Source organism: Aquirufa sp. HETE-40SA, from assembly GCF_054558635.1.
This window is the reverse complement of the sequence record NZ_JBPXKN010000003.1, coordinates 114,845-170,944: the sequence shown is the minus strand read 5'-3', so window position 1 is coordinate 170,944 and position 56,100 is coordinate 114,845. Positions and strand designations below refer to the sequence as shown.

Below are 56,100 nucleotides of genomic sequence, written 5' to 3'. Positions count from 1 at the left end.
CCGTACCAGCGAATTGAGACCTTATTTAGGGGTATTGCCTATGCGGATATGACGGGGGACGGGAAAGCCGAGCGAATCACCCTCGACGCTTCTGGATCTGTCTATGTCTCCGGTTTAGGTCTTGAAGTGCAGCGTTTACCATTTTTAGTAGGACAAAATGCCCAAATATCTACCGCCGATTTCAACCGCGATGGCAAAGTCGACATCGTTGTAGGCCTTGCCTCCGGCGGAGTTCAATTGTTCCAAAACACCTCTGACATCATCCTACCCTCAGAGGAATTGTATGTGTGGCCTAACCCTGCTTCATCGCTTATCAATATTCGAGTGAAAAATGCAGGCACATTACATTGGTTTGACCTTTCAGGTCGGGCTTTAGGTAGTTCGATTTCGGTCGATGCCGGGGAAACCTTGCGCATTCCTGCACCCCTTCCAGGGGCGGGGAATTACTTGTTGAAATACGATTCCGCTTCAGGTTCAGTGACTCAGAAAGTTTTGATTTTACCCTAAAATGAAACAAAAGTAGTCACTTTTGTGTTTAGCAAAAATGAAACAAGCCCTATTACTACTTCTTTTTTCTTTTTCGGTTTTGGCCCAAAATAACGGCCGTATTTCCGGAAAAATCGTCGATCAACTAACCCAAAAACCCATCACTGGAGTTTCTGTAACGCTCGATGGATCTACAAAAGGCGTTAATGCAGATGATAAAGGGGCGTTTCGTTTAACAGGTTTGGCCCTAAAAACATACAACATTTCCTTTTCTGCAGTAGGCTACGAGAAATACACGGCTTTTAACGTGATCATCAACGCGGGTAATGAGAATTTTTTGAACATCGAATTATTACCCTCTAATCAACAATTAAGTGAAGTAGTCGTTACACAAAACCGCCGCACCGCTAAAGCAGCGACCTTAGAATCTCCACTCAGCGTTCAACGCTTGACCTCAGAGGAAATCAAAAGTAATCCAGGGGGTAATTTTGACGTCAGCAAAGTAATCCAAACCTTACCCGGCGTAGGGGGAGGCCCACAAGGTGGAGGCTTTAGAAACGATATCATCATACGAGGTGGAGGTCCGAACGAAAATGTCTATTACCTAGACGGTATTGAAATCCCTGTTCTGAATCACTTCCAAACTCAAGGAAGTAGCGGTGGACCACAAGGAATGCTAAATGTGTCTTTCATCGAAGATGTGAAGTTGAGTTCTTCTGCTTTCGATGCGCGTTACGACAATGCCTTAAGTTCCGTATTCCAATTCAAACAACGTACGGGGAACCCGAATAAATTCCAAGGAAACGCTCGTTTAAGTGCGACTGAGTTCGCTTTAACGACAGAGGGCCCTTTATCTAAATCAGGAAAGACTACCTTCTTAGCATCCGTCCGCCGATCCTATTTGCAATTCCTTTTTCAAGCTTTAGATATTCCGATTCGCCCTAATTTCTGGGATGCCCAGTTTAAAATCACGAAGCAAATCAACTCGACGACTACGCTCTCTATGATGGGATTGGGTGCGATTGATGAGTTCTCTTTTGGAACATTAAAAAAGGCCACGCCGGAGAAATTATACATCTATAACTCGAATCCGCTCATCAATCAATGGAATTATACGCTAGGAGTTTCATTGAAAAAACTGTTGGATAATGGCTATGTGAATGTGGCTCTTTCGAGAAATGTCTTCGACAATAACTTCTTGCGTTATGAGGACAATTTAAAGAAGGATCCTTCTGAATTGAACTTTGATTATGCCTCACGCGAAACAGAAAATAAGTTGCGCGTGGATGTGAACAAGAACACGAATGGCTGGAAAATCAATTATGGTTTATCCACACAATTGGTCGAATATTCGAACAGCACATTTCAGGTACTTGGTAATACATCCAGCACATTTCCGTCAAACATGAGCCTTTATTTGAGTCCATTAAATTCATTATGGAAATATGGAGCCTTTGCTCAGGTATCGAAGACGTTCTTTGATTCCAAGCTAGGTTTAAGTGCAGGCCTTCGAACGGATATGAATAGTTTCACCACCACTGGGTCTGATCCAATGGAAACTTTATCGCCTAGACTTTCTTTAAGCTATGTGCTTTCGGATAAATGGACAGCAAATGCCTCTGTCGGTCGCTACTTCAAACTAGCTCCATATACGATTTTAGGCTATGCTTCATCGGGCTCCCCTTATCCAAGTTATTCCAGTTTCGCACCCGTTTCCCCGGTGCTAGTAAATCAAGATGCGAAATACCAACAAAGTGATCACTACGTAGCAGGACTTGAATACTTGTTTGATGAATCTTTGCGATTCACAGCGGAAGCCTTTGTAAAGGAATATGCGAATGTTCCTATATCAAATCGCAAGGGCATTTCTTTGGCGAACTTAGGCGGCGATTTTAATATACTTGGTAACGAAGACGTAACCACCTCAGGAAAAGGGCGGGCCTATGGATTTGAATTTTTTGCCCAAAAGAAGTTGACGAATAAATCCTTCGGAATTCTATCTTATACCTATTACCGAAGCATGTACAGCGGTTTTGACGGTAATCTAGTTGCGTCTAGTTGGGATAATCAACATCTTTTAAGCTTGACCTGGGGATATAAATTCCCGCGTAACTGGGAGTTAGGTCTTCGATTCCGTTACCAGGGTGGAGCACCGTACACCCCTTATGATGAATCGTTATCTAAGGAAAATTACCTGACTTTAGGACAAGGAACCTTTGATTATTCTCGCCTAAATACGCAACGTTTACCTGATTTTCATTCAGGTGATGTGCGTATCGACAAGAAATACAATTTAAAGAAAGTGACTATTGATTTATTCCTAGATGTAACGAACTGGTACATCGCGGTCAATCAGGGGATTCCAACTTATACCTTCAAACGCTTAGAAGACAATTCTGCCTTCGCGACGACTAATGGCTTACCTATCGCAAAAGATGGTAGCAACGCCATCCCCACTCAATTCTTGAATGATCGGGCGCAGGTTACTCCTACGATTGGATTTATTGTGGAGTTTTAAAAGTATTTAGCGCTTTGCTTTCAGTGCTTTCGCGAACTCCAAAGCATGAGGGCCGTCACCGTGGATACACCACGTGTCGGCCTTTATTTTTTCGACCTGATCTAAGACATCTTGAACTTCGGTGAAGCATGCCCCCGGCTGACTACGCGGAGTTAAGGATCCATCACTTTCATAGCGGCGATCCGCGAAAGCCTCTTCTGCGGTTTTTAGGCCTTCGGCATTTCCAGCTGCGATAGACAAACTGTTTTTCAATCCAAACAAAATCAAACTGGGGTCCACATCTTTCACTGCTTTCGCAATGGCTTTTGCGACTTCTGGATTTTTTGCCGAAGTATTGTACAATGCGCCATGTGGTTTCACATGGTTTAACGTACCACCTGCGGTTTTAACGATTTGATTCAGTGTTTCAATTTGTTTTTTAACCAATAGATAGATCTCCTCCGGACTAAGTTCAATCTCTTTTCTCCCAAAATTCTCCCGATCTAGATAGGATGGATGTGCTCCCATTTTTACGCCGTGGCGAATGCATAAGGCAACCGTTTCGCGCATGGTATATCCATCCCCGGCATGAAATCCGCAGGCAATATTTGCTTCATCGATGTAGGGCATGAGTTCGGCATCATTTCCAATGCCTTCGCCAAGGTCGCAGTTTATTTGCATAGAGAGGTATCTAAAAAAAAGCCTGTGTTTCCACAAGCTCGTTTATTTCAAATTTCGGTAGGCTTAGCCTAATATGATGTCTTTTTTCATGGGCAGGGTTTTTAAATACTGTTAAACCTTCGTTAAAGGTACTCATTAATTTTTCAATTGATTCCGCTAATTCCTATTTTAATTCAACAGAATTTCCAGATAAAAATTTCCCAGAACTAATGCGATCTAAGCTAGGGTAATCCTGCACGAAAACTTTATTGAATCCTGATAAGGCATGTTTTGCAATGATGGTTAGTCGAATAAAGGAGGATTCATCCTGCCATGTTTCTTCAAGCGGTTCAATCGTTCGAATACGTACGGCGTGCAAAGAAAATTGATCTGTTTTTCTCTCGCGCGGAACGTAGGCAATAAAATTATCTTTTAGTTTAATATCTCGTCCTTGCAAATTACTTCCGTTGAAAGTTCCTACTGGCTTATAAAAAGTGAGTTCGATGTGTACGTCAAAGATTTCAGAGTTAGTTAAGTTAACAAACTTGAACAAATAGTTTTGTTCTCCATTAAATCGGATTCGACTGATTTGATTTGAAATGAGAATTTTAGGTTTCTTATTGAGAAGAAAGAAGACCAAGAATAAATAGGACGATAGTAGTCCTGCTGCGATACTTAGAATAAAATTCATAGTGGTTATTTTTTCAAAGGTATTTCTATTTCACCTTCATTCAATCTTCCACTTTCATTTTATCAGCTAATTGATAATCAACAAAAAAGCCGGTATAAAACCGGCTTCCTTATTTTTTATTCCTGGATAAAAGGATAATTTTCTTCTACATACACATCTTTGTAAGCCTCAGATTTATCTGGGAACGGAGATGTTTCTGCGAAATCAACGGATTCTTGTACTAGAACCTTGATTTTAGCATCAATCTCGTCTAATTCTGCTTGCGTTAAGATGTTGTGCTCTAAGATCGTGTACTTCACCTGTTCGATAGGGTCACGGTCTTTGTAAGCCTCAACCTCTTCTTTAGAGCGGTATTTCTGTGGATCAGACATCGAGTGACCTCTGTAACGATACGTTCTGAATTCTAAGAAAGTAGGACCTTCTCCGGCACGCGCGCGCGCTGCAGCACGTGAAACTGCCTCATGTACGGCCTCCACATTCATGGCATCTACTGGCTCAGATGGCATGTCGTATGCCTCACCAATTTTGTATAATTCAGTTACGTTAGAGGTACGTTCTACGGAAGTACCCATCGCATAACCATTGTTTTCTACCACGAAAATCGCAGGTAATTTCCAAAGCATCGCCATGTTAAATGCCTCGTGTAAAGCACCTTGACGAACCGCACCATCACCAAAATACGTGATAGAAACGTTTCCAGTTTTTTTGTATTTCTCGGCGAAAGCAAGACCAGCACCTAAAGGGATTTGAGCCCCTACGATACCATGGCCCCCTACGAAACCTACTTCTTTATCGAAGATGTGCATGGAGCCACCTTTTCCTTTAGAAGCTCCGGTGATTTTACCGTATAATTCCGCCATAATTGCGTTAGGAGAGGTTCCTAATGCCAAAGGGATACCGTGGTCACGGTATGCAGTGATGTATTTATCACCTTCCTTTAGGGCAGATTTTGAGCCAGAAGAACAAGCCTCTTGTCCAATATATAAGTGACAGAAGCCTTTTATTTTCTGCATTCCGTACAACTGACCGCATTTCTCTTCGAATTTGCGTTGTAATTGCATGGATTCGTACCAATACTTGTAAGTCTCTTTAGAATACTTGGGCGCGTCTGCGTTTTTCTTTGCCATCTTCTTAATAGAATATTTTTAAAGCGGTATGCCGGGTTAATTCCGGCGCTAATCCCTGCAAAATTAGTACAAAATCTTTATTTTTACACGCTTTTAATCGCATTCCTACATCCATGCATCTCAAATCTCTTCAGGTAAATCAGTTTAAATCCTATGAGGAGGCTAGATTTAGCTTTATTTCCGAGATTAATTGCATTGTGGGGGAGAACGGGATCGGGAAAACGAATCTCTTGGATGCCATCCATTTCCTTTCCATGACAAAAAGTGCGCGGGGAATTTCGGATCAGCTTTGCATCAAGCATACGCAGGATTTTTTCCGGGTACAGGGCGATTTTGTCGATACACAGGATCGTGAAACGCAGATTACTTGTTTGTTTCAGAAGGGTGCCAAAAAGCAATTCCTCCGCGATGACAAACCCTATCCCCGCTTAGCAGACCACATTGGCCACTTCCCAGTGGTTTTAATGGATCCACACGATACCGATTTAGTCCGCGAAGGAAGTGAAGAACGCCGCCGTTTCTTTGACGGGATGATGTCCCAGCTCGACCGCAATTTCCTGGATCAATTATTACGCTATAACCGCATCGTCCAGCAGCGCAACGTATTGCTAAAGCAATTCGCAGAACATGGCCAGGTTGATCGCCTGCATTTGGATAGTTACCACGCACCTTTGGTGGAGTTAGGCGAATCCCTAGCAAAAGCCCGCAAAGAATTCCTGGAGGTCTTTTTGCCCAGTTTTAAGTTTCATTATTCCAAACTTTCAGACGACCGCGAGGACGTCGATATTCAGCTCGAATCCACCTTCGAAGCTGGGGGCTTTGACGCGGCGCTTCGCGCCGCGGAACCGCTGGATTTGTCCGCGCAGCGGACATCCATCGGAATTCATCGAGATGAATTTGATTTTCAAATCAATGGCTACTCCTTACGCAAGTTTGGCTCCCAAGGCCAGCAAAAATCCTTCGTCGTTGCGCTAAAACTAGCGCAATTTGACTCCCTCGTGGCCGCCAAACCCCGTAAACCCCTCTTACTCCTCGACGACATCTTCGACAAACTCGACGACCGCCGCATCCAGCGTTTGGTCCAAATGATGGCTGAAGAACACTTTGGCCAAGTCTTCATCACCGATGCTAGACCAGAAAGAACGAAGAAGCTGTTGAAGGATTTGAAGGGGAATATTCATTATATTTCGCTTTAGCGAAATTCAAAGAGCAAAGATCAAAGTTCAAAGTTCAAAGAAGTGTAGAGATAAGAGAGTATAGATAAGGATGGTGAATGGTAAGTGGTGAATGGTAAATAAGTCCGGAGGAAATCACTCCGCAGTGAGGTAGTCCGAAGTCCGTAGGGAAATCCAATATCTCTACTCTATACTCTCTACTCTATAATCTACTATCTTGACAAAAGTTGTCAATACCTGAAAACCCCTCTCAGTGCCTCGAGCTTATTTTCACTCAAAAGTGCCCTGTTTCGACCTATTGACTAAATCGCGTAGCGATGACTAAGACGAAGTCGACTACGGCGCTCCGCGCCGATACACACCATAAAAAAAGGGTGACAGAATCTGCCACCCTTTTTAAAATACTGACAACTGGCCACTGACCACTGTCTACCGTTCGCGAAGCGAACCTCGACCACTGTCTACTGTTCGCAAAGCGAACTATAAATTCTTTTTCTTCAACTCCTTCACCGCGAAGTCAGCTGCACGAGCTGTCATAGCCATGTAAGTTAACGAAGGATTCACACAAGAAGCAGATGCCATCACAGCACCATCCGTCATGAACACGTTTTTCACGTCGTGTAACTGGTTGTTCTTGTTCACGATCGAGTTCTTCACGGAAGTACCCATACGAGCTGTACCCATTTCGTGGATACCTAAACCGATGTGCGTGCCTTGCTTGTTGTAGGCATTGATGTTTTTGAAACCAGCAGCCTCTAACATAGTCGCTGCATCGTTCATCATGTCCTCGCGCATTTGTAATTCGTTTTGGCCAAACTCAGCAGAGAATTCCAATACTGGTAAGCCCCACTTGTCTTTCTTGTCGCTCAGAACGAAACGGTTCTCTGGATTTGGAAGAATTTCTCCAAAACCACCGAAACCTACTGTCCATTGTCCAGGGTGTGTTAAGCTCTCTTTGAACTCAGCGCCAAAGCCATCCGCTCCCACACCACGGCCCCAACCTTCGCGGCTCGCGCCACCTTGGTATCCGAAACCACGAGAATAAGCACGTTTGTCTTTACCCCAGTTAGAGAAACGAGGAATATATAAACCATTTGGACGATTTCCGAACATGTAATCTTTCTCAAAACCTTCTACCGTTGCACTTGCACCCGCACCTAAGTGGTGGTCCATGATGTTACGACCTAATTGATCTGAATCGTTTCCTAAACCGTTTTGGTAACGGTTAGACTTCGAGTTCATTAAGATGGAGGTAGATTGGATCGCACCTGCATTTACGAAGATGATTTTCGCAAAATATTCTTTAGACTCTTTTGTGATTTGGTCGATCACGCGAACACCTTTTGCTTTTTGAGTAGCCTCATCGTAAATGATCTCTGCTGCAATGGCATTGTGAATCATGGTTAAACGATTTGTGCGCATCGCTGCTGGCAAGGTCGCCGAAAGAGACGAGAAGTAAGCACCGTAAGGGCAACCACGCATACATTTATTACGGAAGTTACAAGACGAACGACCTAAATCTGTATGTTGTTTTCCTGGATTAGTTAAGTGAGCGACACGACCTATAGTTACTGGGCGGCCTAATTTCTTATTCACTGCATTTTTGAAGTGAACTTCCGGTGCAGTCATCTGCATGGCTGGTAAGAAATCAGAATCTGGTAACACGTCTAAGCCTTCCGCTTGACCGGAGATACCAGCAAATTTCTCCACGTAAGAATACCAAGGAGCTAAATCATCATATTTAATCGCCCAAGGAGTACCGATACCCTCTTTTTCGTTCGCTAAGAAGTCCTCGCGGTTCCAACGGTACGTTTGGCGACCCCATAATAAAGATTTACCACCTGTGTGGTAAGCGCGAGTCCAATCGAATCCGCCTCTTTTCTCGATGTAAGGGTTTTGCTTGTCGTTTTCGAATAAATAACGATGCTCTTCATTAGGTGTGTAGCCAGTACGCATACCTGCCCAATATTCTTCAGCAGCCATATTCGTAGGGCGACCACGGTGATCGAATTCCCACGGGTTTTTCATCGCTGTTTCGTAGCCTTCGATGTGCTTGATCTCGCGGCCACGCTCTAAAACAGCCACTTTTAAGCCTTTTTCTGTTAATTCTTTTGCAGCCCAACCTCCGGAGATACCTGATCCTATGACGATTGCGTCAAATGTTTGGCCTTTAATTGCATCTATATTAAGATTCATTGTCTTCTAAATTTATCAGATTAATACATGAAAGATTTTTGAGTCGGCTTCATATCCGTAATCAACTCATACTTGCCAGGAGTTGGCTCGTAAACAAAGGAAGCTTGAGCTCCTTTTTCGGAAGTGTAGTATCCTAACAAGGTTAGTTCTTTCATTAATCTCCAGAATGGAACACCATTAGCGCCTTCTAATGTGTCCTTGTCAATGTTATCACCCACTTTGATTTTCTTCTGAGAAAAGCTCTTCATTAAATCCTTCGTATTGGCTTCTAATAACGTTAACATAGCCACTTGACTTGAAGCAGGTTGTGCTAAGAAATTAGCCTTAGCTAAGTCATTCACCCCTTTTAGGAAGCTGTAATGTTCTGGTTTTTTGTAACAATCTTGTAACATCATTTCGATGAAGGAAGGAACACCTGCATCGATCGCGCCTGGTGTAGACGTTCTTGGAATGATATGTTCAGCAACGGCTGAGACGATTTTGCGTTGCGCATCAGATAAGCTGAAATCTGAGGCAGCGATGGAGCTATTGCCGTTTCTCACATCCATAGCCATTAGGGTAGGAGCTGTGAAAGCACCCCCTAATAACAGGGCGATTTGAGAGATGGCATCTCTTCTTTTCATCATGGTATTTTTTGTTAAATTGTTCTAGGTATTCGCCTAAAATGAGGCCGAAAACAAATTTAATGACATTCTTCATTATTCAAGGGCAAAATGTGATTTTTTTGTTAATTTTCTGTCATGAACAAACGCACCTTCCTTAAAGCCTGTACACTTTTAGGGGCTTCGGCTCCTTGGTATTCGTATGCCAAAACTCAAACGGTCGAGTCACTTGCCTCAGACGAAGATTTTTGGGCGGGAATTCGAGGAGGATATAAACTGAGTTCAGACTTTATTAACCTCGAAAGCGGTTATTATAATATTACTCCGGAGGCGACTTTGGAAAAATACTTCAGACATATCCGAAAAGTAAATGCCCAAGGCGCGTATTATATGAGAACGGTGCAGTTTGAGAATAAGAATCGGATCGCGGCACGTGTTGCTCGCCTGGTGGGTTGCCCAGAAGACACGCTCGTTTTAACGCGAAATACAACGGAATCATTAGATACGATTATTGCCGGTTTTCCCTGGAAAGCCGGGGACGAGGCCATTTTTGCGATGCAAGATTATGGTGCGATGCAAGACATGTTCAAGCAGGTGGCACGTCGTCATGGAATCGTCTTGAAAGTCATCTCATTGCCTGTCAATCCGGCTTCAGATCAAGAGATCGTTGATTTGTATGCCAAAGCCATCACGGATAAAACCAAACTCATCATGGTGTGCCATATGGTAAACATTACCGGCCAAATCAATCCCGTCCGCCAAATCTGCGACATGGCCCATGCCCGCGGAGTGGAAGTGATGGTAGACGGAGCTCACGCCGTTGCACAATTTGAATTCAAAATTTCAGACCTGAACTGTGACTACTATGGAGCGAGTTTACATAAGTGGCTGGCGGTGCCTTTGGGCGTTGGAATCTTACATGTTCGCAAGGAAAAGATTGCGCAAATCTGGCCGCTGATTGCTGAGGAAGGCGTTCCATTATCGGACATTAAACACCTAAATCATGTGGGAACGATTCCGGTTCATACGGATTTAGCGGTAGACGACGCGATTGATTTCTACGAAAAACTGGGCCCTGCACGTAAGGAAAAACGCCTGCGCTATTTGCAAAATTACTGGACTACTAAAGTTCGCCCGCTGCCTCGTGTTCGATTACACCATCCGGCGGATCCCACTAAGTCTTGCGCCATTGCCAATGTGGGCATTGAAGGAATCAAGCCTTCTGTTTTAGCAGAGCGTTTGATGAAAGAATACAATATCTTCACCGTAGCCATCGATGGTGGTAACATCCATGGGTGCAGAATTACCCCGAATGTCTTCACGACCCTGAAAGAGCTCGACGTATTAGTGAAGGCGATTAGCGAATTAGCAAGCTAACGGGTGATTTGACTAAGATATCTTGGTGGCTGTCCGTTAGTGTTCCGGTTTTATCGTCGAAATAAAATACTTGCACGCGGTCTTCCTCTTGACTCGCGACTAACACAAATTTACCCGAAGGATCGAAGGTAAAATTGCGGGGGATTTTAGCGACATTTTGGTGAAATATTCGCGTTAATTTTCCATCTGCTTCGATCTTAAATACCACAACTTGATTGCTCGAGATGCGGTTGGAGGCTAAAATCCACTTACCATTCGGAGATATATGAATGTCTGCGGAGCCTTTCACTTTTGCATCAGAGGTATCCGCTGGGATGCTTTGGATCTTTTCTAATTGCGAACCTTTCACCGCGAACACATCTACATCTGAACTCAATTCATTCAACAAATAAGCGCGGTCGCCTTTCGCATTGAAGCGGATGTGGCGAGGTCCGTTGCCGGGGGTAAGGGCGATTTCTGTGCGACCCTCCGCGAGTCGACCATCCCCTAAAATAGCGTGCGCATAGATCTTGTCCGAGCCTAAATCCGTCACAAATAACGTATTTTGATCAGGAGAAAGAGCGACCATGTGGGCGTGGGCGCTGTTTTGGCGGTCTTTATTTGTGCTGGATCCGGAGTATTCGATGTATTGAGCTAAGGGTTTGAGTCTCCCGGAAACAGTTTGAAAGACACTTACACTACCACCCGAATAATTCGCGGTATAAACCGTTTGAGACTTCTCGCGGTACAGAATGAAGCAAGGGTGATCGCCACGGCTTAATTCGGTGTTTATGGCCTCGTATTTTCCATTGCGCATTTGAAAAGAGGAAACGCTCGCTTTGCCGTCGCCTTCTTCCGAAACGGAGAATAAGTATTCACCAGAAATTGCCTGATAGGACGCAGCAGGGGAGTTCAAGGCATAGCTTTTGGAAGCTTTACCGGTCTTCTCATCCCAATTAAATACCTCGATACCGGGGTTTCCTTTGGACGTATAGGAACCAATAATCAGTTGCGGAAGTAGTAAAATCGTGCTCAAAGTCATATCCTTGGTGGGATTAATTTGTAAACCACCGGGGTCACGATGCGAGATAGGAGGGTGGAGCTAATAAGTCCGCCGATCATCACGATCGCAAGGGGTGAAATAAGGGGATTTGTGGAAATGGCGATAGGAATTAGACCGCCGATCGCCGTCAACGTAGTTAAGATAATCGGTAAGAAACGCACTTCGCCGGCCTCGCGGATGGCCTGCTCCATCGGCATGCCTTCAGCGCGAAGCTGGTTCGTGAAATCTACCAACAAGATGGTATTTTTCACCTCAATACCTGCGAGTGCAATCAGTCCCACCGTCGCCACAAAGGAAAGCGGCGTTCCGGTAAACCAAAGTGCTAAAAGTGCCCCCACGATCCCTAAAGGAATCACAGAAAGTACGATCAGGGTACTTTTAAAAGTCCCAAACTCGAGAATTAATACCGCGATAAAGAAGAAAATAGTCACTAAAATAATCGTCCCAAACCCGCCAAAACTCTCATTCTTACTCTCCACTTCACCACCCATCTCGAAGTGGTATCCAGCAGGCAAGGCGATCTTCGCGAGACTCTTTTCGGTCTCTGCAATCACCTCGTTGTTCAAAAATCCTTTCTCAACAAACGAACTCACAGACACCAAACGATTCTTGTTCAAGTGGCTAATGCTCACGGGGGAGGTTTGCAATCTGAACGAAGCCACCTGACTCAACGGAATGGCCGTTCCCTGCACATTATTCACATACAGGTTATCGAATACTTCCAGGCTAGGGTGCTTCGGATGCGGCTTAGAAACTACGATGGCATATTCCTTGCCTTCTTTGTCCGTCATTTTGCCCAAATCGAAACCAGCCACCACCAAGCGTATCATGCGGTCGATGCTGACTGTCGGGATTCCCAACATACTCGCTTTCTCCTTGTTGATGTCGAATTTGATGTCCGATTTCAGGTTTTTCAACGGGTTTTTCACGTAAATCGTGCCTTTCGTGTTCTTTAACATCGTTTCGACGCGGCTGGCGATTTGACGTAAAGTGTCTACATTATCTCCTAAAATACGGACCTCTATGGGTGCCACCACCGGCGGCCCTTGCTCGAAGTTTTTCACCTCGATGGTCGCAGCAGGATAGTTCGTGTATTTCGTGCGCAATTTCTCGATTAGGTTGATTTTCTCGTCTGCACCTAGGTCATCCTGTAATTGGACGAACAAGTTGCCATAATCAGTTCTGTCATTCAGCGGAATCGCGTTATAATAGATGCGTGGATTTCCTTTACCCACATTTGCAGAGACGTATTTTACTTCGGGCAGCTTGCGCAAATCGCTTTCGATCAGTTTGGAAACTGAATCCGTGTAGGCCATATTAGACTGCAAGGGGCTGAAAATATTGACCATAAATTGCGGCTTTTCAGACGCCGGGAAGAGACTGAATCCAACGACAGGGAAAAGTCGTAACGAGGCAACGAAAATCACGAGCGCAATCAATAAAGTCATTTTAGGGCGAATAATCGCCCAATCTAACAAACGAGAATACGAATCCGAAATCAGCTTTTTCAACACACGCATGAATAGATTTCCCTCTGGATTTCCCTGATGGGATTTCAGAATGCGGCTCGATAAAAACGGAACTACCGTCAACGAAACCACTAAGGAAGCCACAATACAGAAGATCACAGCCATCGGAAGACTGCGGATGAATTCGCCAGACGCCTCTGGTAAAAAGACCAAGGGCAAAAAGGCAATAATCAAGGTCACCGTGCAACCTAAAACGGCCATTCCGATCTGATTTGTTGCCTTTAAGGTCGCGTCTAATCGGCTGTGACCCTCGCGCATCCAGCGTTCAATATTCTCTACCACCACGATGCTGTCATCCACTAAAAGTCCCAGTGCTACGACTAAACCCACAATACTCAGCTGGTTCAGGCTGTAGCCCATGATGTTCAACAGAATAATTCCGATCGCTAAGGATAGCGGGATCGAAATCATCACGATGGATGCCGCGCGCAAACCGAGCGGTAATAAAGTCAATGCGACCAATAAAATGGCGATGATAAAGTCCTTCAATAGGCCGCTAAGGCGGGTATTGACGTTTTCGGCTTGGTCGAAATTCACGACTAAGTCGATGTTCTTCGGCAAAGTCTTCTTGAATTGCTCGATCACCGGTTCGTAAGCGGCCTGGGTTTTCGCGATGTTTTCGCCGGATTTTTGGGCGGCCGTCACGAATAGACAGCGGTTCTGGTTCAAGCGCGTGATGTGATTTTCTGGGGCGTAGTCGAAATAGACTTTGGCCACATCCGACAACAGCACGTTTTTCCCTTGATACGAGAACACAATCGTATTTTTGATCTCGTCGATGTTCTGGTAATTACCGGACGTCAGGATGTTGTAGGACTTCGTGTTCTCCACGATACTTCCACCGGGAATGTTCGCAATTTCGCTTTGGATCGCTTGCAGCACGCGGTCAGGTGAGACCTGCATCTGCGCCATCTTTTCGATGTTCAAATCGATCCTCACTTGTGATTCTGGCAAGCCAGAAATCGTCACTTTCTTCAGGGCCGTTACCTTTTCCAGATCCTCCTGTAGACGTTCGGCCGTGATTTTTAATTGGTCCAAAGACGCATTGTTCGAAATCAACGCCATCTGCAACACGTTTGTACCAGAGGGAGTGGCTTTCTGAGCCTCGAGTTTGATGACCTCTTTAGGTAATTCCCCTTTAATGCTGTTCAATTCGCGAACAACCTCGGAGTATTTCTCGTCCACGTTCACGCCGTATTTATAATAGACCGCGAACACCGCTAGCCCATCACTAATCGTCGTGTTGATCTTGCGCACGTTCTCCAGTTCGTACAATCTTTTTTCGACCGGCTTTACCACTAACTCCTCCATATCGTCCGGACTCGTGCCCGGGTAAACAGCGATAATAGGGAATTGAGGGGCATTCATATCCGGATCTTCCGCCCGGGGCATCGTCATAATCGTGACAATCCCCACGACCACGACCATCAAAAACATCGTGAGCGTAAATTGGTAATTCTTTACCGCGTAGTTAGCTATCTTCATAATTAGCGGACGATTTTAATGGCTGAACCTGCGTCTAAATAGGCATTTCCGCTGGTGATGAGTGATTTTGCGTCTTCCAAGCCACCGGAAACAAATACCTTGCCGTGGTCAATACTCGCGATCTGAATCTTCACTTTCTCCGCGGTTTTCCCGTCTTTCGTTATAAATACGTATCCCTCTGTCGCGTTTCCATCCAGAATCGCGTCATATGGAATCACCCAGGATTTAATCTGTTTCCGCGGACGAATTTTCGCTTTGCCAAAAAGCCCCGCCGCCAGCTGCGCTGTCGGCGCACCACTGATGCGCAAACTCACCCAAAGCGTCCCCGTCACCGGATCGACTCCCTCGGATTTGGCTAAAACAGACGCGTTAAAAGTCTTCCCGTCAGCCGCATCCAGCGTAATTTCCGCCGGATCTCCCGCCTGCGTCGCCGCCCAATCGCGGTCGCTCAAACCCACTTTCAACACCCAATTACCCTTGTTCGCTCCGTTCATTAAAACTACCGGCGTTCCGGGTCCTACCACTTGGCCATCGTTCGCTAATTTCTTCAAGACGAAGCCGGATTTCACGGCTCTGATTTCAGCATAGCTTTGGTTAAACGCACCCGCATTATAGGCCTGCTGTGCGATTTCTAAACCGGTTTTGGCATTTTGGAATTGCTCCAAAGTCGCCACGCTATCGCGGTACAAGTTCTTCGCTCTCGCGTGATCGCGTTGTGCTTTTTCTAACATAATTTGTGCTTGCTGCACCTGTGCCTTGATTTCGGTCAGGTTTAGGCTAGCGATTAGTTGACCCGCTTTCACGGCATCGCCTTCTTTGACAAACACATGCTGAATCACGCCGCCTATTTTGAAACCTAAATAGGTCTCATCTTCGGTCGTGAAGACGCCAGAAGCCTGGATGGGGCGGGTGATGGATTCTTGTTGTAAGGAAATCACGGAAACCGGGATGACATCACTGGCTGTGGTAGCCACTTCCTTCTTCTTCGAAGAGCAAGCGGAAAATACCGCGATAAGGGAAATAAGTAGGCAGATCTTTTTCATTAGAGTGGGTAGCTGGCAGCTTCGCGCTCGTAAGCGGCAGCGGCGATTAATACGTTGAATTGTTTTAATTGGTAGTTGATTTGGGCGTTCATCCATTGATTTCTGGCGTCCACCGTTTCTAAATAGGTGCTCACTCCCTCTTTATAGCCCTTTTCGATGAGGCGTAAATAAGCGGAGGCCGCCTCGTAGGATTTTATGGAGGCCTGAAAGCTAACAATAGAGGATTGCACGTTCTTCTGAGCGATTTCGGTCGCCATATTGAATTGCTTCGTACTCAGATCCAACGCATTTTTCGCGGAGGCAATATCTAATTGCGTCTGTTTCACCTTGTACAAATTACGTTTTCCCGAAAAAATAGGGATGTCCATTTGTAGGCCTAGGAAATAGTAGCCACTTTTTGAGCTGATGTTATTCAAAGTAGACTGAGATCCGAGGTTTACAAAACCATTTAACTTAGGCAGGTAGAAGGATTCGTTCATTTTCAAAACCGTCTCTTGAATGTTGATCGATTTAGAAAGCAAGGATAATTCCTCACGAACACCTGGCGTCACAGCATACACTCCAGCGATCGCTTTTTCGACTTCAAAATCGATGCGTATTTCAGCGCGCAATTCGCGGTTTAACAAGAAATTGAAATAGTATTGAGCTGACTGATTTTGCTTCACCGCATCCGCGATTTGTGCTTGAATGGTGGCGATTTCACTGTCTGAGCGCAATAAATAAGCGGGTAATCCTTTGCCGTTTGCCAAAAGCTTTTCGTTCACCTTTTTGCCTTCCAGTGCCAGATTGAGACTGTTTTCGTAGACTTTTACTAAACCTAAGCTGAGTAAATAATTATAATAAGCTGTCTTGATTTGCTTGACTAGCTCGCGCTTATAAAGCGAAACGTCTTCGCGTTGCAGGCTAAGCGATTGCTCTTGGATTTGTTTGTTGTAGCTGATGTCCTTATTGTAAAGTGGCATCGTCGTTTGCACTTTCACATCGTAGAAATCGCGTGGGAAGAAATTCGTCTCCACGTTTGAAATCTGAGGGAAAGCAGTGCTTTTCGTCAGCGCATTCAGCGTCGAATACACCGGGTTCAATAAATCTCCTACCGGGAAAGCGATGCTACGACCACCCTCTCCACTTTGGTAGCCACCTTGGAAGGCGACGCTGGGTTGGTAGAGGCTTTGGGCTGTTTTCAGGGCAATCATCGCCTTTTCCACCTGGATGGTTTTTTGTTGCAGCGTGATGTTTTGTTGAAAGGCCGTGGCGACGTATTCGTCGAGGACGGACTTTTGGCCGAATAAAGGCAGCGCAAAAAGGAGTAATAAATATTTCATGTTAGGCTTTTTTCATCGTTTTCAATAACCAATCCAGCGACTCGTGCATCGTATTTTCGACTTCTTCCGCCGCTACTAATTTGTCTAATCGCTGGCGAATCGCGAGGGAAACCAGGCCGTGCACCATGCTCCAAACCGCCATCGCCACCGTTTCCACTTTAGCAGGTACTAATAAACCTTTGTCCATCGCATCTTGCACGATCGTTTTCAAGGCCTCTAATGCTTGATCACCACTCGACCAACCTGCGCCCATATCGATTAGCGTGGCCATTGGTGCCTCTTGTATGAACATTAAGTCATAATATTCCGGATTTTCTAGGCCAAAATTCAAGTAATTAATCCCCATCTGGTGGAGGCGTTCGATGGGATCGCTGATTAATCCTAAAGCGATATTCTGCTCTAGCATCTTCTTGAATCCCGACTCGCAGCAATAAAAAAGTATCTCGTTTTTGTCCTTGAAATAGAGGTAGAGTGTCGTGGGGCTGTATTGTACGCGTTCGGCGATCTTGCGAACGGATACTTTACTAAATCCTTCTTCCACGAATAATTTCATCGATTCCTCTAGGATTAAGGACCGAATCTCCTGCTTTTGCTTCTCTTTTCTCGCGACTATGCTCATATTTTTATAATTACAGCGTAAATATACTTAACAGTGTTAAGTTTTCAAAATGTCGTATTTTGCATCAAATCCAAAAAGCTATGAAAATCGACTTTATCCATAAAATCCAGCACATCGGGATCCCCGTACATAACATGGAAATCTCTATCCCCTTTTACGAACGCCTTGGTTTCGAGAACGTGATGGAATCGCCCTTTGAATTTGAAGGTGGTTTTGGAACCTGCATGATGATGAAAAATCACGAAGTGATCGTGGAGTTATATCAAATGCCGGAAAAGCAATTAGCCGAAATCAAACAGCGCAAAGTCGGTCACATCGACCACTTCGCGATCGACGTGCAAGATGTCGATTACGCGTTCGAAGCGTTGAAGCACGCTGGATTTGATATTATAGAGAAGGAGCCTACGTTTTTGGCTTTTTGGAAAAATGGTACGCGCTTCTTCAATGTTAAAGGTCCGAACGGGGAAATCATTGAATTCAATCAGATTCTCTAAACAGAAAAAGGCGAACCACTGGTCCGCCTTTTTACCCTCAATTTTTCACTATTTAGTGCTTTGCAGGGGATTAGTTCATCGCGACGATATCGCGCTTCACTTCTGTTTTAATCTTAAACGACTTAGCTGTGATCACGTTTTTTCTGATATCAAATACTACCATGCGGTAGTTTCCATCAGACAATCCCGCCAAATTGAACAATTTTTGCGTTGCGATTCCTTCCTTGTGAATCTCGTTATTTTCTCCATCGTAGATCACGACGGTGGCTCCCGCTTTTGCTGAGACCCTATATTTTAATTTACCTACAGATTCGATGTTCACGGGAAGAGATAATTCTGCTCCATTAGCGGCAGAAACGACAGACAAATTGGCTGCGAATAATAAGGCAGCTACCACGTACTTTTTCATAATGCTTGATTTTAAAAAACTTAGGCGGAAATATTTCCGTTTGTTGTCCCAAAACTAGTCCTTTCACATTACCCCCCAATTAAATCCATGTTAATTTTAACTTTTCTAAGAAAGTTCTTCTATAAAAAATGCAAAAACTTGAAATTGTACCATATAATAGCCCAGAAAAGTGAAATTTTCTGCGAAAAATCGCAATGTTACGGAATTGTTATTTCGAGCGACCTCTTTTTAACAATCACTTAACAAAAGCCTAACAATGGCTTAATTGCTTCGCATTTGTGGGAATCTACATTTGTGTCATGATTAAAACATGTCACCAATATTCGCATCACACCAATTTTATGAAACAGTCATTCAAGTGCCTTATTCTAGTTTTATTATTTCCTTTCATCGCTTTTTCACAGGTAAGTGTTAGCGGAATTGTTAAATCTGCTAAAGAGCCTCTAGTAGGTGTTACTGTCTGGTTAAAGAATCCATCCACTGGAAAGAACCAAGGTGTTGCCACCGATATCGATGGTAAATTTATATTTGCTAATGTAGCACCAGGAACCTACACGCTTAATTCTAGTTATGTTGGTTTCAAGGAGTACAACAATGCCGCTTTCAAAGTGGCGAGTGAGTCTATTTCTATTACGATAGAATTAGAGGAAGACAGTAAAGTTTTAGCCGATGTAGTTGTAAAGACGGTTGCTAAAAAAGAAACAGCTACTGCCTTAATCAATACTTTAAAATCTAGTTTTATTGTGGCTGATGGTCTATCCATCGAGTCGATTAAGAAAACACCCGATAGAAATGTGAGTGATGCCTTGAAGCGTGTGAGTGGTGTAACTATTCAAAACGACAAATTCGTTTTAGTGCGTGGTTTAGCCGATCGTTACAACTCTGCTTTATTAAACAAGACGCAATTGCCCTCTACGGAACCAGATCGCCGTGCCTTCTCTTTTGACATTATTCCTACAGCATTGATTGATAATATTATCATTAACAAAGGAGCGGCAGCAAACCTTCCAGGTGATTTTGCTGGCGGTTTAGTTCAGATTACCACTAAAGAAGTTTCAGGTGATTTTGCCTCTGCCTCTTTAGGTGTCAGCTATGGTTCACTTTCGACCTTCCAAGACTTTAAATTAATTCAATCCGTAGCATTTCCTTCCACTTTCCCGTCTACCAATACCTTTAGAATTAGTGGAAATGGAGATAAGCGTGCTTTCACAAAATTGATTGATTCTCCTAGTATTACGGAATCATCTAGTTTACCTAACTTCAATGGTAGCGTTTCCTTTGGCCTAAAGAAAAATAATTGGAATGTATTATTTAGCTCTACAGCGAGAAATACCTTCTCTTCTAATACCACCGAGCGTATAGATTATTTGTCTTCTACAGACTTAGCCTATAAATACAAAGACATTAACTTCTCTCAAACGAAGTCCTTAAGTGGTTTATTGAACGTGGTTTATTTAGGCCAAAACCGCTACAGCTGGAAAACTCTAGCTAACTACCAAACAGAAGATTATTTCTTGAATAGAACGGGTGAAAATTACGATAACGTACAGAATATCTACAGTAATTCATCTAATGCCATCCGTAAAATGGTGGTTAATACGCAGTTTGATGCAAAAATCAAGACTTGGGATTTTAACATCGGATACAATTTAATGCTTCGTGATCAACCTGATTACCGAGTTAATCCTACTGCTTCGTATTTAAACTCAGGCAATCCTTATTTGACTGCTTGGAGAGACACTTACCGTTTCTGGAGTGTGATGGATGAAAACTCAGGAAATGCGGCAGTGAATAAATCATTTGGTGATATTAAAGTAGGTGCTGGGTATTTGAAGAAATATAGAAATTTTAAAGCGCGTGTTTTCCGTTATGAAACTATCGATATGTTAGGTGAAATAACGAATAATACGGATCGCTATACTGCGGACTTTGACCTGGCGAATGGATTTGTGATGTACGAAAAAGAAATGGGATTGCTTAAGTTAAATACAGGTTTGAGAACAGAGTACAACGTCTTTACGATTGGGACAGCAGATTTTAGTGGTCAGAAAGTAAATGTACAACGCGAATATTTAGATCTTTTGCCTTCGTTAAACCTAACCTATTCTGCTACAGAGAAAACGAAATGGAGAACTTCGGTCAGCAAAACCTTAGCAAGACCAGAGTTCCGTGAGGTAGCTAATTTTGCTTACTATGACTTCGTACGTAACGCGCAGTTATTAGGAAACAAAGACCTAGAAAAATCTGATATCTACAATATGGACTTTAAGTGGGAACTCTATCCTCGCGCTGGTGAAATCTTCTCTGTGGGCGTTTTTGGAAAGAAATTCATTAAGCCTATTGAGCAAATTGTTGCAGATGGATCTGTCCCATCGAATTTAGCTTTAACCTACACGAATCCTCCATCTGCCTTAGTTTATGGATTGGAAATGGAATTTAGAAAAGCCCTTAACTCATGGTTAGATCTATACTCTAACATGGCATTAATTCAATCTGAGGTAGAAGTTCAGGGGATTAAACGCCAGCTGCAAGGGCAATCTAATTATGCCTTGAACGGTGGTTTAAACTTCCACAAAGGAAATAATACGATGAATCTAACTTATAACCGAGTAGGCGATCGCATCGCTTCGGTAGGTTTCCAAGGGTATCCAGACATTTTTGAAAATTCAAGAGACGTTATTGATATCGTTTTCTTAAGAAAATTCAATAAGGGAGAAATCAAATTAGCGGTGAGCGATATTCTAGCTCAGCCTACTACTTTCTACCAAAAGCCTTCACGTGATTTAATTAAAACAAACAACGAAACATCAGTTTCACTCACCGTTAATTACAATTTCTAACATGAAAAAATTATTAGTTATCGTAGCAGCTTTAGCAACATTTGGCTGTTCAAAGGATTTAGGTGGCGATGTAGCACCTATTAACGTACCCTCTACTACGACTTTAAGTGGAAACATTACGGCAACTACGACCTTAACTGCGGATAAGGAATGGACATTAAAAGGATACGTTTATGTAACCGATGGAGCGACCCTTATTATTCAACCGGGTACTGTTATCAAAAGTGATATCTCAGAAAAAGGTGCTTTATGTATCGAAAGAGGTGCAAAAATTCAAGCTGAGGGAACGGCAGCTAAGCCAATTGTATTTACCTCAGGTAAGGCAGCTGGCGAGCGTGCTCCAGGAGATTGGGGTGGAATCGTCATCTTAGGAAGAGCTAAGACGAACCGCACATCTGAGCCTACGATCGAGGGTGGTATTGGTCGTGCGTATGGTGGAACAGATAATGAAGATAACAGCGGCGTGATGAAATATGTACGTATTGAATACGCAGGTATCGCAGCATTGCCTAACTCTGAAATCAATGCCTTGACTTTCGGAGCTGTAGGTAGCAAGACTATTATTGAGAATGTACAAACTATTTATGCAAATGATGATGCATTTGAATTCTTTGGTGGAACGGTATCCCCTAAGTATTTATATGCTTACGCAACAGCGGATGATGATTTTGATTTTGACTTCGGTTTCACAGGTAAATTGAGTTTTTGTGTTTCTCGTCGCGACCCTGCTTTCGTAGATACGGGTGATGCAGGTAACGGAATTGAGTGCGACAATGATGGTACAGGATCATCTGCTACTCCATTTACGCGTCCAGTTTTAGATAATATGACTTTAATAGGACCTAACAACGCGGCAGCGCTTTCTAACCACAACTTAGCCATGCGTTGGAGACGTGCTACTCAGTTCGAAGTAACTAACTCTACTTTTATTGGCTATATGAAAGGTGGTTTCAGCTTGGAAAGCAATGAGACAGCTCAAGCGTACAAGTCTGGAACTTCGATATTTAAAAACAACAAAATTGGAACTTATACTCCTAATGTTGCGAAGAATTTCATTAGTGGTGCAACTACTATTATCACTTCTGCTGAGGTGAAGACTAAGGCATTAGCTGAAGGTAATACTGAAATCGAATCAACAGATGCAGAAATTTCAAAACTGGAGAAGCCAAGCTGGACATCTAGCTGGACTCGTTTTCCAGTGAAAGGTCAATAAGAAAATATATTGGTGTAATACAGAAAATGCCGTGGAGATTCTCCACGGCATTTCTTGTTTAACGGAATGCGGAATTGTAATTAAATTCTGATTTATTGCCTAACTTAGCCTGGCATAATAAACCAAACTATGAATCGAATAAGTGGACTTCTGCTATTTTTCCTTGCCATTACATTTTATAGTGCCGCACAAGCGCCTACTGCTGATGCACGCGTCATTGTCATCACTACTGATGGCTACCGATGGCAAGAACTTTTCAATGGAATAGATACTTCCATCGTTAAAATGAAGCGTTTCCACCATGGAGATTCTGCCCGGTTAATCAAACAATATTGGTCTCCTTCTTTGTCCGAAAGACGAATGAAATTGATGCCTTTCTTTTGGGGTAAACTGGCTGCTTTAGGCCAAATTCACGGCAATAGAAACGCAGGAAGTGTCGTTAATAATGCGAACCCCTATTGGTTCTCTTACCCAGGATATAGTGAGATTTTAACGGGTCAAGTAGATACGGCCGTTAATTCAAATGACTATAAACCTAATCCGAATACGAATTTTTTTGAGTACTTAAACTCGTTGCAAGCTTACAAAGGTAAGGTAGCTGCTTTCGGGGCTTGGGATGCTTTTGATCGTATCATGAATGAGAAAAGAGCCGGATTCCCTGTGGTAAATGCGTTTGATTCGTATCCAGAATTAGAGAAGGATCCAGAGACTCAACTGCTGGCGAAGATGTTGAAAGAGTCATTCAAGCCTTTTGGTATGGCGGAGTCATTAGACGCATTTACGCATTTCAAGGCGATGCATTATTTGAAAAAAAATAAGCCTAAAGCACTCTATATTTCTTATGGAGAAACAGACGAATTTGCGCACGAAGGAGCCTACAATCATTACCTAGACGCTGCACATCAATTTGATGCTTGGGTGGGGGAGATATGGGATTTTGTCAATTCGGATCCAGATTATAAAGGCAAAACGACCTTGTTAATCACAACAGATCATGGACGTGGTGATGCAAAAAAAACCGAATGGACTTCGCATGGAGAAAGTGTGAAAGATTGTTACCAGATTTGGTATGCTATGTTAGGGGCAAATGTTCCTGCTCTAGGAGAGATAAAATCAGCCGAATTAGTCTATCAAAAAGAGTTGATTCACAAGGCAGCGAAAGCCATTGGTGTTTCGTTTAAGAGCGAAGTTAAATAGGGGGGATTTAACAATTCCTTAACAGGGTTTTTGTAAATGTCCCTTACCTTTATTTCTCACAATTTCCCATCATTGGCTATGTTCGGATTAGATCCTACTTTATTTTTCCTGCTTTGCTTCTGCTTAATCGCAGCCTGTGCGTTTGAGTTTGTAAATGGTTTCCATGATACGGCTAATGCTGTGGCGACGGTGATTTATACCCATTCGCTTCGTCCTACACAGGCAGTCGTTTGGTCTGGAATCATGAATTTTTTAGGACTTTTAACCGGCGGAGTGGGTGTAACCATGAGTATTATAGGTCTGCTCCCTACAGAGTTGCTAGTCGATACGAATGTCTATCATTCGATGGCAATGGCTCTCTCCTTGTTGATTTCAGCGATTTTATGGAATCTAGGAACTTGGTATTTTGGGATACCGGCCTCGAGTTCACATACCTTAATAGGTTCTATTATTGGCATTGGCGTGGGACATGCTTTGCTACCAGAAGACTCGAATAAGGGAATATCGGCTTTGAATTGGGACAAAGTAATAGAAATAGGTCAGGCACTTTTATTATCACCTTTATTTGGATTTGCGTTAGCAATTATTTTGATGTACATACTAAAGAAGACAGTGACGAATAAGGAAATCTTTAAAGAGCCTAAAAAGAAATCACCTCCGCCCCTTTGGATTCGTTCCTTGCTAATTGCTACATGTACCCTGGTTTCCTTCTTCCATGGTCGTAATGATGGCCAAAAAGGAATCGGCTTGGTGATGGTTATCTTGATTGCTTTCTTGCCGGGTTATTTTGCAATTAACACGACTTTAGATATGCAAATGGTTAAGTCCAGTTTAGCCACAGTACAGACGATTTCAGCTAAAATAGATACCATCCCCTTGTCAGAGAAAGAACGCGATGGTTTAGCGCAATTGAAGAAGTCTTCCACAGAATTAGCCGTCATTACAGCGCAAAATTTAAATCCGTCAACTCTTTCCACGGATCAAAAGTTTGCCATTCGTAAAGCAGCATTAACGATTAATAAATTCTCCAAGAAGTTAATTGAAAGTGAATCAGTTGCGTTATCTGAGGTAGATAAGTCAGCTTGGAAAAAAGCAACGGCCGGATCTAAAGCTCCTTTCTTTACTTTTGGAGCATCCTCGAGTACTGGTATGGCAGGTGTTACCGACTTTGCTCCTAACTGGGTCATGTGGATGGTTGCCCTCTCTCTTGGATTAGGTACAATGATTGGCTGGAAGCGTATCGTGGTAACTATTGGAGAGAAAATAGGGAAAGACCATTTGACCTATGCGCAAGGTGCTTCGGCTGAATTGATTGCTTCTTTAACCATCGGACTAGCCACAGCATACAAATGGCCTGTGAGCACAACTCACGTGCTAAGTTCAGGTATTGCTGGTACCATGGTAGCGCAGCGTGGAATTAAGAATTTACAAGGAGGAACAGTGAAGAACATCGTGATGGCTTGGGTACTTACCTTGCCAGTGACCATCTTCATGTCAGCCTTATTATTCTTACTATTCCGCTGGATTGCGGGGTAGATTTAATTAAATAGTTTTTGGATGTATTCATAGGTGAATCCGGGAGAGGTTGTCATTCCTTTTCCACCTATGCCATTTACGATATGGATGACATTGTCCACCGTTTTAGTGTAGACCTCATCTTGTTTTGCTTCTAAATAGTGACCTATCCAGGTAGCTTCTATATCCCAGGATTCTACTGAAACTATTTTTTTAGCCTCACTTAGAATTAGCTCATTAATTTCGGTACTTATTTCAAATCCAAGATGTGCGTGTTCATTTGCCGAAACATACTCATGTGAATCACCTAAAAGAATAGACCCGTCCTCTGCCTGCTTCATTAAAATATGAATCCCTTTCGATTGAAGTTCCTTTTGTTCTTCCGTGGTTTTAAGCGCAGAATAAGATGGGCATGATTTGAAACTTTCATATCGTCTAATAGAAAGCCCTGTTAATAAATTAGAAGTGAATTGCCTTTTTTGTGGTACTAGACGCATCATTTGAAGCTTGCAGATTCGTAGTTCAGCCGATGGGAAATGCTCCGGTAATAAAAATTGTGTGTCCTGTCCATTGGCTAAAATGACATGATCTCCCCAAAAAGTCTGTTTATTTGCAGAGCTTATCATTGCTATGCCCCGTTTCTTTTCCACTGCAATCACTGGGCAGAAATTTTTGTAGTGTAACCCAAGATGTTGAATTAAAAATTCACGTAACTGGTGCACCATCAATAGAGGATTAATTGATGCCTCTTCAGGAAAGAATAAGCCACCCTTGACATAACTTTTCTGTAAAAGTGGATTTTTTTCGACGGCTTCAGTGGATGAAAAGAGTTGTGAAGGGTAATCTAAGGCTTGGAATTTTTCTGACATCTCACCTAATATAGCCATTTCTGCTTCATCTGAGGCAATGTACAAGGAGCCATTTTTAGTTAATGTGATGGCTGCATCCTCTTGCAATTCTTTGTAAATTTTAAGTGATTTTTTCCCCCAAGCAAAGCCATTTTCTAACGACTGTCCGGAGGGGATGATTTGTCCAAAATTGCGAATGCTCGCTTCATGCGGCTGCGCATCTTTCTCTAATAAAAGGACTGATTTGCCTTTTTTCAAGGCATGGTAAGCACAAAAAGTGCCTATTACTCCGCCGCCTACTATGACTAAATCGTATTTTCTATTTTTGATCATTTTGAATACCCTCTTGCCGTGTATTTGCACTGAAAGGTCCGGAAGGATTGTATCAAAAATAGCTTCTACATATTAACTAGATGTTAAGCCTATTTCATCAAATTATTATGAATTAAGAATAGTAAAATAAAAAAAGGCAGGGAAACCCTGCCTTCTAAAATGGGGAATAAACCGAAATCTATTTTTTTGCTTTAGCAACTCGAGTTCTAGGTTTTGCCTTTGCTTTCACGGGGGAAACAGGAGTAACTGATTTCGCGGGTTTTTCTTTTGCAATTAGCGCAGCCAGTAATTTAGCTTTTGCTAGCTTTTTTGCCTCTTTCTCTTTCTTTTTCGCGTCTTTCTCTGCTTTCTTTTTTGCTTCTTTGGCCGCTTTATGTTTTGCCTTCTCTTTCTGCTTCTCTTGCTCTGAGATGAGTTTGCTGTACTTTTTAACTACGGAAGTAATGGACTTTTGCGTCTCATTAAGCACTTTTTTCGCATTTTTTTCTGTCAAGCCTTTCAACTTAGGAAGAATAGCCTGTACTAATTGATCAGTCAATTTTTTGTTATCCTCACTCATTGTACTGTGATTTAATTGTTGTCGTCAAACTTATGTAAAGATTTCAGGAAAAGAAACTTTAATGCATTAAGTTTTAATCAAATACAGAAAATTTAATATTGGCTTTTTGGTGTGATTAATAATTACGTAACATTCAATTAACAATTCCTTAACATTGGATTAGTTGGGGTTCCTTATTTTTGCATTGCAATTAGCACCAATATAAACCTTTAAACATGTTCGGATTAGACCCAACACTCGTATTTCTACTGTTTTTCTGCCTTTTTGCGGCCTGTGCCTTTGAATTCGTAAACGGATTCCACGATACAGCGAATGCAGTAGCCACTGTTATTTATACTCATTCTTTGCAACCTACTCAAGCCGTAGTTTGGTCTGGTTTCATGAACTTCCTAGGTCTTCTAACGGGAGGGGTAGGAGTAACTATGAGTATTATTGGGCTATTGCCCACCGAACTCCTCATGGACGCAGATGTATACCATTCCATGGCCATGGCATTAGCGTTATTGCTTTCTGCGATTCTTTGGAATGTAGGAACATGGTATTTTGGGATCCCTGCATCTAGCTCACACACGCTTATCGGCTCCATTATTGGTATCGGGGTAGGACATGCCTTATTGCCAGAAGCTTCAAACAAAGGTATTTCTTCTATTAACTGGGACAAGGCTATTGAAATTGGACAAGCTCTACTTTTGTCGCCACTATTCGGTTTTGCCGCGGCTATCATTTTGATGTACATCTTAAAGAAAACAGTTAAAAACAAAGAGATCTTCAAAGAGCCTAAGAAGAAATCACCCCCACCCATGTGGATTCGTGCGATCTTAATTACGACTTGTACTTTAGTTTCGTTTTTTCATGGTCGTAATGATGGCCAAAAAGGTATCGGTCTTGTTATGGTTATCTTAATTGCTTTCTTACCAGGCTATTTTGCTGTTAATACAAACCTTGACTTGGTTCAAGTAAAGGAAAGTTTAACCACAGTGCAAACGATCACAGCTAAAATTGATACCATCCCGTTGTCAGAAAAGGAGCGGGAGAGCTACCATAAATTAGTCAAATCTTCTACTACATTGAGCGCGATTATCGCTACAGGAGTAACACCTAAGACATTGACTACAACTCAAAAGTTCGACATTCGTAATGCAGCTTTGACGATCAATAAGCAATCAAAGAAATTACTAGAAAGCGAATCAGTGGCTTTATCTTCTGGAGATAAGAAAGCATTAAAGAAAGCTACGCAAGGTGACAAGGCTCCATTCTTTAGTTATGGAAATTCCTCTTCATCTGGAATTGCTGGAGTAACGGATTTTGCACCAGCTTGGGTGATGTGGATGGTTGCTTTATCCTTAGGTTTAGGAACAATGGTGGGCTGGAAGCGTATTGTAGTAACGATAGGCGAGAAAATCGGTAAAAATCACCTAACCTATGCGCAAGGTGCATCGGCAGAATTGATTGCATCGTTAACAATTGGTTTAGCAACTGCTTACAAGTGGCCAGTTTCTACGACACACGTTTTGTCGTCAGGTATCGCTGGAACGATGGTAGCTTCGAAAGGTATTAAGAACTTACAAGGTGGAACCGTTAAGAGCATTGTTTTAGCTTGGGTTTTAACTTTGCCGGTAACGATTATTTTATCTGCTACCTTATTCGTTTTATTCCGCTGGATAGCCGCATAACAAACATTCTTGGGGGATTTGAATAGGATCCCCCTCTTTTTTTACAAACACCAATATATCATGAAAAAAAATCTTCTCCTTACAGGAGTCTTGGCTTGCCTTTGCCTAATTTCTGCCCAGGCACAAACAGCTCCAGCACCTAAAAAATGGTACGATTCTTTCTCCATTCGCGGGTATGCACAAGTTCGCTACAACCGACTTTTTGAAACAAATCCGAATCTAAAATCCGAGCAAGGTGATAAAAGCGTGGGGGACAATGGGGGCTTTTTTATTCGTCGAATGCGGATCATTTTCAGTGGCCAAATTAATGATCGCGTTTATTTTTATGTACAACCTGATTTTGCGAGTAGCGCGTCCTCGACCTCTTTACACTTTGGTCAATTAAGAGATGCTTACTTTGATTTGGGATTGGATGCTAAAAATGAATTTCGTTTTAGAGTAGGACAAAGCAAGGTTCCTTTTGGCTTTGAAAACATGCAATCCTCTCAAAATCGTTTGCCATTAGACCGTAACGATGCCTTGAATAGTGCCGTATCTAACGAACGTGATTTAGGCGTATTCTTCTACTGGGCGCCAGCATCTGTTCGTAAATTATATGCTTCATTAGTAGCGGATGGATTAAAAGGGTCAGGTGATTATGGCGTTTTTAGTTTAGGTGCATATAATGGCCAAACCGCGAACAAGCCTGAATTAAACGATGCACCACATATTGTGGCACGACTTACTTATCCTGTTCAGATCAAAAATCAAATCATTGAAGCGAGTATTCAAGGTTACTCTGGTGAATGGGTAATGGCAGCAGATCAATTAAGTGCGGGCGTTAAGGCTACATCTAATAAAGCGTATTTAGACGAGCGCTATGCTGCGAGTTTTGTTTTATATCCAAAGCCCTTTGGAATTCAAGCTGAATACAATGTGGGTACAGGACCAGAATTTAACAAAGCAACTGATGCTATTGAGAATCAAAAATTATCTGGTGGCTACGTGACCGCATCCTATAAAATAGATTGGAAAAAACAGGTGATAATCCCATTCGTACGTGTTCAGCATTATGAGGGAGGGAAAAAGCACGAATTAGATGCACGTAGTTACCGCGTGGATGAAACAGAACTAGGGATAGAATGGCAACCAAATAAAAACTTTGAGCTAGTTGCCATGTACACTATGGCCACTCGAAGAGCGGAGGACTTTAAATTGCAGGAAAACTTGCAATCCGGAAATATGCTTCGTTTGCAAGCACAGGTTAACTTCTAATAAAGGGAGGCCAGCGATTTCGCTGGCCTTTTTTATTTAACGTGACCAACGAAATCTCCGTCTGCCCAGCATCCCTGACAAACCCGTTCCTTGGTTTTGGCTGAAGTTCGTGACATAAACCGGCTGTGCAATTAAATCACTTAAATGTCCGGCCATTAAACGCTGTGATTGCGAAACCCATTCTTGGTATTGGTCTTTCACGGAAACGTGAGAAGGTAAATATTTTTTGAAGATGCTGAGGTCAAAAGAGGACGCCCCTATACCTGCTCCAGACATTTCGCCATCGAAAGCGTTGATCATCTGTTCAATGTGATTAGGCACGGGAACCATCATCGCAGGCTTTCCTAAGTACATCGCCTCAGCCACTGATTCAAAACCAGCGGTCGAGATTAAACCTGCGCATTCCGTCATTTTGGCTAAATAATTCTCTGCATCAATCGGATGGAAAGTCAATGAGTCAGAGTAATGATACGTCTCTTTGCGCGCTGGATTATCCCAAAAGCAATCCAACTTTACCTCCGGATTCGCGCTTGACCACGCCATGATATCTTCTGATAAACGGAAGTGCGTTAAATACGCTAACCAACGCTCTCCTGCTTTAGGTACGATATTTTTCACTTGCTGACGCAATAGGGGAGGAACCACCTCAATCTTCGCGTCGTTATCGATAGGGCGGAAAGACAAGCCTAATAACTTCTTAGAACCGATCGACGTGATCATCGTATTCATATTTAATAGAATACGGTCGATCTTCTTCTCTGGAATGCTTTCGAAGTTCTTGTTTAATAGGAGGTATTGATGTCCCACTGACATCGTTGGTATTTGGGAACCAGATTTTAACTTATATAGGCCCGTGATAGACTCGTAGAAGTTCACGATTCCGTCTGGTTGCAATTCTTCAATGAACGCTTCTAATTGCGTGGCGCTTTTCCAAAACGTTTTGAAATTCGTGAAAGCCTGCGCCGCTGTTTTGAAAAGCTGAACGGATTTGCCGTTACCGAAGATAATCGATGGGCTCTCATATTGCAGCACCGGCGTATTTCCTATAAAATCTAAAAAAAACGACGGAATTTTACGCCCCTGAAAGGACCCTACAGCATAGCCGACTACTTCATGACCCGCCTCGCGTGCGATTTGTGTAAATGAGATGGCTTGCGTTAAATGTCCGCGACCCTCGCCTTGTACGGTAAATATGAATTTTCCCATCTTATTCTGCTTCTACAGCGATTGCTTCGCCTAAAATTTCGTTTAACTCTGCTTTCAAATCGTAGTTCGGGAATTCGATGATTTGCCATTCCCCTTTATGTGTTTCTACTAAGGCCGTTAATGATTCGACCCAGTCCCCAGAATTCATGTACGCAACCCCATCGATCATTTTGATTTCAGCCTTGTGAATATGGCCACAGATGATGCCATTCGCGCCTTTGGCCTTCGCTAACTCTGCTAATTTCTCTTCAAAATCCGAGATGAAATTCACCGCCGCCTTCACTTTCTGCTTAATCACCTGTGATAGAGAATAGTATGGCTTTCCTTGCCACGTGCGGTATTGATTATACCATTTGTTTAGCCACAACAAGAACGTGTAGCCGATGTCACCTAAATAGGCTAGCCATTTCATTTGGCTCGTAATGCTGTCGAAAATATCGCCGTGTGTGATGAAGTATTTCTTGCCAAAACTCTTCAACATATAAACTTGGCGAATCGAAAACTGCTTCCCAATCTTCAACGGAAGTACTTGCTCTAAGAAATCATCGTGATTCCCGCGCAAATAAATTACCTCCGTATCCCACTTGTCCATCATCTTTAACACACTGCGGAAAAAGGCCGTGTGCTTCTTCTTCCAGCTGCCGCCTTTTTTTAGCTGCCAGCCGTCGATGATATCGCCGTTTAAGATGAGTTGGTGGCACGAATGTGCGCGTAAAAATTCGTTGACCTCGGCTGCTTTAGCCCCCTTGCTACCTAAATGCAAGTCGGAGATAACGATCGTTTTGTAGGTGGGTTGAGAATGACGGCCCATGTTTACCTATTTGGTTTACCAAAAATAGGCCATCTATTTAACCCCCTTATTACGAGAATATTACTCTATTGTTAAATCTACCAAACCATAGGCACCTCAATCAACAACACCTTTGTGTCTGCTGCTGAAGCCTTTACCTCGATCGTATCCGTCTGCGAAATCCCAATCGCATCTCTGCGTCCCAGCTTCTCGCCAGCCACTTCGATTCCACCTTCAATCACAAATACGAATGCCCCTTGCTGTGCGCCGTGCAACGCATAGCTCAGACTTTCTCCTTCCGCGATTTCGGTGATATTAAAATAGGTATCTTGATTTACTTGCAAGGAATCAATGTCCGTTCCCAGTGGTGAAACCACCGTCTTCCATTGTCCCTTAAAATCGGCTGGATTATAGGTACGCTGATCGTAGCGCGGAGTGATATTTTTCAGTTTGGGCATGACCCAGATTTGGAAGAGCTCCAAACCCTCTGTTTGACTCGCATTAAACTCCGAATGGTAAATCCCCGAACCCGCAGACATAATCTGCACATCCCCCGCATTAATAATACCATTCGTCCCCATCGAATCCTCATGCGCCACCGCGCCTTTCATCGGAATGGTCACGATCTCCATATTATCATGCGGATGTTTGCCAAAACCCATCCCCGCCGCAATAAAATCATCATTCAGCACGCGCAACGCACCAAAATGAATACGCGCCGGATTATAATAACCAGCAAAGCTAAAACTAAAAGCGGTCTTCAACCAGCCGTGATCGGCTGTTCCGCGGGAGGAGGCAGGGTGTAGTTCGGTTTTCATATTCAGTTGTCAGTGGGCAGTCGGCAGTGTGCAGTTTGCAGTGGACAGTCGGCAGTGGGTAGTTGTCAGTGGACAGTTGCAAAGTTCGATATTTATTATCTTTTCTCTATACTCTATGATTTCTAAACTAAAAAAGCCGGAACTTTGTTCCGGCTTTTTTACTGTCCACTGTCGACTGCCCACTGACTACTGCGTCGTTCCGGCTTTTTACTGCCCACTGTCGACTGCCGACTGCCCACTGGGTAGTCGCTCCGCGACTACAAGTATTGATTCGCGTTCGTAGCGTTCAAGTCTTCGAAAGCTGTTTTTAAACGAGCTACCAAAGTCTCTTCGCCCTTACGTAACCAAACACGTGGGTCATAATATTTCTTGTTCGGAGAATCGTCACCTGTTGGGTTACCGATTTGGCCTTGTAAATAAGCCTCATTTGCTTTGTAGAATCCTAAGATACCTTCCCAGAACGCCCATTGCGTATCTGTATCGATATTCATTTTGATAGCACCATAAGATAATGCCTCACGGATTTCCTCACGAGATGAACCAGAACCACCGTGGAATACGAAGTTAATTGGTTTCTCAGCGGTTAAGCTATATTTCTCTTTGATGAATTCTTGTGAGTTCTTCAAAATCACTGGTTGCAACTTCACGTTACCCGGCTTGTAAACTCCGTGTACGTTACCGAATGCCGCAGCGATCGTGAAACGGTGAGAGATTTTGGACAATACTTCATAAGCATAAGCCACCTCTTCCGGTTGTGTATATAATTTAGATGAATCTACGTCAGAGTTATCCACGCCATCTTCTTCACCACCTGTAACACCTAATTCGATTTCTAACGTCATGCCCATTTTAGACATACGCTCTAAGTATTTTGCGCAGATTTCTAAGTTTTCTTCCAAAGGCTCCTCAGACAAATCAATCATATGAGATGAGAACAAAGGTTGTCCCGTCTCAGCGAAGAATTTCTCGCCAGCATCTAATAAACCGTCGATCCAAGGCAATAATTTTTTCGCGCAGTGGTCTGTGTGCAAAACTACTTGAACACCGTATGCTTTCGCCATTTGGTGAACGTGGTAAGCGCCAGAGATCGAACCAGCGATTGCCGCTGCTTGATTCTCGTTAGAAAGCGTCTTTCCAGCGTAGAAAATACCACCACCGTTAGAGAATTGGATGATTACCGGAGAATTCACCGCTTTCGCTGCTTCTAATACTGCATTCACAGTATCTGTACCTGTTACGTTAACCGCTGGTAAAGCGAATTGATTTTTCTTAGCGATTTCAAATAACTCTTGAACCGCATCTCCGTGCAACACTCCTTTTTGATTGGATAAACTTGACATAATGCTTTTTTTTCTTGGGAAATAAATAAAAACTGCCTGATTTTCAGCAACTAAAGCCCAAAAATACAAACAATTATTGATTTTTCGAGGGGGAATATGAGAAAAATCCAATTTTGGTCGCTAGTCGCTAGTCGCTAGTCGCTAGTCACTAGTCGCTAGTCAGGAGGATCATTCACCATTCACCATTTACCATTTATCATCTCTACTCTATAATCTATAATCTAAACGAGTCCGGAGGGAATGAGTCCGAAGTCCGAAGGATCATTCACCATTTACCATTCACCATTTATCATCTCTACTCTATACTCTACTATCTCTCATCTCCTTTATTCTTTGTGCTTTATTCTTTATGCTCTACTATCTCTCATCTCATTTATTCTAGCCTTTCAACATTTTTTAATTATTTAACATTCACCATTCACCATTTACCATTAATTTAACGCCATGAAAAAAATCCTCTTCCTTCTCCTTTCCTTTTCTGCGTTTAGCCAAAACGACCAGATCGTTCGCGGACCTTACTTGCAATCTATGACCTCTGAATCAGTTTTGATTCAATGGCGTACGGCATCGCCCCAGTCCAGTCAAGTAACTTTGGTGACAAAAGGGGAGAAGAAGGCGCGCGTGATTGCGGATACGAATCGCGTGATTGATCATATAGTGAAAGTGTCAGGACTTAGGCCTACTAAAACCTATTCCTATAGTATATCGCCCAAACATCAGGGGAGTTTTCATACCAAACCGAAGGCAGGGGATCCTAATTCGGTGCGCATTTGGGCGCTAGGGGATTTTGGCTTTGTGGCACCTAATCAAAAAGCGGTGATTTCTGCCATTAAGAATTACATAGCAGATAAGCCGATCGATGCCTGGATTTGGTTAGGGGATAATGCCTATAATAATGGGAAGGATGAGGAATACCAACAACATGTATTCGATGTGTACCAGGCAGACTTTTTCCCTAATTTGGCCTTATATCCATCTCCCGGCAATCACGATTACGCGGGCAAACACGATGCCACCGTTCCACCCTATTTCAAAATATTTTCCATGCCCACCCAGGGCGAAGCAGGTGGCGTGGCCTCTAATTCAGAATCGTATTATTCAGTGGATTACGGCTCCTTGCACTTGATTTCCATTGATACAGAAATACGCGATGCAGCAGGGAACCAGGTGATGGATGGGAAAGGAGCTCAATATGATTGGTTGGCCAAAGACTTAGCCGCAAATCGCCTGCCCTTCACCATCGTCTATTTCCATAAGCCACCTTATTCTAAAGGTTCGCACAATTCAGATACCGAGGCTGATATGAAAAATATGCGCGAAAAAGTGAATCCACTTTTTGAAAAATACAATGTCGATATGGTGCTAGCCGGACACAGTCACGTATATGAGCGGACGAAACCTTTACGCGGGCATTTTGGCATAAACGATACATTCGATGAAACTACCCAGGTGGTTGCAACAGAAAAGGCACCTAATCAGTATGTGGTAGGCAAAAAAGGCCAAGGGGTGATATATGTAGTCAATGGTTCAGGAAGTAGATTAGGCGGTAGAATGCCTGGCTTCCCATTAAAATCAGCGGTTTACGTTAATAATGAGGTAGGAGGATCGATGATTATTGATGTCTCTAAGTCGAAGTTTGACGCTAAATGGGTGGCTGCGGATGGGCAGGTTCGGGATCAGTTTGTGATTGAGAAGTAATCAGTCCGGAGGGAATGAGTCCGAAGTCCGAAGGTAATCATTTAACATTCATCATCTCTACTCTAATAGACTTGAAAGCATAGAGCACAAAGCACAAAGAATAAAGTTGGTTAAAAACGCACAGCGTTTTTATGGATTCGTGAAATGTATTTACAGTTCAATTCTACTCTCCTTTATTCTTTGTACTTTATTCTTTATGCTCTTTTTTTGTCATCTCTACTCTATACTCTATTATCTCTTCTAATAGACTTGAAAGCATAGAGCACAAAGCACAAAGAATAAAGTTGGCTAAAAACGCTCAGCGTTTTTATGGATTCGTGAAATGTATTTACAGTTCATCTCTACTCTATGCTCTCTTATCTCTAATCTCCTTTATGCTTTGTGCTTTATTCTTTGTGCTTTAAATAGTTAAGCTAAATATTTTTAGGACAACTATTGTTTGTATTATTTTTTTTCCTACCTTTGCACTCCCGTTCGACAAACGCAGTTTTTTATTCAGAGAGAGGTTGGCAGAACTTCCCGAATTTATTTAAAACACATAAAATGCATGTCAAACAGGTCTTAAATCGAGGAAAGCTTGATTTTTGTGTTAGAACTGGTATTGATTAATGACCGTTGAATGCCCAGCCCATTAATTGAATATTAAGCTACACAAGGTGTTTTTTCACTGTTATCCACAGTGGGTTCATCTTGTCTACCTATACCAATTCTGCTTTTTTTTATTGTTTAGATTCCTATATCACGTTCAGTTGAACGGTGATTTTGAATAAAAGTCTTACAACAAGCCCAGTTAGCCTTGTAAGCATATTTATATTTTAAATATTAACATATTATGTCAGGAATTATTGGTAAAAAAGTCGGTATGACTAGCCTATACATGGAAGACGGTAAAGCTGTTCCATGTACGCTAATTGAAGCCGGTCCTTGTGTGGTTACACAAGTGAAGACTGTAGAGAAAGAAGGCTATAATGCTGTTCAAATCGGCTACGGTGAGAAAAAAGAAAAGCACACAACAAAATCTTTGTTGGGTCACTTCAAGAAAGCAAATACTACTCCCAAGAAAAAATTGGTAGAATTTCGCACGTTTGAGCAACCTCTTGCATTAGGGGATGTTTTAACTGTTGAGATGTTAGAGCTAGACACTTACGTTGACGTAGTGGGTACTTCTAAAGGTAAAGGTTTCCAGGGTGTTGTTAAGCGTCACGGATTTGCCGGTGTGGGTGGTCAAACTCACGGTCAGCATAACCGCGGTCGTCACCCAGGTTCAATTGGTGCGTGTTCATTCCCATCTCGTGTATTCAAAGGCTTACGCATGGCGGGTCGTACAGGTGGTAATCGTGTAAAGGTTCAAAACTTACAAGTTTTGAGAATCTATCCAGAGAAAAACTTATTAGTAGTTTCTGGATCAGTACCTGGAGCTAAGAACTCATACGTAATCATTGAAAATTAAAAATTGGGCCTAGCCTAAACAATAGACATTCTGAAACATGGAATTATCAGTATATAACATAGCAGGAAAAGATACCGGAAAGAAAATTACTCTTTCGGATGAAATCTTTGGTATCGTTCCTAACGAGCATGTGGTTTACTTAGATGTGAAGCAATATTTAGCTAACCAACGTCAAGGAACTCACAAAGCGAAAGAGCGTGCAGAAGTTTCTCGCTCGACTCGCAAGATTAAGAAACAAAAAGGTACGGGTGGTGCGCGTGCAGGTTCAATGAAATCTCCTTTGATGAAAGGTGGTGGACGTATCTTCGGACCACGCCCACGTGATTACCACTTCAAGTTGAACAAGAAAGTGAAAGCATTGGCTCGCCAATCAGCTTTAGCTGCTAAGGCTCAAAGTGGAGATATCGCAATCTTGGATTCAGTTTCTTTCGCAACACCACAAACTAAGGCGTATTTAGCGATGTTAAAAGCGCTTCAATTAGATAACACAAAAACATTATTGATCACTCCAGAAGTAGACAAGAATGTTGTATTATCTGGTCGTAACGTTCCTAAGACTAAGGTAACAACCGCAGGAGATGTGAACACATACGATTTAGTGAACGCAGGTAAGTTGTTAATCACGACTGCAGCGATTGAAAAAATTGAGTCATCATTCAGTAACTAATTGACAGAAGATTTTCTGTTATAAACGAAAATAAAAATGGGCATTATTAAACGTCCGGCCTTGACTGAAAAGTCGCAAGCCATGCAAGAAAAAGGCCAATACACGTTTGTTGTTGAGTTGACAGCAAACAAGATTGAGATTGCCAAAGAGGTGAAGAAGATGTACGGTGTTGATGTTCAAGATGTGAGAACAATGCGTCAGATTGGAAAAGTAAAATCCAAGTCTACACGTACTAAAGTCACTTCTGGACGTACTTCTACGATCAAGAAAGCAATTGTAACAGTAGCTCCAGGTGAAGTAATTGACTTCTACCAAGGAATCTAATTAAAAAAACTAAGGGGGTTCATCCCGATAAATTGAACTAATTAAATGGCAGCAATTAAAAAAATTAAACCAACAACTCCAGGACAACGTCACCGCATCGCGCCGACGTTCGAGGAGATTACTACGGACAAACCGTACAAGCCTTTACTAGAACCGATCAAAAGAACGGGTGGTAGAAATGCAGATGGTCGTCGCTCGATGCGTTACATCGGTGGTGGTCACAAGCGTCGCTACCGTGTGATTGATTTCACTCGTGCGAAATTTGATGTTCCTGCAACGGTATTAACAGTAGAATACGATCCAAACCGTACTTCTCGTATCGCTCTTATTGAGTATACAGACGGTCAAAAATCATATATCTTGGCACCAGCTGGTATCCAGGTAGGCCAAACAGTTATCTCAGGAGAGTCAGTTTCTCCAGAGGTGGGTAACACATTGCCTTTGGCAAACATCCCATTAGGTACATTAGTGCACGCAATCGAATTACAACCTGGAAAGGGAGCTGAAATGGCTCGTTCTGCTGGAACGTATGCTCAATTGTTAGCACGTGATGGAAAATATGCAACCTTGAAATTGCCTTCAGGTGAGATGCGTATGGTACTTGCTCGTTGTCTTGCGACAATCGGTACAGTATCTAACTCGGATCACATGAACGTGAACTTAGGTAAAGCAGGACGTCACCGTTGGTTAGGTCGTCGTCCACGTGTTCGTGGTGTTGTAATGAACCCAGTCGATCACCCAATGGGTGGTGGTGAGGGTCGCTCTTCAGGAGGTCACCCACGTTCTCGTAACGGTTTATTGGCTAAGGGTAAGAAAACTCGTAATCCAAAGAAAAACACAAATCGTCTTATCATCAGTAGAAGAAAAAAATAGTTAGATGGCACGTTCACTAAAAAAAGGTCCTTACATTGATTACCGCCTTGATAACAAGGTTCAGGCTATGAACGAATCCGGAAAGAAATCCGTGATTAAAACATGGTCTAGACGTTCAATGATCTCTCCAGATTTCGTAGGTCACACATTCGCAGTTCACAACGGGAATAAATTTATCCCTGTTTTTGCAACCGAGAATATGGTAGGTCACAAATTAGGTGAGTTCTCTCCAACACGTAACTTCCGTGGTCACGTGGCGAAAAAAGACAAAGGTAAAAGGTAAATAGATAGACTCTCGGGTCTTAATCAATATTGAAAATGGAAGCAATTGCTAAATTAAGAAATGTTCCTACGTCGCCGCAGAAGATGCGTATTGTCGCAGACATGGTACGTGGACAGAAAGTATCCAAAGCATTGGGTATCTTAAAATTTGAGCCCAAAGTTGGTGCTAAATCGATAGAGAAATTATTACTCTCTGCGGTTTCTAACTGGCAAAACAAGCATGTCGATGCTAAAATCGAGGAAGCGGACTTGTTCATCAAGACGATCTTCGTTGATGGAGGTGCTTCGATCAAGCGTTTACGTCCTGCTCCGCAAGGAAGAGGTCACCGCATCTTGAAGCGTTCAAATCACATCACTTTAGTAGTGGCTTCTTCTGGAGCTCCTGCTTTAGAAACAAGTTCAGCAGAATAATAGACTATTAGATAAAACAAGAAATGGGACAAAAAATTAACCCTATTGGATTAAGATTAGGTATCGTGAGAGGTTGGGATTCTAATTGGTACGGAGGAAAGACTTTCGCTGATAAGCTTGTCGAAGACGAGAAAATCAGAAAGTACGTAGCCGCTCGTATTCCAAAAGGATCTATCTCAAAAGTTATTATCGAGCGTACCTTAAAGCGGATCACTTTAACGATTAACACAGCTCGCGCTGGTGTTGTTATCGGTAAGCAAGGTGCTGAGGTAGATAAGCTTAAAGAAGAGTTAAAGAAAATCACTGGTAAAGATGTTCAAATCAACATCTTTGAGATTAAGCGTCCAGAAATCGATGCGAAATTAATCGGTGAAGCTATCGCTCAACAATTACAAGCTCGTATTTCATTCCGTCGTGCCATGAAGCAAGCAATCGCGTCAGCGATGCGTGTAGGTGCTCAAGGGATTAAATTGAAATTATCAGGTCGTTTAGGTGGTGCTGAAATGGCACGTTCTGAAGGATACAAAGAAGGTCGTATTCCTCTTCATACGCTTCGTGCGGATGTTGATTACGCTATCTCTGAAGCTTTAACTGTATACGGAAAAATCGGTATCAAGGTATGGGTATTCCGTGGTGAAGTTTTCGGTAAGCCAGATTTATCTCCTAATGCAAACATGGGATTACAATCAACTGCAGCGGATTCTCGCGGTGGTGATCGTGGACCTCGTGGACGTGGTGATGACCGTGGTCGTGGCCGTCGTCCAGAAGGAGCAGATCAAGGTGGAGACCGTAACAAGCCAGGTGCTGGCGGTGCGAACCGTGGCCGTGGTGGAAAGCGATAAAATATATTTGAATTAGATATTAGACTTATAAGAAGATGTTACAACCAAAAAGAACCAAATTTCGTAAGCAACAGAAAGGTCGCGTAAGAGGTGTTGCAACCCGTGGCCACGAGATTGATTTTGGATCATTCGCTATTAAATCTTTAGAGCCAGGTCGTATCACCGCTCGTCAAATTGAAGCAGCTCGTATCTCGGTAACCCGTGCTATGAAACGTGAAGGACAAGTTTGGATCCGTGTTTTCCCTGACAAACCTATCACTAAGAAACCTGCAGAGGTTCGTATGGGTAAGGGTAAAGGTGCTCCTGAGTATTGGGTAGCTAATGTTCGCCCAGGAACTATCTTGTTTGAATCGTCAGGTGTTCCTTTGGCGGTTGCTCAAGAGGCTTTACGTTTAGCAGCACAAAAGTTGCCAATGCGTACGAAGTTTGTTGTTCGTAGAGATTATTCAGAATAGGATATTAAACCCACAGTTTAATACATCCAAATAACATTGTTATGAAAAACGCAGAAATACAAAAATTAGGAGTTGAAGAATTAAAGAAGCAGATCGCTGCTGAGCAAGAGAACATCTCTCGTTTGAAATTAGCTCACGCTATTTCACCGATTGAGAATCCAATGCGCATTCGTCAAAACCGTAAATTGATCGCGAAATTAGAAACTGCTCTAAGCGCGGCAACAAAAGCATAAGTATTAATTTTAATAGGCTGGTTCAAATACGCTATCGGCCAATTGTTTAACAAGTAATCCAACAACCATGGAAGAAAGAAACCTGAGAAAAGTAAGAATTGGGAAAGTGGTAAGTAACAAGATGGATAAGTCTATCACGTTAACTGTTGACCGTAAGGTAAAACACCCATTGTACGGAAAGTTCGTACAAAAGACTACAAAATTGATGGCACACGATGAGAACAACGAGTGCGGAATCGGTGACACAGTGAAAGTAATGGAGACTCGTCCACTTTCTAAGAACAAGTGTTGGAGATTAATAGAAATCGTCGCTAAAGCGAAGTAATTCTATATTGTTATTCAAAATTTAAAATTTAAAGATCAAATATAATGTTACAGCAAGAATCAAGATTGGGTGTAGCGGATAATTCTGGAGCAAAAGAAGTTTTAGTCATTCGCGTATTAGGCGGTACTGGCAAAAGATACGCTTCTATTGGAGATAAAATTGTCGTTTCTGTGAAGTCAGCTCTTTCTTCGTCAAGTATGAAGAAAGGAACCGTTTCAAGAGCAGTAGTTGTTCGTGTGAAGAAAGAAATTCGTCGTAAAGATGGTTCATATATTCGTTTCGAAGATAACGCAGCCGTTTTATTAAACGCTAATGATGAGCCGAGAGGAACTCGTATTTTCGGGCCAGTTGCGCGTGAGTTGCGTGATGCAGGATTCATGAAAATTGTTTCACTAGCCCCTGAAGTTTTATAATTAGATGAAATATTGGGTGAACCCAATTTAAGAATCATACAATGGAAAAAAATACAAGTAAACCAGCAAAATTGCACGTTAAAAAAGGAGATACTGTTCAAGTGATCGCAGGTAATGCGAAAGGGAAAACAGGTGTGATCAAACAAGTGATCGTTGAAAAATCTCGTGCAATCGTAGAAGGAGCTAACTTGCAAACAAAGCACGTTAAGCCATCTGCAGCTAATCCTCAAGGAGGAATCGAAAAGCGTGAAGGTTCAATCCACATCTCTAACCTTATGGTAGTAGAAAACGGAAAGCCTGTACGTACAGGTCGTAAATTGAACGAGAAAGGTAAATTACAACGCTATTCTAAAGCGACGGGTAAATTTATCGCATAATTAGAACTTAACCGTGGGTCGGAAATCCACAAAATATACTACAATGGCAGTACCTAGATTAAAAGAACGTTTTGTTAAGGAGGTTGTACCAAGCTTGAAAGAAAAGTTTCAGTACAAGTCTATCATGCAAGTGCCTAAGATTACTAAAATCGTAATCAACAAGGGTGTAGGAGCCGCAGTGTCGGACAAAAAATTAATCGATATCGCAATCGAAGAAATCACACAAATCGCTGGTCAAAAGGCGGTAGCTACGATCTCTAAGAAAGCTATCTCGAACTTTAAATTACGTGAAGACATGCCTATCGGTGTGAAAGTAACGTTACGTGGAGATAAGATGTACGAATTCTTAGATCGTTTAACAACAGTTTCTTTAGCACGTGTTCGTGACTTTAAAGGAATCTCTGAAAAAGGATTTGATGGTCGTGGAAACTATACCTTAGGGGTGAAAGAGCAAATCATCTTCCCTGAGATTTCAATCGATAAAGTAAGCAAGATCTCTGGTATGGATATCACTTTTGTGACGACTGCTGGAACAGATGAAGAAGCTTACGCTTTACTAGCAGCGGTTGGAATGCCTTTTTCAAATCAAAAAAAATAAGTAGCCCATAAGGCTTTCATAAAAACCTTTAAATTTTTACAAAATGGCTAAAGAGTCAGTAAAAGCAAGAGAAAGAAAACGCGAAGCAGCAGTTGCAAAATATGCAGTGAAGCGCGCAGCTTTAAAAGCAGCTGGAGATTACGTTGGATTGGATAAACTTCCAAAAAATGCATCTCCTGTACGTTTACACAACCGTTGTAAGTTAACAGGACGTCCTCGTGGGTATATGCGTAAGTTCGGTATTAGCCGTGTTACGTTCCGTGAGATGGCATCTAACGGTTTGATACCAGGTGTGACTAAGTCAAGCTGGTAATATTATTTGATTAATTAAATTCATTTTTGTAATTTTGCAGGCCCATTTTAAAAGACCTGCGGCAAATTTAAAAACAATGACAGATCCAATAGCAGATTATTTAACCCGATTGAGAAATGCCTTGAAGGCACGCCATAGGGTAGTTGAAATTCCTGCTTCCAACATTAAGAAGGAAATTACGAAAGTACTTTTTGATAAAGGATACATTTCAAACTATAAATTCGATGATTCATCCGTACAGGGAACCATCAAAATTGCGCTGAAATACAACTCAGTTACGAAGCAACCTGCTATCGTTAACTTGACTCGTATCTCTAAGCCAGGTCTTCGTAAATACAATGGTGCTGAAGAGTTACCACGCGTATTGAATGGATTAGGTATCGCTATCTTGTCTACTTCTAAAGGGGTAATCACAGATAAAGAAGCTCGTACTTTACACGTAGGTGGAGAAGTACTTTGTTACGTATATTAATAATTGTTTCACGCTGAAAGGGGAGCGATCCCGGAATTTAAGCTATAATTAAAGTCTAATGTCAAGAATTGGAAAGAAGATTATCACTATCCCTGCAGGAGTTAATGTAGACGTGAGTGCTGGTAATTTAGTGACAGTAAAAGGTCCTAAAGGAACTTTGTCACAACAAGTAGATCAAGATATGATCATTACCATCGAAGAGGGTGTTTTAACTGTGGCTCGTCCGACAGAACAAAAGCGTCACAAAGCGATGCACGGTTTATATCGTTCATTGATCAACAACATGGTCGTGGGTGTGAGTGAAGGTTATACAAAAGTATTGGAAATCATCGGGGTTGGATACAAGGCCGCAAATCAAGGAAATATTTTAGAATTAAGCTTGGGTTACTCTCACGCGATTTTCATGTCGATTCCTACAGAAGTAGCTGTTGCAACTGCAATGGAGAAAGGTAAGAATCCAATGGTTACGTTAAACTCGATCGATAAGCAATTAATCGGTCAAGTAGCTGCGAAAATCAAGTCTCTACGTCCAGTTGAACCATACAAAGGTAAAGGTGTTCGTTTCTTAGGAGAGCAAGTACGTCGTAAAGCTGGTAAAGCGGGCGGTAAAAAATAAATTATAAGCGTGGGCCGGAAATCCACACAAACAAGTTAACAAATGGCAACAATTAAAAATTTACGCAGAACCCGCATTAAACGTGCGATTCGTGCTAAGATCGCAGGAACAGCGGAGCGTCCGCGTTTAACTGTATATCGTTCTAATTCTGCTTTATATGCACAATTAGTAGATGATTTAGCTGGTAAGACTATCATGTCAGCTACATCTTATACAAAAGATAAAGTGAACAACAATATTGAAGCTGCTAAGAAAGTAGGTTTAGCCATCGCTGCAAAAGCGAAGGCGGCTGGAATTGAGAAGGTAGTTTTTGACCGTAACGGTTATTTGTATCACGGAAGAATTAAATCATTAGCTGAAGGTGCTCGCGAGGGTGGCTTACAATTTTAAGAAATAGATATGTCGCATTTACAAGCAAAACCAATAAAGGTTAACGAAGGTGAGTTGAAGGAGAAAGTAGTAGCCATCAACCGTGTTGCAAAAGTAGTTAAAGGTGGTCGTCGTTTTAGTTTCTCAGCAATCGTTGTCGTAGGTGACGGTGCTGGTATCGTTGGATACGGTTTAGGAAAAGCAAACGAAGTAACTGACGCTATTACGAAAGGTATCGAAGACGCTAAGAAAAATTTATTCCAAATTCCATTGTTGAAGAACACCGTTCCTCACGAGCAATTAGGAAAGTTCTCCGGTGGTTTCGTTTTAATTAAGCCAGCTGCTCCAGGTACAGGATTGATCGCCGGTGGTGCGATGCGTGCCGTGTTAGAATCAGTAGGTGTGCATGATGTCTTAGCTAAGTCTAAAGGATCATCTAACCCACACAACGTAGTGAAGGCAACCATCGATGCATTAGTGAAGATGAGAGCTCCACATACGGTTGCATTCCAACGTGGAATTTCTGTTGCTAAAGTATTTAATGGATAATCAGAGCGCGTAAGCCTCTCTAATAGAACATACAATGTCTAAAGTTAAAATTACTCAAGTTAAAAGTGCAATTAAGCGCCCGGAAGTACAAAAACGTACGATCGCAGCTTTAGGATTAGGTAAAATCCGTAAGAGTGTTGAGGTAGAATTGAATCCAGCGATTGCAGGAATGATTCGTGCCGTAAACCACTTAATTGTAGTTGAAAATATTTAATTAACATGCGAGTTGCTGGAAACAGCAGCGCTAAGCCCCAATTAGAATGAAATTATCATCATTAAAGCCTGCTGAAGGCTCAGTAAAAGTAAGAAAAAGAGTAGGTCGTGGTCAAGGTTCTGGATTAGGTGGAACTTCTGCTCGTGGTCACAAAGGTGCTCAATCTCGTTCAGGTTATTCTCGTAAGAGAGGATTTGAAGGTGGTCAAATGCCATTACAACGTCGTGTTCCTAAGTTTGGTTTCAAGAACCACAACCGTGTGGAATACAAAGCAATCAACTTAGATACATTGCAAGCATTAGCTGATGCAATTGGAACTAAGGTGATCACATTTGAAACACTTTACACGAATGGTCTTGTATCTAAGTCTGACTTAGTGAAGATTTTATCTCGTGGATCTGTAACCGCTGCTTTAGAAGTTACAGTGAAAGGTTTCTCAGGTGCTGCTAAAGCTGCGATTGAAGCAGCAGGCGGTAAAGCAATTGTTGGTTAATCCTCTATTCTAATCGAATGAACAAGTTAATAACAACTTTCAAGCATATTTTCTCAATCGAGGAGTTAAGAGGCCGTATCATAAATACGCTTCTTTTTATTGCTTTTTTCCGTTTAGGTTCTTATATCGCTTTACCTGGTGTAGATGCGACTAAGTTAACGCAAGCTGGAGAAGGTGGACTTTTCGGTTTATTAAATATCTTTTCTGGCGGTGCTCTAAGTAATGCTTCGGTATTTGCTTTAGGTATCATGCCTTACATTTCAGCTTCTATCGCGATTCAGTTATTAACCATTGCGCTTCCGTATTTCCAAAAAATGCAGAAAGATGGTGAATCAGGTCGTAAGAAGTTAAATCAAATCACACGTATCTTAACCATTTTCGTTACAGCTGCACAGGCCTTTACTTATTTACAAGTAACAATCCCTGCTGATGCGATTATGGTAGATCCTTGGTTCTTCCGCTTATATGGCGTAGCTATCTTAATTGGTGGTACGATGTTGTGTATGTGGTTAGGTGAGAAGATAACAGATAAAGGTATCGGTAACGGTATCTCGATGTTGATCATGATTGGTATCGTATCTCGTTTCCCAGCTTCTATTTTACAAGAAGCAGGTTCACGTGGAATGTCAGGTGCTTTGATGTTCATCATTGAAATTATTGCCTTGTTCTTCGTAGTAATGGGTGCGATTATGGTGACTCAAGCAGTTCGCCGTATTCCAGTTCAATACGCGAAACAAGTAGTGGGTAGCAAAGCAACAACCGTAGGTGGCGAGCGTCAATACATTCCTTTGAAGTTAAATGCTTCAGGTGTTATGCCGATTATCTTTGCTCAAGCTTTGATGTTTATTCCAGGATTAGTAGCTCAGTCGTTTGCTGAAAAGTCAGAGTTCGCTTCTTCGGTTGCGTCTGCTTTTGGTGATTTCACGACTTGGCAATACAATTTATTATTTGCGGTTTTAATCATTGTTTTCACGTTCTTCTATACAGCTATCTCGATTAACCCGACTCAAATCTCTGATGATATGAAGCGTGGTGGAGGATTTGTTCCAGGAGTGAAACCAGGAGAAGAAACAGCCGGTTTTATTGCGACTATTTTAGATCGTATTACACTACCAGGTGCAGTGATGTTATCGTTAATCGCGGTTCTTCCTGCAGTCGCTAACTTGTTTGGCGTGACGAGAGGTTTTGCGTCCTTCTTTGGAGGAACATCACTTTTAATCTTAGTAGGAGTAGTATTAGATACATTGCAACAAATAGAAAGTTATTTGTTGATGCGTAAGTATGAAGGTTTGATGCAATCAGGACGAGTGAAAGGTCGCTCAGAACTGATCAACCGCTAAGATGATTTTCTTAAAGACACCTTCAGAATTAGCCATCATTCAACAGAATGGTGAAATTCTTGCGAAGTGTCACGCTGAAGTAGCGAAGGCAATTGTGCCGGGAGTAAGTACTTTAGCTTTAGATAAAATCGCTTACGATTATATTAATGATAACGGAGCGCATCCGTCCTTTTTGAATTACCAAGTAGGTAGCCAAAAGTATGCATACTCTTTGTGCATATCGGTTAACGATGTGGTGGTTCACGGTTTACCTGGAGAATTGATCCTGAAAGAGGGAGATATTATTTCGATAGACGGAGGAGTTTATAAAAATGGCTACCACGCTGATAGCGCCTATACCTATGCGATAGGTAATGTTGCTGATGACGTAGCTCTATTACTACAACGGACGAAAGAGTCCTTGTATTTAGGTTTGAATCAAGCCGCACCAGGCAAACGAGTAGGCGACATTGGTTTCGCCGTTCAATCCTACACGGAATCTTTTGGTTACGGCGTAGTGAGAGAGCTAGTAGGTCATGGAGTAGGTAAGAAGCTTCACGAAAGTCCAGAGGTGCCTAATTATGGTCGCCGCGGGGAAGGAGCTAAGTTGAAAGAAGGCATGGTCATTGCGATCGAACCGATGATTAACTTAGGAAAGCGTCAAATCTCAGTAGATAAGGATGGTTGGACTATCCGAACACAAGATCGCAAGCCAAGTGCTCACTTTGAACACACGGTGGCGGTAGGGAAAGAAGGCCCCATCATTTTGACGACCTTTGCCCCGATTGAAGAAGTGATTAAAACATCAACAGTATTGTTGAATATATAAATTAATAATTATGGCCAAACAGTCCTCGATAGAAGTAGACGGAATTATTTTGGAAGCTCTTTCGAACGCCATGTTTCGGGTAGAATTGGAAAATACGCACCAAGTCATTGCACACATTTCGGGCAAGATGCGGATGCACTACATCAAGATTTTACCAGGTGATAAGGTGAAGTTAGAGATGTCTCCTTATGATTTAAGTAAGGCGAGAATTGTTTACAGATACAAGTAATTAAAGGTTTGATTTTATAAATACAGTTAATATGAAAGTTAAAGCATCTATCAAGAAACGTAGTGCAGATTGCAAAGTAATCCGTCGTCACGGAAAGCTTTACGTAATCAACAAGAAGAATCCTAAGTTCAAACAAAGACAAGGATAATTCGACAGAATTTTAAATTGATTAATAACAACAATTAATTACCTATATGGCTCGTATTGCAGGGGTTGATATTCCCGACAAAAAAAGAGGAGAAATTGCGTTGACTTATATTTTCGGTATTGGTCGTAGCACTGCTCAAAAAATTTTAACGAAAGCTTCGGTTTCGTTTGACAAGAAAGCTGGTGAGTGGAACGATACGGAGGCTAGCGCTATCCGTGCGATCATCGCTGCTGAATTCAAAACGGAAGGGCAGTTGAAATCTGAGGTTCAATTGAACATCAAACGTTTGATGGACATCGGTTGTTACCGTGGATTACGTCACCGTAAAGGTCTTCCATTACGTGGTCAACGCACTAAGAACAACTCACGTACTCGTAAGGGTCGTAGAAAAACAGTTGCTAACAAGAAAAAAGTAACTAAATAATAACTAGAGGGTAACACCTCTTCGTATTTCATTTCAAATTATGGCACAAGCAAAAAGAAAAGATAAAGCGAAGAAGAGAGTAGTTGTCGTTGAACAAAACGGACAAGTACACATCAAAGCTTCCTTTAACAACATTATTATCTCAATTACTAACTCAGCAGGTCAAGTGATCTCTTGGGCATCAGCAGGAAAGATGGGTTTCCGTGGTTCTAAGAAAAACACTCCTTACGCAGCACAGATGGCAGCATCTAACTGTGCAGCGGTAGCTGTTGAAGCAGGAATGAAGAAAGCGGAGGTTTTCGTAAAAGGACCAGGAGCTGGACGTGAGTCGGCTATCCGTACTATCCAAAACTCAGGAATTGAAGTTTCTATCATCAAAGATATTACGCCAATGCCTCACAATGGATGTCGTCCTCCGAAGCGTCGTCGCGTTTAATAATTTTTATGCAGGAGTAATTAGTAATTATTTTCTCCCGCTTTTATTCACAATTTAATTACTTCATTGGGCATAAGAGGGCCAATGACTTTTAAGAAAAAATGGCTAGATACACAGGTCCCAAATCCAAGATTGCACGTCGTTTCGGTGAAGCAATTCTAGGTCCGAGCAAAGCATTAGCTCGTAAAAACTATGCACCAGGTATGCACGGTAAAGGAAAGCGTTCAAAGGTTTCTGAATACGCAGTGCAACTGAAGGAAAAGCAAAAAATGAAATACACGTATGGTATTTTAGAGCGCCAATTCGAAAACTTGTTCCACAAGGCTGCTGTTAAGGCAGGGATCACTGGTGAAAACTTGATCAAATTATGTGAAGCTCGTTTAGATAACGTAGTATATCGTTTAGGAATTGCTCCTACTCGTCGTGCAGCGCGTCAATTAGTTATTCACAAACACATCATTGTAGACGGCGAAGTAGTAAATGTGCCATCTTACTCTCTACGTCCAGGTCAATTAGTAGGTGTTCGTGCAAAATCAAAATCTCTAGAAGTAGTATCTAACTCTTTAGCAGCTCGTTCTCCTAAGAACTTCAACTGGTTAGAGTGGGATGGTGTTGAATTGGTAGGTAAATTTGTTGCTATGCCAGAGAGAGATCAGATTCCTGAAAACTTCAACGAACAAGCAATTGTCGAATTATACTCTAAGTAATCTCCTAACGAGATTGCTAGAGTTTTTAAAGAGTACCAATAACGTTTTTTCAGTATCATTTTAAGCTACGAAATATGTCAATATTAGCATTCCAAATGCCCGAAAAAGTTGTGATGGAAAAAGCCACAGACTTCCACGGGTTATTTGAGTTCAAGCCACTCGAAAAAGGTTACGGTGTTACCATTGGTAACGCACTTCGTAGAATCTTACTTTCTTCTTTAGAAGGATATGCTATCACAAGCGTTAAGATTTCTGGTGTGTTACACGAATTTTCAGCCATTGAAGGCGTTCACGAAGATGTATCTGAGATCATCTTAAACTTGAAAAAAATTCGTTTCAAAAAGACACAAGAAATTTTGGATAACAAAGTTTCTATGAAGATTAAAGGACAAACAGCGATCACTGCAGGTGACATCGCTAAGTTTACTCCTTATTTTCAGATTTTAAACCCTGAATTGGTTATTTGCAATTTAGATTCTTCGAAAGAAGTTGAAATTGATTTAGTAATCGAAAAGGGTCGTGGTTATGTACCAGCAGATGAGCCTCGTGCAAACGAGTTGCCATTCGGTCACATTGCTATCGATGCGATCTACACTCCAATCAAAAACGTAAAGTTCAGCATTGAGAATACACGTGTAGAGCAAAAGACGGATTATGAGAAATTAGTTTTAGATATCGAGACGGATGGTTCAATCCACCCAGAAGATGCATTGAAAGGTGCAGCGTATATCTTGATCCAACACTTCATGTTGTTCTCTGATCAAACAATGACATTTGAAACTCCTAAAGCAGAAGAAGATAATGTAGTAGATGAGGAATTACTTCACATGCGCAAGTTATTGAAGACTTCATTAGCTGACTTAGATTTATCTGTACGTGCTTACAACTGCTTGAAATCAGCTGACGTTCGCACTTTAGGTGAATTAGCGAAATTAGAAATCTCTGATATGATGAAGTTCCGTAATTTCGGAAAGAAATCATTAACTGAATTAGAGCAATTGATCGAGGAAAAAGGGTTAACCTTTGGAATGGATGTTTCTAAATATCGTTTAGACGAAGATTAATTAATAATTTAAACAAAGTAATAGGTGGTTTGCCGTGAGGTAAACTTACCGCAGCTCTAAAGAGCTTTTAACTTACGAAATAACACAATGAGACACGGTAAAAAATTTAATCACCTAGGAAGAACAGCCTCTCACAGAGCAGCGTTGTTATCAAACATGGCTTCTTCTTTGATCTTACACAAGCGTATTCAAACGACAGTAGCTAAGGCAAAGGAATTACGTAAATACGTAGAGCCAATGATCACAAAGTCAAAAACAGATAGCACAAACAATCGTCGTGTGGTATTCTCTTATTTACAAAATAAGGATGCGATCAAAGAATTGTTCTCTATCGTTTCTGAGAAAGTAGCGAATCGTCCAGGTGGATATACACGTATTATCAAGTTAGGTAATCGTTTAGGTGATAACGCAGAAATCTGCTTCATTGAATTAGTTGATTTCAACGAAACAATGTTAGCTGCATCAGCGGAGAAAGCGGGTAAAACTCGTCGTAGCCGTCGTGGTGGCGCTGCAAAAGCAACTGAAGCTGCGGCTCCAGTAGCAGCTGCTGAAGTACCATCTGCAGTAGTTGTTGAAGAAGCTCCAGCAGCTGAGGTAGTAGCTGAAGAGGCTGCGCCAGAGGTAGCGGAAGTAGAAGCACCAGCAGAAGTTGCGGTTGAAGAAACTGCACCTGAAGTAGCTGAAGAAGCTGCTCCAGAAGCACCTGCAAGTGAGGAGTCCACTGAAGAAAAAGGAGAAGACGCTTAATCTTTCTCTTTCAATTTTTTTAAAGGGCTTCAACTTTCCGTTGAAGCCCTTTTTTTAGGTAATGAGTATTTGACCCTTATTTTATAACAGCATATTATGAGATTTACCGAGTCTACACCAGCGGTTTTATTATTACAAGACGGAACTATATTCCACGGGAAAGCACTAGGAAAAATAGGAACTCACGGAGGTGAGATCTGTTTTAACACCGGTATGACGGGTTATCAAGAGATTTATACTGATCCTTCTTATGCAGGTCAGGTAATCATTAATACCACGGCTCACATCGGAAACTACGGGGTGATGCAGGAGAAAGAGGCGGAATCGAACAAGGTCCAAATCGCCGGTATGGTGTGTAACGAATTTGCCAGCGTTCACTCGCGTGAAACGGCTGATGGTTCATTGCAAGACTACTTAGCAAATGCTGGAATTGTTGGAATCTCAGGTATTGACACGCGCGCTTTAGTACGTCACATTCGTACAAAAGGAGTGATGAACTGCTTGATCTCTTCAGAAATTTTTGATGAAGCGGCGTTAAAGGCTGCTTTGGATAAAATTCCATCCATGGAAGGCTTAGAATTATCATCACAAGTGTGTACGCAAGAAGCCTATTTTGTAGGTGATGAAAAATCAGAGCGTAAAGTAGCCGTATTAGACTTAGGTGTAAAAAGAAGCATTTTGTCGAATATTGCTGAACGTGGATGCTACTTAAAAGTGTTCCCTGCGAAGACATCGTTTTCTGAAATTGCGGCTTGGAATCCAGATGGGTACTTTGTTTCGAATGGCCCTGGCGATCCTGCGGTGATGTCCTATGCAATTGACACGGTGACTGATTTCTTGAAAAGTGATAAACCAGTGTTTGGTATCTGTTTAGGTCACCAAATCTTAGCACAAGTGGTAGGTTTATCTACGTACAAAATGCACAATGGACACCGTGGCTTAAATCATCCGGTGAAGAATTTAATCTCAGGTCTTTCAGAAATCACATCCCAAAACCACGGTTTCGCGGTGAAGATGGACGAATTGAAATCCTCAGATCAAGCTGAATTGACTCACATTAACCTAAATGACCAGACGGTTGAAGGTTTACGCGTGAAAGGTCGCAAAGCCTTCTCGGTGCAACATCACCCGGAGGCTAGTCCAGGACCACATGATTCTCGTTACTTATTTGATCAGTTTATCGATCTAATGAAATAAAAAAAGCCCTGAGAGATTGAACTGCATCCAAAAAGTTAGACAATTTTTTGGGTGAAGTTCAGATCAGGGCTTTTTTATTAGGCTTGGTAGCCAAAGAGTGAATTCTCTTTGATCATTTTAGCGACCGATTTGGGTACTAATGGCACCCATTCTTCGCCGCCGGATTGAATCATTTCGAGTACCTTATCGGTCCGAATATTCATCAGTTTCTCATCGTATTTTTGGATCTCCGCCAGCTTTTGATTTTCTTTTAGATATTGGAATAACCCATTCAAATGAGCCTCTGGTTGGAAATTTTTCAGGTGAATAATCGCCCCATTTTCATCTACAGTAGGGTAAAGGTATAATTTGATGTTTTGGCCAAACAAACAACCAAAAGCACTCATAATTCCACCCGGAACGTCTATGTAGTGTTTTTCCTCAAAGATGTATTCTAAGTTAGGCATACCCATGACGAGGGCCATTTTTAACTTAGAGAATTGACTTAAAAAGTCGACTAATTTGAAATATTCGTGGAAGTTAGAGATTAACACCGTTTGGCCTAAGGAGCACAAAATATCCACGCGATCTAAGAAGTCTTTTTCATCAATCTTATGTGTATCATTTTCTAAGCTTTTTAGTGTCAATTCAGACAGCACGCAGATTTTATCATCGTCCACATCGGGCTCTTGTTCGAACTGAGCGACGCCTTTCTTTAACATGTCCGAGAAGATATTCGTCACTGGACGGAAACGGCCGCGAACGGCTACGATGTGTTTTTTTGCCAAAGCATCATATGGTTGCATCACCTTTCCATCCGGACCAAAAACGGCCGCCTGTGTATACCCGTGCTTCACTAAATACAATGACATCAAGCGATTATCCACCTCCTTGAAGTCCGGTCCCTCGAAGCGAATCATATCGATTTCGATCCGGTCTTTGGACAAATCATCTAATAAGGATAGGAGTAATTTCTCTGGATTATCGTAATAATGGTAGCAACCGAATAACAAATTCACCCCAATGATACCTAAGGCTTGCTGTTGCAGGATGTTGTCATTATCGAGCATATTGACGTGGATAACCACGTCATTGAATCCGCCGTTTGGCGTTAATTGGAAACGAAGTCCAATCCAGCCGTGAGCGTCATTGGTCTTTTGAAAATTCAAGGCAGAGACTGTATCAGCGAAGGCAAAGAAGCGTTTCTCTGCGGCAGTATCCGTTAAACGAACATTCAATAATTTAAACTCCCGGTTTAACATCTTCATTAAACGCGGCTCGCATACATATTTTCCAGAGGCCTCTTCACCATAGATGGCATCTGAAAAAGCCATGTCATAAGCAGAGATGGTTTTGGCAATAGTACCGGAAGCGCCACCCGCCTTGAAAAAGTTAGCTGCTACATCTTGACCCGCTCCGATTTCGGCAAAAGAACCGTAGATACTGCGATCTAAATTGATTTGTAGTGCTTTTTGCTTTGTTCCTATGGATTTAATGTGTGATGTCATAGGTAGTGTTTTAGTTTGTTGTCTTAGGCTTTTTTTCAAGTGCCGCAATTTACGAATTTATGGCCAAAATTCCCCCTTGTGGTACAAGCAAAGTCCAGCCATGGGACCCTCGCTGATATGGCCTATAGGTAAACTATTTTTTTTCATCACCTGTTTTAAAATATCTGAATAGTAAAAGGCCACAGAACCTGTGAAATGAAAAACGGGCGCCTCCGTGTAGCGTTTTAAATACAAGGAAATAAAGGCATCAAAAGATTGTTCGATTAAACCATAACAAAAGGCATCTCGGCGGTGATCAAACAAAAATTTAGAAAAACCAGCAAACCAGCGATTTGGAAATGCTTGTTTGTAGGCCTTGTCTAAAACCGAAAGTCTATCCAATACCCCAAATCGTTTCTCAAAAACGGCCCGAATCTCAACAGGCATTTGTCCGTGCAAATAACTCAAGAGTAACAATTTGCCTAAATGTCCCCCACTCCCCTCATCTCCTAACCAAAATCCCAATGGGGGAATTTGTGCAGAAATTCGCCCGCCATCCCAATAACCGGAATTAGATCCCGTTCCTAAAATACACGCAATCCCTGACTCTTTACCACATAGCGATCTAGCAGCAGCGATAAGGTCGTTCTGTATTTCAAGCAAACAGGTGCTAGGGAAATACGGTCTAAAGGCGGCTGCAATCACCTCGCATTGCGCCTCACCCGTAACTCCTGTGCCGTAATAATAAATAGCTTGGATGGGAAGGTCTGCAAATTCGCCTAAAACCGCCGCTTGCGCCGAAGTAATCTCATCGGTTGTTTGGTAGTAGGGATTGATACCCGCACTGTTAAAGCTTTCATAAGGGGATAACGGATCCTTTATTAGCCTCCATGCTGTTTTAGTCGAACCACTTTCAACGATTAATATCATAATTAAGCTAGGATTCCAATGGGCGTGAATTTCTCAAAGACTTTCTCAGAATGCGGTGCATCAGCGAGCTCAGGGGTCAAATCTTGGCCAGCCCAATGTTCGTAATGCTTCCCGTTTTTCCATAATTTGGAATGGGTCATGTCGTAAATGAGACCCTGGAAAGCCACCCAAATCTCAGGTTTATCTTGCCCATTTCGAAGGGCTAATTGTCCACGTGTATAGGTCTTCATATTTTTTACGAAGCTAAATAAAAAGAGGCAAACCCGCCTTTTTTTCAGAAAGATTTTTAA

At 42.2% G+C, this 56,100-nt stretch carries 62 protein-coding genes (1 of these 62 running past the window's edge); 42 read left to right on the top strand and 20 right to left on the bottom strand.

What is annotated here, in order from left to right; genetic code table 11:
* Positions 1-507, top strand: the 3' portion of a protein-coding gene (locus ACRZ9O_RS08725) for an FG-GAP-like repeat-containing protein (protein ID WP_459458303.1). 1,419 nt of this gene lie to the left of the window's left edge; the window shows 507 of its 1,926 coding nt (coding positions 1,420-1,926); its start codon lies off the left edge, out of view; its stop codon occupies positions 505-507.
* Between the two features lie 37 nt (positions 508-544).
* Positions 545-3,004 carry a TonB-dependent receptor gene (locus ACRZ9O_RS08720; RefSeq protein WP_459458301.1) on the top strand — a complete coding sequence of 820 codons (2,460 nt, stop codon included), beginning with the start codon at positions 545-547 and terminating at the stop codon, positions 3,002-3,004.
* Between the two features lie 6 nt (positions 3,005-3,010).
* Here the strand turns inward: ACRZ9O_RS08720 and ACRZ9O_RS08715 are convergent, their stop codons facing one another.
* From ACRZ9O_RS08715 to pdhA, 3 genes are all read right to left on the bottom strand, one after another.
* Positions 3,011-3,664, bottom strand: a complete 654-nt coding sequence (locus ACRZ9O_RS08715) for a 5-oxoprolinase subunit PxpA (RefSeq protein ID WP_459458299.1) — start codon at positions 3,662-3,664, stop codon at positions 3,011-3,013.
* A gap of 163 nt (positions 3,665-3,827) precedes the next feature.
* Positions 3,828-4,334, bottom strand: coding sequence for a hypothetical protein (locus tag ACRZ9O_RS08710; protein ID WP_459458297.1), 507 nt, complete (start codon positions 4,332-4,334; stop codon positions 3,828-3,830).
* Positions 4,335-4,450: 116 nt separating this feature from the next.
* Positions 4,451-5,461 (bottom strand): pyruvate dehydrogenase (acetyl-transferring) E1 component subunit alpha, encoded by a 1,011-nt coding sequence (gene pdhA, locus ACRZ9O_RS08705; RefSeq protein ID WP_459458295.1) that lies wholly within the window; start codon positions 5,459-5,461, stop codon positions 4,451-4,453.
* A gap of 113 nt (positions 5,462-5,574) precedes the next feature.
* Here pdhA and recF point away from each other — a divergent pair, with 113 nt between their 5' ends.
* Positions 5,575-6,657, top strand: coding sequence for a DNA replication/repair protein RecF (recF, locus tag ACRZ9O_RS08700; protein WP_459458293.1), 1,083 nt, complete (start codon positions 5,575-5,577; stop codon positions 6,655-6,657).
* Between the two features lie 459 nt (positions 6,658-7,116).
* Here the strand turns inward: recF and ACRZ9O_RS08695 are convergent, their stop codons facing one another.
* The gene (locus ACRZ9O_RS08695; protein WP_459458291.1) at positions 7,117-8,832 is read right to left on the bottom strand and encodes an FAD-dependent oxidoreductase; all 1,716 of its coding nucleotides are present in this window, start codon (positions 8,830-8,832) and stop codon (positions 7,117-7,119) included.
* A gap of 20 nt (positions 8,833-8,852) precedes the next feature.
* Positions 8,853-9,458, bottom strand: a complete 606-nt coding sequence (locus ACRZ9O_RS08690; protein WP_459458289.1) for a gluconate 2-dehydrogenase subunit 3 family protein — start codon at positions 9,456-9,458, stop codon at positions 8,853-8,855.
* Between the two features lie 114 nt (positions 9,459-9,572).
* Here ACRZ9O_RS08690 and ACRZ9O_RS08685 point away from each other — a divergent pair, with 114 nt between their 5' ends.
* Entirely contained in the window at positions 9,573-10,811 is a 1,239-nt protein-coding gene (locus ACRZ9O_RS08685) for an aminotransferase class V-fold PLP-dependent enzyme (RefSeq protein WP_459458287.1), read from the top strand.
* Here ACRZ9O_RS08685 and ACRZ9O_RS08680 read toward each other — a convergent pair.
* Genes ACRZ9O_RS08680 through ACRZ9O_RS08660 form a run of 5 tightly spaced genes read right to left on the bottom strand, consistent with a single transcriptional unit; the run spans position 10,792 to position 17,851 of the window.
* Positions 10,792-11,832, bottom strand: coding sequence for a lactonase family protein (locus ACRZ9O_RS08680; RefSeq protein ID WP_459458285.1), 1,041 nt, complete (start codon positions 11,830-11,832; stop codon positions 10,792-10,794). The two genes, ACRZ9O_RS08685 and ACRZ9O_RS08680, sit on opposite strands and share 20 nt — an antisense overlap.
* Positions 11,829-14,867: an efflux RND transporter permease subunit gene (locus ACRZ9O_RS08675; protein WP_459458283.1), complete on the bottom strand. Its 3,039-nt coding sequence runs from the start codon at positions 14,865-14,867 to the stop codon at positions 11,829-11,831. The genes ACRZ9O_RS08680 and ACRZ9O_RS08675 overlap by 4 nt, the downstream gene beginning before the upstream one ends.
* A 2-nt stretch (positions 14,868-14,869) precedes the next feature.
* Positions 14,870-15,910: an efflux RND transporter periplasmic adaptor subunit gene (locus tag ACRZ9O_RS08670; protein ID WP_459458281.1), complete on the bottom strand. Its 1,041-nt coding sequence runs from the start codon at positions 15,908-15,910 to the stop codon at positions 14,870-14,872.
* A complete protein-coding gene (locus ACRZ9O_RS08665) occupies positions 15,910-17,232 on the bottom strand; it encodes a TolC family protein (protein ID WP_459458279.1) in 1,323 nt (440 codons plus the stop codon). The genes ACRZ9O_RS08670 and ACRZ9O_RS08665 overlap by 1 nt, the downstream gene beginning before the upstream one ends.
* Before the next feature lies 1 nt (position 17,233).
* Positions 17,234-17,851: a TetR/AcrR family transcriptional regulator gene (locus tag ACRZ9O_RS08660; protein ID WP_459458277.1), complete on the bottom strand. Its 618-nt coding sequence runs from the start codon at positions 17,849-17,851 to the stop codon at positions 17,234-17,236.
* 80 nt (positions 17,852-17,931) lie between these two features.
* Between ACRZ9O_RS08660 and ACRZ9O_RS08655 the strand changes: the two genes are divergently transcribed.
* Positions 17,932-18,345: a VOC family protein gene (locus ACRZ9O_RS08655; protein WP_459458275.1), complete on the top strand. Its 414-nt coding sequence runs from the start codon at positions 17,932-17,934 to the stop codon at positions 18,343-18,345.
* 70 nt (positions 18,346-18,415) lie between these two features.
* Here ACRZ9O_RS08655 and ACRZ9O_RS08650 read toward each other — a convergent pair whose 3' ends face one another.
* Positions 18,416-18,754, bottom strand: coding sequence for a hypothetical protein (locus ACRZ9O_RS08650; RefSeq protein WP_459458273.1), 339 nt, complete (start codon positions 18,752-18,754; stop codon positions 18,416-18,418).
* Between the two features lie 341 nt (positions 18,755-19,095).
* Between ACRZ9O_RS08650 and ACRZ9O_RS08645 the strand changes: the two genes are divergently transcribed.
* The 4 genes from ACRZ9O_RS08645 (at position 19,096) to ACRZ9O_RS08630 (ending at position 25,540) form a co-directional block, all read left to right on the top strand.
* The gene (locus ACRZ9O_RS08645) at positions 19,096-21,594 is read left to right on the top strand and encodes a TonB-dependent receptor domain-containing protein (RefSeq protein ID WP_459458271.1); all 2,499 of its coding nucleotides are present in this window, start codon (positions 19,096-19,098) and stop codon (positions 21,592-21,594) included.
* A 1-nt stretch (position 21,595) separates the two neighbouring features.
* On the top strand, positions 21,596-22,807 hold the full coding sequence (locus ACRZ9O_RS08640; protein ID WP_459458269.1) for a T9SS C-terminal target domain-containing protein: 1,212 nt from the start codon (positions 21,596-21,598) through the stop codon (positions 22,805-22,807).
* A gap of 129 nt (positions 22,808-22,936) precedes the next feature.
* Entirely contained in the window at positions 22,937-24,004 is a 1,068-nt protein-coding gene (locus ACRZ9O_RS08635) for a phosphoglyceromutase (protein WP_459458267.1), read from the top strand.
* 78 nt (positions 24,005-24,082) lie between these two features.
* Positions 24,083-25,540, top strand: a complete 1,458-nt coding sequence (locus ACRZ9O_RS08630; RefSeq protein WP_459458265.1) for an inorganic phosphate transporter — start codon at positions 24,083-24,085, stop codon at positions 25,538-25,540.
* A 2-nt stretch (positions 25,541-25,542) separates the two neighbouring features.
* On the opposite strand, the gene ACRZ9O_RS08625 is transcribed toward ACRZ9O_RS08630, so the two are convergent.
* Both ACRZ9O_RS08625 and ACRZ9O_RS08620 read right to left on the bottom strand, forming a co-directional pair.
* A complete protein-coding gene (locus tag ACRZ9O_RS08625; RefSeq protein WP_459458263.1) occupies positions 25,543-26,700 on the bottom strand; it encodes a TIGR03364 family FAD-dependent oxidoreductase in 1,158 nt (385 codons plus the stop codon).
* Positions 26,701-26,878: 178 nt separating this feature from the next.
* On the bottom strand, positions 26,879-27,259 hold the full coding sequence (locus tag ACRZ9O_RS08620; RefSeq protein WP_459458261.1) for a hypothetical protein: 381 nt from the start codon (positions 27,257-27,259) through the stop codon (positions 26,879-26,881).
* Between the two features lie 215 nt (positions 27,260-27,474).
* On the opposite strand from ACRZ9O_RS08620, the gene ACRZ9O_RS08615 reads away from it, so the two are divergent.
* Positions 27,475-28,932, top strand: a complete 1,458-nt coding sequence (locus ACRZ9O_RS08615; protein WP_459458259.1) for an inorganic phosphate transporter — start codon at positions 27,475-27,477, stop codon at positions 28,930-28,932.
* Between the two features lie 60 nt (positions 28,933-28,992).
* On the top strand, positions 28,993-30,186 hold the full coding sequence (locus ACRZ9O_RS08610; RefSeq protein ID WP_459458257.1) for a porin: 1,194 nt from the start codon (positions 28,993-28,995) through the stop codon (positions 30,184-30,186).
* A gap of 36 nt (positions 30,187-30,222) precedes the next feature.
* On the opposite strand, the gene ACRZ9O_RS08605 is transcribed toward ACRZ9O_RS08610, so the two are convergent.
* The 4 genes from ACRZ9O_RS08605 to fbaA all read right to left on the bottom strand — a co-directional run bounded on the left by ACRZ9O_RS08605 (position 30,223) and on the right by fbaA (position 34,340).
* On the bottom strand, positions 30,223-31,392 hold the full coding sequence (locus ACRZ9O_RS08605; RefSeq protein WP_459458255.1) for a glycosyltransferase family protein: 1,170 nt from the start codon (positions 31,390-31,392) through the stop codon (positions 30,223-30,225).
* A 1-nt stretch (position 31,393) separates the two neighbouring features.
* Positions 31,394-32,203: a UDP-2,3-diacylglucosamine diphosphatase gene (locus ACRZ9O_RS08600; RefSeq protein WP_459458253.1), complete on the bottom strand. Its 810-nt coding sequence runs from the start codon at positions 32,201-32,203 to the stop codon at positions 31,394-31,396.
* Between the two features lie 77 nt (positions 32,204-32,280).
* The gene (locus tag ACRZ9O_RS08595; RefSeq protein ID WP_459458251.1) at positions 32,281-33,000 is read right to left on the bottom strand and encodes a pirin family protein; all 720 of its coding nucleotides are present in this window, start codon (positions 32,998-33,000) and stop codon (positions 32,281-32,283) included.
* 257 nt (positions 33,001-33,257) lie between these two features.
* Complete coding sequence (gene fbaA, locus ACRZ9O_RS08590; protein WP_459458249.1) at positions 33,258-34,340, bottom strand: class II fructose-bisphosphate aldolase; 1,083 nt, start codon at positions 34,338-34,340, stop codon at positions 33,258-33,260.
* A gap of 444 nt (positions 34,341-34,784) precedes the next feature.
* Here fbaA and ACRZ9O_RS08585 point away from each other — a divergent pair, with 444 nt between their 5' ends.
* The 31 genes from ACRZ9O_RS08585 to carA all read left to right on the top strand — a co-directional run bounded on the left by ACRZ9O_RS08585 (position 34,785) and on the right by carA (position 53,414).
* Positions 34,785-36,038: a metallophosphoesterase gene (locus tag ACRZ9O_RS08585; RefSeq protein WP_459458247.1), complete on the top strand. Its 1,254-nt coding sequence runs from the start codon at positions 34,785-34,787 to the stop codon at positions 36,036-36,038.
* A gap of 832 nt (positions 36,039-36,870) precedes the next feature.
* Entirely contained in the window at positions 36,871-37,488 is a 618-nt protein-coding gene (gene rplC / locus ACRZ9O_RS08580) for a 50S ribosomal protein L3 (protein WP_130895446.1), read from the top strand.
* Positions 37,489-37,525: 37 nt separating this feature from the next.
* The gene (gene rplD, locus ACRZ9O_RS08575) at positions 37,526-38,155 is read left to right on the top strand and encodes a 50S ribosomal protein L4 (protein ID WP_130895445.1); all 630 of its coding nucleotides are present in this window, start codon (positions 37,526-37,528) and stop codon (positions 38,153-38,155) included.
* A gap of 36 nt (positions 38,156-38,191) precedes the next feature.
* Positions 38,192-38,479, top strand: a complete 288-nt coding sequence (gene rplW / locus ACRZ9O_RS08570; protein ID WP_223131599.1) for a 50S ribosomal protein L23 — start codon at positions 38,192-38,194, stop codon at positions 38,477-38,479.
* Positions 38,480-38,524: 45 nt separating this feature from the next.
* On the top strand, positions 38,525-39,352 hold the full coding sequence (rplB, locus tag ACRZ9O_RS08565) for a 50S ribosomal protein L2 (protein ID WP_459458244.1): 828 nt from the start codon (positions 38,525-38,527) through the stop codon (positions 39,350-39,352).
* A gap of 4 nt (positions 39,353-39,356) precedes the next feature.
* Positions 39,357-39,635, top strand: coding sequence for a 30S ribosomal protein S19 (rpsS, locus tag ACRZ9O_RS08560; protein WP_130895442.1), 279 nt, complete (start codon positions 39,357-39,359; stop codon positions 39,633-39,635).
* 35 nt (positions 39,636-39,670) lie between these two features.
* Positions 39,671-40,045, top strand: a complete 375-nt coding sequence (rplV, locus tag ACRZ9O_RS08555; protein ID WP_459458242.1) for a 50S ribosomal protein L22 — start codon at positions 39,671-39,673, stop codon at positions 40,043-40,045.
* A gap of 23 nt (positions 40,046-40,068) precedes the next feature.
* Positions 40,069-40,887, top strand: a complete 819-nt coding sequence (rpsC, locus tag ACRZ9O_RS08550; protein WP_406800232.1) for a 30S ribosomal protein S3 — start codon at positions 40,069-40,071, stop codon at positions 40,885-40,887.
* 35 nt (positions 40,888-40,922) lie between these two features.
* Positions 40,923-41,342 carry a 50S ribosomal protein L16 gene (gene rplP, locus ACRZ9O_RS08545; RefSeq protein ID WP_130895439.1) on the top strand — a complete coding sequence of 140 codons (420 nt, stop codon included), beginning with the start codon at positions 40,923-40,925 and terminating at the stop codon, positions 41,340-41,342.
* 41 nt (positions 41,343-41,383) lie between these two features.
* On the top strand, positions 41,384-41,575 hold the full coding sequence (gene rpmC / locus ACRZ9O_RS08540) for a 50S ribosomal protein L29 (RefSeq protein WP_130895438.1): 192 nt from the start codon (positions 41,384-41,386) through the stop codon (positions 41,573-41,575).
* Positions 41,576-41,642: 67 nt separating this feature from the next.
* The gene (gene rpsQ / locus ACRZ9O_RS08535) at positions 41,643-41,900 is read left to right on the top strand and encodes a 30S ribosomal protein S17 (RefSeq protein ID WP_406778149.1); all 258 of its coding nucleotides are present in this window, start codon (positions 41,643-41,645) and stop codon (positions 41,898-41,900) included.
* 44 nt (positions 41,901-41,944) lie between these two features.
* Positions 41,945-42,313, top strand: coding sequence for a 50S ribosomal protein L14 (gene rplN / locus ACRZ9O_RS08530; RefSeq protein WP_377978501.1), 369 nt, complete (start codon positions 41,945-41,947; stop codon positions 42,311-42,313).
* 41 nt (positions 42,314-42,354) lie between these two features.
* Complete coding sequence (gene rplX / locus ACRZ9O_RS08525) at positions 42,355-42,690, top strand: 50S ribosomal protein L24 (protein WP_459458238.1); 336 nt, start codon at positions 42,355-42,357, stop codon at positions 42,688-42,690.
* Positions 42,691-42,733: 43 nt separating this feature from the next.
* A complete protein-coding gene (gene rplE / locus ACRZ9O_RS08520) occupies positions 42,734-43,288 on the top strand; it encodes a 50S ribosomal protein L5 (protein ID WP_459458237.1) in 555 nt (184 codons plus the stop codon).
* A gap of 43 nt (positions 43,289-43,331) precedes the next feature.
* Positions 43,332-43,601 (top strand): 30S ribosomal protein S14, encoded by a 270-nt coding sequence (rpsN, locus tag ACRZ9O_RS08515; protein ID WP_130895433.1) that lies wholly within the window; start codon positions 43,332-43,334, stop codon positions 43,599-43,601.
* Positions 43,602-43,677: 76 nt separating this feature from the next.
* Entirely contained in the window at positions 43,678-44,073 is a 396-nt protein-coding gene (gene rpsH / locus ACRZ9O_RS08510) for a 30S ribosomal protein S8 (protein WP_130895432.1), read from the top strand.
* 58 nt (positions 44,074-44,131) lie between these two features.
* On the top strand, positions 44,132-44,689 hold the full coding sequence (rplF, locus tag ACRZ9O_RS08505) for a 50S ribosomal protein L6 (protein WP_459458234.1): 558 nt from the start codon (positions 44,132-44,134) through the stop codon (positions 44,687-44,689).
* A gap of 42 nt (positions 44,690-44,731) precedes the next feature.
* Positions 44,732-45,079 (top strand): 50S ribosomal protein L18, encoded by a 348-nt coding sequence (gene rplR, locus ACRZ9O_RS08500; protein WP_459458233.1) that lies wholly within the window; start codon positions 44,732-44,734, stop codon positions 45,077-45,079.
* 9 nt (positions 45,080-45,088) lie between these two features.
* Entirely contained in the window at positions 45,089-45,607 is a 519-nt protein-coding gene (gene rpsE, locus ACRZ9O_RS08495) for a 30S ribosomal protein S5 (RefSeq protein ID WP_377978499.1), read from the top strand.
* A gap of 34 nt (positions 45,608-45,641) precedes the next feature.
* Positions 45,642-45,821: a 50S ribosomal protein L30 gene (gene rpmD / locus ACRZ9O_RS08490; RefSeq protein ID WP_223131594.1), complete on the top strand. Its 180-nt coding sequence runs from the start codon at positions 45,642-45,644 to the stop codon at positions 45,819-45,821.
* A 46-nt stretch (positions 45,822-45,867) separates the two neighbouring features.
* Positions 45,868-46,314 carry a 50S ribosomal protein L15 gene (rplO, locus tag ACRZ9O_RS08485; protein WP_395617417.1) on the top strand — a complete coding sequence of 149 codons (447 nt, stop codon included), beginning with the start codon at positions 45,868-45,870 and terminating at the stop codon, positions 46,312-46,314.
* A 17-nt stretch (positions 46,315-46,331) separates the two neighbouring features.
* Positions 46,332-47,654: a preprotein translocase subunit SecY gene (gene secY, locus ACRZ9O_RS08480; RefSeq protein ID WP_459458230.1), complete on the top strand. Its 1,323-nt coding sequence runs from the start codon at positions 46,332-46,334 to the stop codon at positions 47,652-47,654.
* Between the two features lies 1 nt (position 47,655).
* Positions 47,656-48,462 carry a type I methionyl aminopeptidase gene (map, locus tag ACRZ9O_RS08475; protein ID WP_459458228.1) on the top strand — a complete coding sequence of 269 codons (807 nt, stop codon included), beginning with the start codon at positions 47,656-47,658 and terminating at the stop codon, positions 48,460-48,462.
* Between the two features lie 10 nt (positions 48,463-48,472).
* A complete protein-coding gene (infA, locus tag ACRZ9O_RS08470) occupies positions 48,473-48,691 on the top strand; it encodes a translation initiation factor IF-1 (protein WP_127803117.1) in 219 nt (72 codons plus the stop codon).
* Positions 48,692-48,722: 31 nt separating this feature from the next.
* Positions 48,723-48,839: a type B 50S ribosomal protein L36 gene (gene ykgO, locus ACRZ9O_RS08465; RefSeq protein WP_130895424.1), complete on the top strand. Its 117-nt coding sequence runs from the start codon at positions 48,723-48,725 to the stop codon at positions 48,837-48,839.
* Positions 48,840-48,885: 46 nt separating this feature from the next.
* Positions 48,886-49,263 (top strand): 30S ribosomal protein S13, encoded by a 378-nt coding sequence (rpsM, locus tag ACRZ9O_RS08460; protein ID WP_459458225.1) that lies wholly within the window; start codon positions 48,886-48,888, stop codon positions 49,261-49,263.
* A gap of 40 nt (positions 49,264-49,303) precedes the next feature.
* Positions 49,304-49,699, top strand: coding sequence for a 30S ribosomal protein S11 (gene rpsK / locus ACRZ9O_RS08455; RefSeq protein WP_130895422.1), 396 nt, complete (start codon positions 49,304-49,306; stop codon positions 49,697-49,699).
* A 101-nt stretch (positions 49,700-49,800) separates the two neighbouring features.
* Entirely contained in the window at positions 49,801-50,406 is a 606-nt protein-coding gene (rpsD, locus tag ACRZ9O_RS08450) for a 30S ribosomal protein S4 (protein ID WP_130895421.1), read from the top strand.
* A gap of 74 nt (positions 50,407-50,480) precedes the next feature.
* Positions 50,481-51,470 (top strand): DNA-directed RNA polymerase subunit alpha, encoded by a 990-nt coding sequence (locus ACRZ9O_RS08445; RefSeq protein ID WP_377980620.1) that lies wholly within the window; start codon positions 50,481-50,483, stop codon positions 51,468-51,470.
* Between the two features lie 87 nt (positions 51,471-51,557).
* Positions 51,558-52,217 carry a 50S ribosomal protein L17 gene (rplQ, locus tag ACRZ9O_RS08440; RefSeq protein WP_459458221.1) on the top strand — a complete coding sequence of 220 codons (660 nt, stop codon included), beginning with the start codon at positions 51,558-51,560 and terminating at the stop codon, positions 52,215-52,217.
* 96 nt (positions 52,218-52,313) lie between these two features.
* Positions 52,314-53,414 (top strand): glutamine-hydrolyzing carbamoyl-phosphate synthase small subunit, encoded by a 1,101-nt coding sequence (gene carA, locus ACRZ9O_RS08435; RefSeq protein WP_459458219.1) that lies wholly within the window; start codon positions 52,314-52,316, stop codon positions 53,412-53,414.
* A 77-nt stretch (positions 53,415-53,491) separates the two neighbouring features.
* On the opposite strand, the gene ACRZ9O_RS08430 is transcribed toward carA, so the two are convergent.
* Genes ACRZ9O_RS08430 through ACRZ9O_RS08420 form a run of 3 tightly spaced genes read right to left on the bottom strand, consistent with a single transcriptional unit; the run spans position 53,492 to position 56,040 of the window.
* Positions 53,492-54,901 (bottom strand): TonB-dependent receptor, encoded by a 1,410-nt coding sequence (locus tag ACRZ9O_RS08430; protein ID WP_459458217.1) that lies wholly within the window; start codon positions 54,899-54,901, stop codon positions 53,492-53,494.
* Between the two features lie 57 nt (positions 54,902-54,958).
* Complete coding sequence (locus ACRZ9O_RS08425; protein WP_459458216.1) at positions 54,959-55,810, bottom strand: N-acetylglucosamine kinase; 852 nt, start codon at positions 55,808-55,810, stop codon at positions 54,959-54,961.
* 2 nt (positions 55,811-55,812) lie between these two features.
* Positions 55,813-56,040, bottom strand: coding sequence for a cytochrome b5 domain-containing protein (locus tag ACRZ9O_RS08420; RefSeq protein WP_459458214.1), 228 nt, complete (start codon positions 56,038-56,040; stop codon positions 55,813-55,815).
* Between the last annotated feature and the right edge of the window lie 60 nt (positions 56,041-56,100).

Excerpts from the sequence above, each read along its gene's own strand:
- ACRZ9O_RS08720 (WP_459458301.1), top strand. The coding sequence starts at position 545 with ATGAAACAAGCCCTATTACTACTTCTTTTTTCTTTTTCGGTTTTGGCC.
- ACRZ9O_RS08715 (WP_459458299.1), bottom strand. The coding sequence starts at position 3,664 with ATGCAAATAAACTGCGACCTTGGCGAAGGCATTGGAAATGATGCCGAA.
- ACRZ9O_RS08710 (WP_459458297.1), bottom strand. The coding sequence starts at position 4,334 with ATGAATTTTATTCTAAGTATCGCAGCAGGACTACTATCGTCCTATTTA.
- pdhA (WP_459458295.1), bottom strand. The coding sequence starts at position 5,461 with ATGGCAAAGAAAAACGCAGACGCGCCCAAGTATTCTAAAGAGACTTAC.
- recF (WP_459458293.1), top strand. The coding sequence starts at position 5,575 with ATGCATCTCAAATCTCTTCAGGTAAATCAGTTTAAATCCTATGAGGAG.
- ACRZ9O_RS08695 (WP_459458291.1), bottom strand. The coding sequence starts at position 8,832 with ATGAATCTTAATATAGATGCAATTAAAGGCCAAACATTTGACGCAATC.
- ACRZ9O_RS08690 (WP_459458289.1), bottom strand. The coding sequence starts at position 9,458 with ATGATGAAAAGAAGAGATGCCATCTCTCAAATCGCCCTGTTATTAGGG.
- ACRZ9O_RS08685 (WP_459458287.1), top strand. The coding sequence starts at position 9,573 with ATGAACAAACGCACCTTCCTTAAAGCCTGTACACTTTTAGGGGCTTCG.
- ACRZ9O_RS08680 (WP_459458285.1), bottom strand. The coding sequence starts at position 11,832 with ATGACTTTGAGCACGATTTTACTACTTCCGCAACTGATTATTGGTTCC.
- ACRZ9O_RS08675 (WP_459458283.1), bottom strand. The coding sequence starts at position 14,867 with ATGAAGATAGCTAACTACGCGGTAAAGAATTACCAATTTACGCTCACG.
- ACRZ9O_RS08670 (WP_459458281.1), bottom strand. The coding sequence starts at position 15,910 with ATGAAAAAGATCTGCCTACTTATTTCCCTTATCGCGGTATTTTCCGCT.
- ACRZ9O_RS08665 (WP_459458279.1), bottom strand. The coding sequence starts at position 17,232 with ATGAAATATTTATTACTCCTTTTTGCGCTGCCTTTATTCGGCCAAAAG.
- ACRZ9O_RS08660 (WP_459458277.1), bottom strand. The coding sequence starts at position 17,851 with ATGAGCATAGTCGCGAGAAAAGAGAAGCAAAAGCAGGAGATTCGGTCC.
- ACRZ9O_RS08655 (WP_459458275.1), top strand. The coding sequence starts at position 17,932 with ATGAAAATCGACTTTATCCATAAAATCCAGCACATCGGGATCCCCGTA.
- ACRZ9O_RS08650 (WP_459458273.1), bottom strand. The coding sequence starts at position 18,754 with ATGAAAAAGTACGTGGTAGCTGCCTTATTATTCGCAGCCAATTTGTCT.
- ACRZ9O_RS08645 (WP_459458271.1), top strand. The coding sequence starts at position 19,096 with ATGAAACAGTCATTCAAGTGCCTTATTCTAGTTTTATTATTTCCTTTC.
- ACRZ9O_RS08640 (WP_459458269.1), top strand. The coding sequence starts at position 21,596 with ATGAAAAAATTATTAGTTATCGTAGCAGCTTTAGCAACATTTGGCTGT.
- ACRZ9O_RS08635 (WP_459458267.1), top strand. The coding sequence starts at position 22,937 with ATGAATCGAATAAGTGGACTTCTGCTATTTTTCCTTGCCATTACATTT.
- ACRZ9O_RS08630 (WP_459458265.1), top strand. The coding sequence starts at position 24,083 with ATGTTCGGATTAGATCCTACTTTATTTTTCCTGCTTTGCTTCTGCTTA.
- ACRZ9O_RS08625 (WP_459458263.1), bottom strand. The coding sequence starts at position 26,700 with ATGATCAAAAATAGAAAATACGATTTAGTCATAGTAGGCGGCGGAGTA.
- ACRZ9O_RS08620 (WP_459458261.1), bottom strand. The coding sequence starts at position 27,259 with ATGAGTGAGGATAACAAAAAATTGACTGATCAATTAGTACAGGCTATT.
- ACRZ9O_RS08615 (WP_459458259.1), top strand. The coding sequence starts at position 27,475 with ATGTTCGGATTAGACCCAACACTCGTATTTCTACTGTTTTTCTGCCTT.
- ACRZ9O_RS08610 (WP_459458257.1), top strand. The coding sequence starts at position 28,993 with ATGAAAAAAAATCTTCTCCTTACAGGAGTCTTGGCTTGCCTTTGCCTA.
- ACRZ9O_RS08605 (WP_459458255.1), bottom strand. The coding sequence starts at position 31,392 with ATGGGAAAATTCATATTTACCGTACAAGGCGAGGGTCGCGGACATTTA.
- ACRZ9O_RS08600 (WP_459458253.1), bottom strand. The coding sequence starts at position 32,203 with ATGGGCCGTCATTCTCAACCCACCTACAAAACGATCGTTATCTCCGAC.
- ACRZ9O_RS08595 (WP_459458251.1), bottom strand. The coding sequence starts at position 33,000 with ATGAAAACCGAACTACACCCTGCCTCCTCCCGCGGAACAGCCGATCAC.
- fbaA (WP_459458249.1), bottom strand. The coding sequence starts at position 34,340 with ATGTCAAGTTTATCCAATCAAAAAGGAGTGTTGCACGGAGATGCGGTT.
- ACRZ9O_RS08585 (WP_459458247.1), top strand. The coding sequence starts at position 34,785 with ATGAAAAAAATCCTCTTCCTTCTCCTTTCCTTTTCTGCGTTTAGCCAA.
- rplC (WP_130895446.1), top strand. The coding sequence starts at position 36,871 with ATGTCAGGAATTATTGGTAAAAAAGTCGGTATGACTAGCCTATACATG.
- rplD (WP_130895445.1), top strand. The coding sequence starts at position 37,526 with ATGGAATTATCAGTATATAACATAGCAGGAAAAGATACCGGAAAGAAA.
- rplW (WP_223131599.1), top strand. The coding sequence starts at position 38,192 with ATGGGCATTATTAAACGTCCGGCCTTGACTGAAAAGTCGCAAGCCATG.
- rplB (WP_459458244.1), top strand. The coding sequence starts at position 38,525 with ATGGCAGCAATTAAAAAAATTAAACCAACAACTCCAGGACAACGTCAC.
- rpsS (WP_130895442.1), top strand. The coding sequence starts at position 39,357 with ATGGCACGTTCACTAAAAAAAGGTCCTTACATTGATTACCGCCTTGAT.
- rplV (WP_459458242.1), top strand. The coding sequence starts at position 39,671 with ATGGAAGCAATTGCTAAATTAAGAAATGTTCCTACGTCGCCGCAGAAG.
- rpsC (WP_406800232.1), top strand. The coding sequence starts at position 40,069 with ATGGGACAAAAAATTAACCCTATTGGATTAAGATTAGGTATCGTGAGA.
- rplP (WP_130895439.1), top strand. The coding sequence starts at position 40,923 with ATGTTACAACCAAAAAGAACCAAATTTCGTAAGCAACAGAAAGGTCGC.
- rpmC (WP_130895438.1), top strand. The coding sequence starts at position 41,384 with ATGAAAAACGCAGAAATACAAAAATTAGGAGTTGAAGAATTAAAGAAG.
- rpsQ (WP_406778149.1), top strand. The coding sequence starts at position 41,643 with ATGGAAGAAAGAAACCTGAGAAAAGTAAGAATTGGGAAAGTGGTAAGT.
- rplN (WP_377978501.1), top strand. The coding sequence starts at position 41,945 with ATGTTACAGCAAGAATCAAGATTGGGTGTAGCGGATAATTCTGGAGCA.
- rplX (WP_459458238.1), top strand. The coding sequence starts at position 42,355 with ATGGAAAAAAATACAAGTAAACCAGCAAAATTGCACGTTAAAAAAGGA.
- rplE (WP_459458237.1), top strand. The coding sequence starts at position 42,734 with ATGGCAGTACCTAGATTAAAAGAACGTTTTGTTAAGGAGGTTGTACCA.
- rpsN (WP_130895433.1), top strand. The coding sequence starts at position 43,332 with ATGGCTAAAGAGTCAGTAAAAGCAAGAGAAAGAAAACGCGAAGCAGCA.
- rpsH (WP_130895432.1), top strand. The coding sequence starts at position 43,678 with ATGACAGATCCAATAGCAGATTATTTAACCCGATTGAGAAATGCCTTG.
- rplF (WP_459458234.1), top strand. The coding sequence starts at position 44,132 with ATGTCAAGAATTGGAAAGAAGATTATCACTATCCCTGCAGGAGTTAAT.
- rplR (WP_459458233.1), top strand. The coding sequence starts at position 44,732 with ATGGCAACAATTAAAAATTTACGCAGAACCCGCATTAAACGTGCGATT.
- rpsE (WP_377978499.1), top strand. The coding sequence starts at position 45,089 with ATGTCGCATTTACAAGCAAAACCAATAAAGGTTAACGAAGGTGAGTTG.
- rpmD (WP_223131594.1), top strand. The coding sequence starts at position 45,642 with ATGTCTAAAGTTAAAATTACTCAAGTTAAAAGTGCAATTAAGCGCCCG.
- rplO (WP_395617417.1), top strand. The coding sequence starts at position 45,868 with ATGAAATTATCATCATTAAAGCCTGCTGAAGGCTCAGTAAAAGTAAGA.
- secY (WP_459458230.1), top strand. The coding sequence starts at position 46,332 with ATGAACAAGTTAATAACAACTTTCAAGCATATTTTCTCAATCGAGGAG.
- map (WP_459458228.1), top strand. The coding sequence starts at position 47,656 with ATGATTTTCTTAAAGACACCTTCAGAATTAGCCATCATTCAACAGAAT.
- infA (WP_127803117.1), top strand. The coding sequence starts at position 48,473 with ATGGCCAAACAGTCCTCGATAGAAGTAGACGGAATTATTTTGGAAGCT.
- ykgO (WP_130895424.1), top strand. The coding sequence starts at position 48,723 with ATGAAAGTTAAAGCATCTATCAAGAAACGTAGTGCAGATTGCAAAGTA.
- rpsM (WP_459458225.1), top strand. The coding sequence starts at position 48,886 with ATGGCTCGTATTGCAGGGGTTGATATTCCCGACAAAAAAAGAGGAGAA.
- rpsK (WP_130895422.1), top strand. The coding sequence starts at position 49,304 with ATGGCACAAGCAAAAAGAAAAGATAAAGCGAAGAAGAGAGTAGTTGTC.
- rpsD (WP_130895421.1), top strand. The coding sequence starts at position 49,801 with ATGGCTAGATACACAGGTCCCAAATCCAAGATTGCACGTCGTTTCGGT.
- ACRZ9O_RS08445 (WP_377980620.1), top strand. The coding sequence starts at position 50,481 with ATGTCAATATTAGCATTCCAAATGCCCGAAAAAGTTGTGATGGAAAAA.
- rplQ (WP_459458221.1), top strand. The coding sequence starts at position 51,558 with ATGAGACACGGTAAAAAATTTAATCACCTAGGAAGAACAGCCTCTCAC.
- carA (WP_459458219.1), top strand. The coding sequence starts at position 52,314 with ATGAGATTTACCGAGTCTACACCAGCGGTTTTATTATTACAAGACGGA.
- ACRZ9O_RS08430 (WP_459458217.1), bottom strand. The coding sequence starts at position 54,901 with ATGACATCACACATTAAATCCATAGGAACAAAGCAAAAAGCACTACAA.
- ACRZ9O_RS08425 (WP_459458216.1), bottom strand. The coding sequence starts at position 55,810 with ATGATATTAATCGTTGAAAGTGGTTCGACTAAAACAGCATGGAGGCTA.
- ACRZ9O_RS08420 (WP_459458214.1), bottom strand. The coding sequence starts at position 56,040 with ATGAAGACCTATACACGTGGACAATTAGCCCTTCGAAATGGGCAAGAT.